The 57,671-nt window shown below is 37.8% G+C and carries 55 protein-coding genes, 1 tRNA gene and 1 pseudogene (1 of these 57 running past the window's edge); 41 read left to right on the top strand and 16 right to left on the bottom strand.

Annotation, left to right across the window (positions count from 1 at the left end; all coding sequences use genetic code 11):
- The 12 genes and pseudogenes from ABN256_RS15725 to ABN256_RS15780 all read left to right on the top strand — a co-directional run.
- A pseudogene (locus ABN256_RS15725) lies at positions 1 to 234 on the top strand (exonuclease); the annotation flags it as partial.
- Positions 224 to 637 (top strand): single-stranded DNA-binding protein, encoded by a 414-nt coding sequence (locus ABN256_RS15730; RefSeq protein ID WP_349439708.1) that lies wholly within the window; start codon positions 224 to 226, stop codon positions 635 to 637. The pseudogene ABN256_RS15725 and the gene ABN256_RS15730, both read left to right, overlap by 11 nt.
- A gap of 32 nt (positions 638 to 669) precedes the next feature.
- Positions 670 to 831, top strand: coding sequence for a hypothetical protein (locus ABN256_RS15735; RefSeq protein WP_349439709.1), 162 nt, complete (start codon positions 670 to 672; stop codon positions 829 to 831).
- A 40-nt stretch (positions 832 to 871) separates the two neighbouring features.
- Entirely contained in the window at positions 872 to 1,207 is a 336-nt protein-coding gene (locus ABN256_RS15740; protein WP_161723741.1) for a nucleoside triphosphate pyrophosphohydrolase family protein, read from the top strand.
- 35 nt (positions 1,208 to 1,242) lie between these two features.
- A complete protein-coding gene (locus tag ABN256_RS15745) occupies positions 1,243 to 1,545 on the top strand; it encodes a ClpX C4-type zinc finger protein (RefSeq protein WP_349439710.1) in 303 nt (100 codons plus the stop codon).
- Positions 1,545 to 1,784, top strand: coding sequence for a phiTE_015 family protein (locus ABN256_RS15750; RefSeq protein WP_349439712.1), 240 nt, complete (start codon positions 1,545 to 1,547; stop codon positions 1,782 to 1,784). The genes ABN256_RS15745 and ABN256_RS15750 overlap by 1 nt, the downstream gene beginning before the upstream one ends.
- Positions 1,777 to 1,938 carry a hypothetical protein gene (locus ABN256_RS15755; RefSeq protein WP_349439714.1) on the top strand — a complete coding sequence of 54 codons (162 nt, stop codon included), beginning with the start codon at positions 1,777 to 1,779 and terminating at the stop codon, positions 1,936 to 1,938. The genes ABN256_RS15750 and ABN256_RS15755 overlap by 8 nt, the downstream gene beginning before the upstream one ends.
- Positions 1,939 to 2,092: 154 nt before the next feature.
- A complete protein-coding gene (locus ABN256_RS15760; RefSeq protein WP_349439716.1) occupies positions 2,093 to 2,281 on the top strand; it encodes a hypothetical protein in 189 nt (62 codons plus the stop codon).
- Positions 2,274 to 2,630, top strand: a complete 357-nt coding sequence (locus ABN256_RS15765) for a phage protein NinX family protein (RefSeq protein ID WP_349439717.1) — start codon at positions 2,274 to 2,276, stop codon at positions 2,628 to 2,630. Before ABN256_RS15760 ends, ABN256_RS15765 begins: the two co-directional genes overlap by 8 nt.
- Positions 2,620 to 3,165, top strand: coding sequence for a phage N-6-adenine-methyltransferase (locus ABN256_RS15770; RefSeq protein ID WP_349439719.1), 546 nt, complete (start codon positions 2,620 to 2,622; stop codon positions 3,163 to 3,165). Before ABN256_RS15765 ends, ABN256_RS15770 begins: the two co-directional genes overlap by 11 nt.
- Before the next feature lie 84 nt (positions 3,166 to 3,249).
- Entirely contained in the window at positions 3,250 to 3,444 is a 195-nt protein-coding gene (locus ABN256_RS15775) for a hypothetical protein (RefSeq protein ID WP_349439720.1), read from the top strand.
- 233 nt (positions 3,445 to 3,677) lie between these two features.
- Positions 3,678 to 4,835 (top strand): tyrosine-type recombinase/integrase, encoded by a 1,158-nt coding sequence (locus ABN256_RS15780; RefSeq protein WP_349439721.1) that lies wholly within the window; start codon positions 3,678 to 3,680, stop codon positions 4,833 to 4,835.
- Positions 4,836 to 4,856: 21 nt separating this feature from the next.
- Here ABN256_RS15780 and ABN256_RS15785 read toward each other — a convergent pair.
- A tRNA-Arg gene (locus ABN256_RS15785) sits at positions 4,857 to 4,933 on the bottom strand.
- A gap of 190 nt (positions 4,934 to 5,123) precedes the next feature.
- On the opposite strand from ABN256_RS15785, the gene folD reads away from it, so the two are divergent.
- The 4 genes from folD to ABN256_RS15805 all read left to right on the top strand — a co-directional run bounded on the left by folD (position 5,124) and on the right by ABN256_RS15805 (position 8,476).
- Positions 5,124 to 5,996 (top strand): bifunctional methylenetetrahydrofolate dehydrogenase/methenyltetrahydrofolate cyclohydrolase FolD, encoded by an 873-nt coding sequence (gene folD, locus ABN256_RS15790; protein WP_196553908.1) that lies wholly within the window; start codon positions 5,124 to 5,126, stop codon positions 5,994 to 5,996.
- Between the two features lie 3 nt (positions 5,997 to 5,999).
- Entirely contained in the window at positions 6,000 to 6,212 is a 213-nt protein-coding gene (gene ybcJ / locus ABN256_RS15795) for a ribosome-associated protein YbcJ (protein WP_072070110.1), read from the top strand.
- Positions 6,213 to 6,854: 642 nt separating this feature from the next.
- The gene (gene fruK / locus ABN256_RS15800; RefSeq protein ID WP_072070111.1) at positions 6,855 to 7,796 is read left to right on the top strand and encodes a 1-phosphofructokinase; all 942 of its coding nucleotides are present in this window, start codon (positions 6,855 to 6,857) and stop codon (positions 7,794 to 7,796) included.
- 236 nt (positions 7,797 to 8,032) lie between these two features.
- Positions 8,033 to 8,476 (top strand): hypothetical protein, encoded by a 444-nt coding sequence (locus ABN256_RS15805; protein WP_072070112.1) that lies wholly within the window; start codon positions 8,033 to 8,035, stop codon positions 8,474 to 8,476.
- A 92-nt stretch (positions 8,477 to 8,568) separates the two neighbouring features.
- On the opposite strand, the gene cysS is transcribed toward ABN256_RS15805, so the two are convergent.
- Positions 8,569 to 9,960 carry a cysteine--tRNA ligase gene (gene cysS / locus ABN256_RS15810; protein ID WP_072070113.1) on the bottom strand — a complete coding sequence of 464 codons (1,392 nt, stop codon included), beginning with the start codon at positions 9,958 to 9,960 and terminating at the stop codon, positions 8,569 to 8,571.
- A gap of 375 nt (positions 9,961 to 10,335) precedes the next feature.
- On the opposite strand from cysS, the gene ppiB reads away from it, so the two are divergent.
- The 7 genes from ppiB to ABN256_RS15845 all read left to right on the top strand — a co-directional run bounded on the left by ppiB (position 10,336) and on the right by ABN256_RS15845 (position 18,104).
- Entirely contained in the window at positions 10,336 to 10,830 is a 495-nt protein-coding gene (gene ppiB / locus ABN256_RS15815; protein WP_036934689.1) for a peptidylprolyl isomerase B, read from the top strand.
- Positions 10,831 to 10,842: 12 nt separating this feature from the next.
- Positions 10,843 to 11,565: a UDP-2,3-diacylglucosamine diphosphatase gene (lpxH, locus tag ABN256_RS15820; protein WP_349439722.1), complete on the top strand. Its 723-nt coding sequence runs from the start codon at positions 10,843 to 10,845 to the stop codon at positions 11,563 to 11,565.
- A 134-nt stretch (positions 11,566 to 11,699) separates the two neighbouring features.
- Positions 11,700 to 12,221, top strand: coding sequence for a 5-(carboxyamino)imidazole ribonucleotide mutase (gene purE, locus ABN256_RS15825; protein WP_349439725.1), 522 nt, complete (start codon positions 11,700 to 11,702; stop codon positions 12,219 to 12,221).
- Positions 12,218 to 13,285, top strand: a complete 1,068-nt coding sequence (purK, locus tag ABN256_RS15830; RefSeq protein ID WP_349439726.1) for a 5-(carboxyamino)imidazole ribonucleotide synthase — start codon at positions 12,218 to 12,220, stop codon at positions 13,283 to 13,285. Before purE ends, purK begins: the two co-directional genes overlap by 4 nt.
- A 123-nt stretch (positions 13,286 to 13,408) precedes the next feature.
- The gene (locus ABN256_RS15835; protein ID WP_115350791.1) at positions 13,409 to 14,668 is read left to right on the top strand and encodes an MFS transporter; all 1,260 of its coding nucleotides are present in this window, start codon (positions 13,409 to 13,411) and stop codon (positions 14,666 to 14,668) included.
- A 67-nt stretch (positions 14,669 to 14,735) separates the two neighbouring features.
- Positions 14,736 to 15,761 carry a mechanosensitive ion channel domain-containing protein gene (locus tag ABN256_RS15840; RefSeq protein WP_196553904.1) on the top strand — a complete coding sequence of 342 codons (1,026 nt, stop codon included), beginning with the start codon at positions 14,736 to 14,738 and terminating at the stop codon, positions 15,759 to 15,761.
- Between the two features lie 180 nt (positions 15,762 to 15,941).
- Positions 15,942 to 18,104 (top strand): ornithine decarboxylase, encoded by a 2,163-nt coding sequence (locus ABN256_RS15845; RefSeq protein WP_349439728.1) that lies wholly within the window; start codon positions 15,942 to 15,944, stop codon positions 18,102 to 18,104.
- An 87-nt stretch (positions 18,105 to 18,191) separates the two neighbouring features.
- Here ABN256_RS15845 and ybbP read toward each other — a convergent pair whose 3' ends face one another.
- Both ybbP and ybbA read right to left on the bottom strand, forming a co-directional pair.
- On the bottom strand, positions 18,192 to 20,633 hold the full coding sequence (ybbP, locus tag ABN256_RS15850) for a putative ABC transporter permease subunit YbbP (protein WP_340893635.1): 2,442 nt from the start codon (positions 20,631 to 20,633) through the stop codon (positions 18,192 to 18,194).
- Positions 20,630 to 21,316, bottom strand: a complete 687-nt coding sequence (gene ybbA, locus ABN256_RS15855) for a putative ABC transporter ATP-binding protein YbbA (protein WP_196553901.1) — start codon at positions 21,314 to 21,316, stop codon at positions 20,630 to 20,632. Before ybbA ends, ybbP begins: the two co-directional genes overlap by 4 nt.
- On the opposite strand from ybbA, the gene tesA reads away from it, so the two are divergent.
- From tesA to ABN256_RS15880, 5 genes are all read left to right on the top strand, one after another.
- Entirely contained in the window at positions 21,287 to 21,916 is a 630-nt protein-coding gene (tesA, locus tag ABN256_RS15860; protein ID WP_196553900.1) for a multifunctional acyl-CoA thioesterase I/protease I/lysophospholipase L1, read from the top strand. The genes ybbA and tesA overlap by 30 nt on opposite strands.
- 50 nt (positions 21,917 to 21,966) lie before the next feature.
- Positions 21,967 to 22,752 carry an SDR family oxidoreductase gene (locus ABN256_RS15865; protein ID WP_196553899.1) on the top strand — a complete coding sequence of 262 codons (786 nt, stop codon included), beginning with the start codon at positions 21,967 to 21,969 and terminating at the stop codon, positions 22,750 to 22,752.
- A gap of 84 nt (positions 22,753 to 22,836) precedes the next feature.
- On the top strand, positions 22,837 to 23,694 hold the full coding sequence (locus tag ABN256_RS15870; protein ID WP_196553898.1) for a co-chaperone YbbN: 858 nt from the start codon (positions 22,837 to 22,839) through the stop codon (positions 23,692 to 23,694).
- Positions 23,695 to 23,731: 37 nt separating this feature from the next.
- Complete coding sequence (locus tag ABN256_RS15875) at positions 23,732 to 24,655, top strand: SPFH domain-containing protein (RefSeq protein WP_196553897.1); 924 nt, start codon at positions 23,732 to 23,734, stop codon at positions 24,653 to 24,655.
- Positions 24,656 to 24,657: 2 nt separating this feature from the next.
- Positions 24,658 to 25,146 carry an NfeD family protein gene (locus ABN256_RS15880; RefSeq protein WP_196554031.1) on the top strand — a complete coding sequence of 163 codons (489 nt, stop codon included), beginning with the start codon at positions 24,658 to 24,660 and terminating at the stop codon, positions 25,144 to 25,146.
- Here the strand turns inward: ABN256_RS15880 and cueR are convergent.
- On the bottom strand, positions 25,109 to 25,513 hold the full coding sequence (cueR, locus tag ABN256_RS15885; protein WP_072070124.1) for a Cu(I)-responsive transcriptional regulator: 405 nt from the start codon (positions 25,511 to 25,513) through the stop codon (positions 25,109 to 25,111). The two genes, ABN256_RS15880 and cueR, sit on opposite strands and share 38 nt — an antisense overlap.
- Positions 25,514 to 25,646: 133 nt before the next feature.
- Between cueR and copA the strand changes: the two genes are divergently transcribed.
- The 4 genes from copA to ybaK all read left to right on the top strand — a co-directional run bounded on the left by copA (position 25,647) and on the right by ybaK (position 31,653).
- A complete protein-coding gene (gene copA / locus ABN256_RS15890) occupies positions 25,647 to 28,589 on the top strand; it encodes a copper-exporting P-type ATPase CopA (RefSeq protein WP_349439729.1) in 2,943 nt (980 codons plus the stop codon).
- Positions 28,590 to 28,946: 357 nt separating this feature from the next.
- On the top strand, positions 28,947 to 30,233 hold the full coding sequence (locus ABN256_RS15895) for a YadA C-terminal domain-containing protein (RefSeq protein WP_196553895.1): 1,287 nt from the start codon (positions 28,947 to 28,949) through the stop codon (positions 30,231 to 30,233).
- Positions 30,234 to 30,341: 108 nt separating this feature from the next.
- On the top strand, positions 30,342 to 31,151 hold the full coding sequence (locus tag ABN256_RS15900) for a TraB/GumN family protein (protein ID WP_196553894.1): 810 nt from the start codon (positions 30,342 to 30,344) through the stop codon (positions 31,149 to 31,151).
- Between the two features lie 22 nt (positions 31,152 to 31,173).
- Positions 31,174 to 31,653, top strand: coding sequence for a Cys-tRNA(Pro)/Cys-tRNA(Cys) deacylase YbaK (ybaK, locus tag ABN256_RS15905; protein ID WP_196553893.1), 480 nt, complete (start codon positions 31,174 to 31,176; stop codon positions 31,651 to 31,653).
- A gap of 145 nt (positions 31,654 to 31,798) precedes the next feature.
- Here ybaK and ushA read toward each other — a convergent pair whose 3' ends face one another.
- Positions 31,799 to 33,463, bottom strand: a complete 1,665-nt coding sequence (ushA, locus tag ABN256_RS15910) for a bifunctional UDP-sugar hydrolase/5'-nucleotidase UshA (RefSeq protein WP_115350799.1) — start codon at positions 33,461 to 33,463, stop codon at positions 31,799 to 31,801.
- A 261-nt stretch (positions 33,464 to 33,724) separates the two neighbouring features.
- On the opposite strand from ushA, the gene ABN256_RS15915 reads away from it, so the two are divergent.
- On the top strand, positions 33,725 to 34,963 hold the full coding sequence (locus ABN256_RS15915; RefSeq protein ID WP_196553892.1) for an MFS transporter: 1,239 nt from the start codon (positions 33,725 to 33,727) through the stop codon (positions 34,961 to 34,963).
- 238 nt (positions 34,964 to 35,201) lie between these two features.
- Complete coding sequence (ybaL, locus tag ABN256_RS15920) at positions 35,202 to 36,962, top strand: YbaL family putative K(+) efflux transporter (RefSeq protein ID WP_164526678.1); 1,761 nt, start codon at positions 35,202 to 35,204, stop codon at positions 36,960 to 36,962.
- 112 nt (positions 36,963 to 37,074) lie between these two features.
- Here the strand turns inward: ybaL and ABN256_RS15925 are convergent, their stop codons facing one another.
- The 8 genes from ABN256_RS15925 to ABN256_RS15960 all read right to left on the bottom strand — a co-directional run bounded on the left by ABN256_RS15925 (position 37,075) and on the right by ABN256_RS15960 (position 47,233).
- Positions 37,075 to 38,385, bottom strand: coding sequence for an inosine/guanosine kinase (locus tag ABN256_RS15925; RefSeq protein ID WP_072070131.1), 1,311 nt, complete (start codon positions 38,383 to 38,385; stop codon positions 37,075 to 37,077).
- A 103-nt stretch (positions 38,386 to 38,488) separates the two neighbouring features.
- Positions 38,489 to 39,607 (bottom strand): LPS O-antigen length regulator Wzz(fepE), encoded by a 1,119-nt coding sequence (gene wzz(fepE), locus ABN256_RS15930; RefSeq protein WP_164526679.1) that lies wholly within the window; start codon positions 39,605 to 39,607, stop codon positions 38,489 to 38,491.
- A gap of 162 nt (positions 39,608 to 39,769) precedes the next feature.
- Complete coding sequence (gene hemH / locus ABN256_RS15935; protein ID WP_340893639.1) at positions 39,770 to 40,750, bottom strand: ferrochelatase; 981 nt, start codon at positions 40,748 to 40,750, stop codon at positions 39,770 to 39,772.
- A 174-nt stretch (positions 40,751 to 40,924) separates the two neighbouring features.
- A complete protein-coding gene (adk, locus tag ABN256_RS15940; RefSeq protein ID WP_023582632.1) occupies positions 40,925 to 41,569 on the bottom strand; it encodes an adenylate kinase in 645 nt (214 codons plus the stop codon).
- 181 nt (positions 41,570 to 41,750) lie between these two features.
- On the bottom strand, positions 41,751 to 43,634 hold the full coding sequence (gene htpG / locus ABN256_RS15945) for a molecular chaperone HtpG (RefSeq protein ID WP_349439730.1): 1,884 nt from the start codon (positions 43,632 to 43,634) through the stop codon (positions 41,751 to 41,753).
- 193 nt (positions 43,635 to 43,827) lie between these two features.
- Entirely contained in the window at positions 43,828 to 45,018 is a 1,191-nt protein-coding gene (gene purT / locus ABN256_RS15950) for a formate-dependent phosphoribosylglycinamide formyltransferase (RefSeq protein ID WP_349439731.1), read from the bottom strand.
- Positions 45,019 to 45,140: 122 nt separating this feature from the next.
- Complete coding sequence (gene rarD, locus ABN256_RS15955; RefSeq protein WP_197269946.1) at positions 45,141 to 46,052, bottom strand: EamA family transporter RarD; 912 nt, start codon at positions 46,050 to 46,052, stop codon at positions 45,141 to 45,143.
- 233 nt (positions 46,053 to 46,285) lie between these two features.
- Entirely contained in the window at positions 46,286 to 47,233 is a 948-nt protein-coding gene (locus ABN256_RS15960; RefSeq protein ID WP_115350804.1) for a PfkB family carbohydrate kinase, read from the bottom strand.
- A gap of 274 nt (positions 47,234 to 47,507) precedes the next feature.
- Between ABN256_RS15960 and ABN256_RS15965 the strand changes: the two genes are divergently transcribed.
- The gene (locus tag ABN256_RS15965) at positions 47,508 to 48,974 is read left to right on the top strand and encodes a glycoside hydrolase family 32 protein (protein ID WP_349439732.1); all 1,467 of its coding nucleotides are present in this window, start codon (positions 47,508 to 47,510) and stop codon (positions 48,972 to 48,974) included.
- A gap of 46 nt (positions 48,975 to 49,020) precedes the next feature.
- On the opposite strand, the gene ABN256_RS15970 is transcribed toward ABN256_RS15965, so the two are convergent.
- Positions 49,021 to 50,016: a LacI family DNA-binding transcriptional regulator gene (locus ABN256_RS15970; RefSeq protein ID WP_196553885.1), complete on the bottom strand. Its 996-nt coding sequence runs from the start codon at positions 50,014 to 50,016 to the stop codon at positions 49,021 to 49,023.
- A 466-nt stretch (positions 50,017 to 50,482) separates the two neighbouring features.
- On the opposite strand from ABN256_RS15970, the gene ABN256_RS15975 reads away from it, so the two are divergent.
- The 6 genes from ABN256_RS15975 (at position 50,483) to allS (ending at position 56,815) form a co-directional block, all read left to right on the top strand.
- A complete protein-coding gene (locus ABN256_RS15975; RefSeq protein ID WP_109409787.1) occupies positions 50,483 to 51,118 on the top strand; it encodes a response regulator transcription factor in 636 nt (211 codons plus the stop codon).
- A gap of 947 nt (positions 51,119 to 52,065) precedes the next feature.
- The gene (locus tag ABN256_RS15980) at positions 52,066 to 52,728 is read left to right on the top strand and encodes a CDP-alcohol phosphatidyltransferase family protein (protein WP_196553884.1); all 663 of its coding nucleotides are present in this window, start codon (positions 52,066 to 52,068) and stop codon (positions 52,726 to 52,728) included.
- A 3-nt stretch (positions 52,729 to 52,731) separates the two neighbouring features.
- Complete coding sequence (locus tag ABN256_RS15985; protein ID WP_196553883.1) at positions 52,732 to 53,454, top strand: lysophospholipid acyltransferase family protein; 723 nt, start codon at positions 52,732 to 52,734, stop codon at positions 53,452 to 53,454.
- Positions 53,441 to 54,376: a phosphatidate cytidylyltransferase gene (locus ABN256_RS15990; RefSeq protein ID WP_196553882.1), complete on the top strand. Its 936-nt coding sequence runs from the start codon at positions 53,441 to 53,443 to the stop codon at positions 54,374 to 54,376. The genes ABN256_RS15985 and ABN256_RS15990 overlap by 14 nt, the downstream gene beginning before the upstream one ends.
- A gap of 327 nt (positions 54,377 to 54,703) precedes the next feature.
- Positions 54,704 to 55,525 carry a CPBP family intramembrane glutamic endopeptidase gene (locus ABN256_RS15995; protein ID WP_196554030.1) on the top strand — a complete coding sequence of 274 codons (822 nt, stop codon included), beginning with the start codon at positions 54,704 to 54,706 and terminating at the stop codon, positions 55,523 to 55,525.
- Between the two features lie 375 nt (positions 55,526 to 55,900).
- Entirely contained in the window at positions 55,901 to 56,815 is a 915-nt protein-coding gene (allS, locus tag ABN256_RS16000; protein ID WP_072070143.1) for an HTH-type transcriptional activator AllS, read from the top strand.
- 58 nt (positions 56,816 to 56,873) lie between these two features.
- On the opposite strand, the gene ABN256_RS16005 is transcribed toward allS, so the two are convergent.
- Positions 56,874 to 57,671, bottom strand: the 3' portion of a protein-coding gene (locus ABN256_RS16005) for an MFS transporter (protein ID WP_196553881.1). 447 nt of this gene lie beyond the right edge of the window; the window shows 798 of its 1,245 coding nt (coding positions 448–1,245); its start codon lies beyond the right edge, outside the window — the gene reads right to left on this strand; it ends in the stop codon at positions 56,874 to 56,876.

Consider the following 57,671-nt stretch of genomic DNA (forward strand, 5'->3'; position numbering starts at 1 on the left):
GTGGCTCAAGTTCAATATTCCATGTGGGTTACAGGTAAGGATATCTGGCATTTTGCAAATTTTGACCCACGAATGCCAGCAGGGAAAGAAATTGCATATTTCCCTGTCGAGCGTGACGAAAAAATGATGAAAGAATTCGACGAGTTAGTGCCTGAGTTTATTGAAGCAATGGATCAGGGATTAAACAAGTTAGGCATTCAATTTGGCAATCAATGGAGTGTATATGGCAATTAACACAATAACGGCAAGTGGAAACTTAGGTAAAGATTGCGAACAACGATGGACACCAAATGGTAAAGCGGTTGCATCTTTTAGTTTGCCAGTGAAACAAGGTTACGGAGAACACGAAAAAGTATCTTGGGTTATCTGCAAGATGTTTGGTTCTAAAGCTGAAAAGTTACCTCCTCACCTAACCAAAGGGACAAAGATTACAGTTACTGGTGAGTTCGTTATGGAAGAATGGACAAGCCAGAGTGGTGAGAAAAAATCAGCTCCAGTAATTATCGTTAACCAATTAGATTTTGGCGGTAACGGTGGTAATCAGGCAGGAAGCCAGAAACCGCAGCAACCAGCACAGCAACCGCAGGCACCACAAAACGAACCACCTCAAGATTGGGATGATCCTATACCCTTCTAGCCACCCTACCCGTTTAACCAAAGGATATAACCATGAAAACACCAAACAAATTGCAAAATTTCATTTATTACTTAACTAAAGATGCCGCCAGGGATTCATTTAAAGAATGGCTAGAAGAAAATGAAATTAGCGATGATGAATACGAAGAAATAAAAGAATGGTTCAAGCAATTTGATATTAAGCCATACGTTTAATTACAGGAACTCAGTGCAGGGATGCAAACAGGAGGTAGATATGAACATTAAACAATTACAGCAACAAATTCATCAACAAAATAAATCTGCTGGATGGTGGGATAACCCACGCGAAAAAGGAACGCTACTCTGCCTTATTCATTCAGAAATCAGTGAGGCAATGGAGGGAGAACGCAAAGATTTAATGGATGATCACTTACCGCATCGAAAAATGGCAGAGGTTGAACTTGCTGATGCTGTTATTCGTATTTTGGATTATGCCGGAGCCTTTGGTTATGACATTGAAGGCGCAATAACTGAAAAGCTCGAATACAACAAACATAGAGCAGATCATAAACGGGAAAATAGAGCAAAGGAAGGCGGAAAGCAGTTTTAATTTAACTCGCAGGGATGCAATGAAGAGGAATGAATATGAATAGTTTTACACATTATGGGCAATTTATGAAATTCACACTGCCAGAACCAGACCCTAGGAATGCTTGTAACTTTTGCGGTGGAAGCGGTAGTAAGGACAATTTGATTCAAGGTCAGGCGGCAAATATTTGCTTTGACTGCTCAGATTTAGCGAAAGAAATTGCAGATGAAAAGCGTAAGGAATTGGCATTTAAGCAAGTTAGAGAATTAGGCGATTTTCTTGAAAGTATCGAAGGTGGAACTTCAATGTATGAAATAGCTGAAAAAATATATGACGCTGGATATAGAAAGGTGGAGTGATGGATAAATCAAGACAGCAATTTGAAGAGTTTATAAGTAAAGGTGATTACCCTTGGGTAAAAGGTATTATCCCTGTCATGTGGATGGTGTGGGAAGCATCACGCGAGAGTTTGGAGGTTGAATTACCAGATTTAGGTGACGTTATATTGGATGATTATTTCATAGATGGTTTCAATGATGCAATTTCAGAAGTAGAGAAAATACTAATCAGTAACGGAGTGAAAATAAAAAATGAATGAAAAATACAGAGCCGAACTAATTAACGGTAAACCAGTTATTTTATTAAATGGAAATATGATTGAAAAAGGATTCATTTCAATTGTAGGTGTAGAAAAAAGAGCTAATAACTTAAATTCTAAATTCAAAGTAGCTCACACATATAAAATTAAATAACCATGCAAATAATCGGATATGTATTACTCATGCTAATACAGGGCTCTGCTGTGCCTGTAACGGAAGATATATATACGCAATCGGAATGTAATAAACGTGCTGAATATTTAATGTCAGTGGGGAATTTTGAAGTTGTTTATAGAGAGGTATTCAGATGAATGAATTTAAATTTTATGCGGTGTGTGATGGCGACGATAATGTTGTCTGTATCAATAATAGTAAATATCCATCGCTAAAAGCAATATTCTATTTACGTGAAGATGCTGAAAAAGTTCTTGGTAAGAACACTGGAGAAAATCTTCATATTTCCGAAGTTACTATTTTTGAGGTTAATAATGAATAAATACACCGAACTGTCTGACTTGGAAATTAATAAGCGCGTATTCGTTGCTGCAAAAATAGAACATGAAGACACTGACTTGCATAGCAATAAAGTTTTCTATGGTGATGGTGCTAATTGGATTGAATTTAATCCATGCAACAACCCATCTGACGCAATGCCGATTATTATTGAGAATAATATTTCAATAACTTTGAGCGATGACAAAGATGAAGGGAAGTGGATGGCGTTTGATGGTGATTGGTATGATGAACGCTCCCTATCTCGAACATCAGTATCATATGGTGATAATTATTATCGAATTGCCATGATTTGTTTTCTATTAATGAAGGATGTGGAGAATGAAAACTGACTACGGAGGTAGCCACACACCAAAGGAATTGCGTGATAGATGGCAAACTCCCCTACCTTTATTCACAGCATTGGACGCTGAATTTGGTTTCTATTTAGATGCCGCCGCCGATAAAAATAACTCTCTCTGTTCTCATTACCTCACCGAAAAAGACGACTCGTTAAATTGCGATTGGGAAAGTTACGGAGCGATATTCTTAAATCCTCCTTACAGTGAAATTAAGCCTTGGATTAATAAAGCCGCTGAGCAATGTAAAAAGCAATTACAGCCTGTCGTGATGTTAATTCCTGCTGATACTTCTGTCGGCTGGTTTAATTCTGCATTAGAAACAGTTGATGAAGTGAGACTAATTACAGGAGGAAGAATATCTTTTATCAATGCAGGAACAAACAAACCAGTTAACGGCAATAATAAAGGCTCAATGTTTTTAATATGGCGACCATATATCAAACCACGAAAGATAATTAATACTGTCGATAGAGACGAGTTAATTAATATCGGTAATAAAATATTAAATGAATGGAAAATAGCATAGGTGAATTATGACATTTACTGAATTTTCAGGGTTAATAGCACTATATTTACTAATTTATTTAATTGAAACAGGGCAAGCGTAATTATGGACATTATCGACTCAGCAAATGAAACAAACGAATTATATATTCAAGTGTCATTATCAAATCGCAAGGTAGCAATTAAATCATATAACGGCATGTGCATCTGGTGTCACGAAGAACCAGTCGCACCTAATAGCGCATATTGTAGTAAAGATTGTGGTGATGATCATGAACAGCATAAAAGGAAGAATGGATAGGAGGGTAAAATGGAAGGGATGACCATGCCAAGAAAAGAAGCTGCCGCATATATTGGTATATCAGAAGACACACTCTCTCGTTGGTGCAAGCTAGGATTGATTGCATACACAAGAAAGGATCCATCAAAGAAAAACTCGCCATACCTATTTACGAGAGCTGCGTGTATTGCGGCAGCTAATAAATCAATTCACAATATACCAGTGAACGCTGGTGAGACACGAGAGGGAAAATCATGTCTTTATTCAGAAGAGGTAAAATATGGTACGGAAACTACACGACGCCAAGCGGTAACAGAATCAAGGAATCTCTTGGCACAGAGGACAAGAAGCTCGCGCAGGAGCTGCATGACACAAGAAAGGTCGAACTATGGCGCATAGAGAGGCTTGGTGACTTCCCAGATGTTACTTTTGAGGAGGCTATTGTGAGATGGATAGAAGAGAAATCAGACAAAAAATCACTGGATGATGATAAAGGTCGGCTTTCTTTTTGGTTAGATCACTTTGAAGGATGCCGCCTTAAGGATATTACAGAGGCCAAAATATATTCTGTTATTAATAAGATGGTAAACAGAAAGGCAAGAGAGAGATGGGAAAAGCAAGCTGGATCAGCAAAAAAAAGGGGAAAGGAAATCCCTGCATTTACTGATATTCCTGTCAGTAATGCAACCAAAGCAAAGCACCTTGCTATTATGAAGTCCCTGTTAAGAGCTGCTGAACGTGACTGGAAATGGTTAGAAAAATCTCCCGTTATCAAAGTTCCAACAATCAGAGAAAAGCGGGTTCGGTGGTTAGAACATCATGAAGCTAAAAGACTGATTCAAGAATGCCCTGAACCACTGAAATCCGTAGTTACATTTGCATTGGCCACTGGATTAAGGCGATCCAATATTATCAATTTAGAGTGGAGTCAAATTGATATGCAAAGGAAAGTTGCGTGGATAAATCCAGAGGATAGCAAATCAGGACAAGCAATTGGTGTGGCTTTAAATGACACTGCTTGTCAGGTTCTTAAGGAGCAAATAGGAAACCATCACAAATGGGTGTTTGTTCATACTGAATCAAAGAAAAGACCAGATGGAACATTAACGCCAAGTGTTAGAAAAATGCGAGTTGATTCTAACACAGCATGGAGGACGGCACTAAAAAGAGCTGGAATAGAAAACTTTCGCTTTCATGATCTGCGCCATACATGGGCGAGTTGGTTAATTCAGTCAGGAGTGCCGCTTTCAGTATTGCAAGAAATGGGTGGTTGGGAGTCAGTTGATATGGTTAGAAGGTATGCACACCTAGCGCCTAATCATTTAACTGAACACGCAAAGCAAATAGACAGTATTTTTGGCACTTGCGTCCCAAATCCGTCCCACTTGAGAAAAGTGGAAAATTCAAAATGAATGTAAGTATTTGATTTTAAATGGTACGCCCTACAGGATTCGAACCTGTGACCTACGGCTTAGAAGGCCGTTGCTCTATCCAACTGAGCTAAGGGCGCCTAGAAGAGATTAGACGTCAGCAATCACTGCTGATAACGGGTGTGAATTATACGTTCAACATTCTGAGAGTCAACGATTTTTCAACGATATCAGACTATATGGTTAAAATATGGCAAGTATTCGACTGACAGATTGCTCTTGATCTGACAAAATAGAGCAATACCGTAATTGAATAATTTGGATGTATAGATGTCAGCAAGAATTATAGATGGGAAATCGATTGCGCAGACCATCAGAAGCGAAGTTGCCGAAAAAGTAAAACAACGTATTAATGCAGGAAAACGTGCACCTGGTTTAGCTGTTATTTTAGTGGGTGATAACCCAGCATCACAGATTTATGTCGGAAGTAAACGCCGAGCTTGTGATGAAGTTGGTTTTATTTCTCGCTCTTATGATTTACCTGATACTACCAGTGAAGCTGATTTATTAAACCTTATCGACCAGCTTAATGAAGATAACACCATTGATGGTATTCTCGTTCAACTCCCCTTACCGGCCGGAATTGATAACGTTAAAGTACTAGAACGTATTCGTCCAGATAAAGATGTGGATGGTTTTCATCCCTACAATGTCGGTCGCCTATGTCAACGTGCCCCCAAATTACGCCCTTGTACACCTCGCGGTATTGTCACACTACTAGAACGTTGTGATATCCCTATGAATGGTTTAAACGCAGTTATTATTGGTGCGTCAAATATTGTGGGTCGTCCAATGAGCCTAGAGCTCTTACTTGCGGGCTGTACAACAACGGTTACTCATCGTTTTACTAAAGATTTGCGTTTTCATGTTGAACACGCTGATCTCGTCGTTGTAGCGGTAGGTAAACCTAACTTTATCCCCGGTGAATGGATTAAACCTGGTGCTATTGTCATTGATGTCGGTATTAACCGCCTTGAAAGTGGTAAAGTGGTTGGCGATGTTGAATTTGAAGTCGCTTCACAACGCGCAGGTTGGATCTCGCCAGTCCCTGGTGGTGTCGGTCCAATGACAGTCGCCACACTTATTCAAAACACTTTACAAGCATGTGAAGAGTATCACGACCCTGAAACAGGAAATAATTAGTCAATGGAAACATTTCAATTAGATGGGCACGACTATGTCGAGCTTTGTGATTTATTAAAACTTCAAGGTTGGACTGAAAGCGGAGCTGCCGCTAAAAGTGTCATTGCTGAAGGCTTAGTTAGCGTCGATGGCGTAGTTGAAACCCGTAAACGTTGTAAAATCGTTGATGGGAAAGTTGTCACCTTTGGTGAGTTCTCGGTCAGTGTCAGCAAATAATCAGCAAATCAGTTAAAATTAAAAAGTGCTACTACAATAAGTGGCGCTTTTTTTCTTTTAAACACTTTTCTTCTTTTTTCCTCTACTTTTCCTTCTTTAATCATCTTTTAAAAAAGATGATAATCATAACCAATTGAATTTAAATAAAAATAATAAATTTAGTTTAATTTAATTAAATTAAAATCATTATTTTTAGACATATCTCTTGGTATAATCCCTCTTAGATGTTCAGCACATTATACATTTCATCAATAAATAGATAAAAAAAGACCGTGTAAGTCATTATTTTATATAAAAATAACACTTTTCAACCATTACTGTAAAACTTCAGCAACAAACTTTTTTGCTGACACTTTTTACTCATTTATTCATGTTTAAATGCACTAAAATGTGATTTAGATCTAATTTATTTCTACTTTCATTAGGTAAAAGAACATTGTTTGTACTAAATTATACGTTATAATTTGAAACGATTCAGCTCAGTGATGCAATCTTAGTTATTATTTTATGATATTTAGATCTTTTTTGCCTTTCATCTAACAGGAGATTTTATGCTCGGCCTACCCACTCAAGGTATCTCTATCATTGCTGAACAACAGCAAAAAATGATGCCTATTCTTTTATTTAAGGTAAGGAACTAGCATGAAACGCAGAGTTGCGACCATCACACTTAACCCTGCTTATGATCTTGTTGGTTTAAGTAATCCTATTGAGCTTGGTGAAGTTAATCGTGTTAAAACAGCAGGTTTTCATGCTGCAGGTAAAGGTATTAACGTTGCTAAAGTCTTAAAAAGCCTCGGCGTTGATGTCACTGTTGGCGGATTTTTAGGTAAAGAAAATCAAGATGGGTTTCAAAAAGAGTTTAGTGATTCAGGTATTGCAAACCGTTTTCAAATGGTTGAAGGCCGTACTCGCATTAATGTGAAACTTACTGAGCCTAATGGCAAAGTTACTGATTTTAATTTTTCTGGTTTTGAAATTACAAAACAAGATTGGGCTCGTTTCGTGAATGACACACTAAGCTGGGCGGGTCAATTTGATATGATCTGTGTCAGTGGTAGTGTGCCTTCTAGCGTTGATCTTAATGATTTCACCGCATGGATGACTCGTTTACGCAGTGAATGCATGTGTTTGATCTTTGACAGTAGCCGAGATGCTTTTGTCGCAGGGTTAAAAGCCTCTCCTTGGCTTGTTAAACCTAATCATCATGAATTAGAAATTTGGGCTGGCAGGCCTTTACCTGAACTATCTGATGTTGTACAAGCCGCACAAGCATTACGCCAACAAGGTATTGCTCACGTTGTGATTTCATTAGGTGAGCAAGGTGCAATGTGGGTAAATGCATCTGGCGCATGGATGGCAACACCGCCTAAATGTGATGTTGTCAGCACCGTAGGTGCCGGTGATTCTATGGTTGGCGGCCTAATTTATGGACTGATGATGAGACAAACTAGCGAGCATACATTACGTCTTGCAACTGCCGTTTCTGCTCTTGCAGTAAGTCAGACCAATGTTGGTATTCATGACCGCGAACAATTGGCAAAAATGATGGCAGAAGTAAAATTAACCCCTCTAAAATTATAAGTAATAATACCAGTGGTATATCGAATAATATTAAGTAGAGTTACCACTGCTTCAATTAAATATATTAATATCATATTTATAGAAACTCTAAAATAGAGTCTCTTAAATTGATTAATATTTATTTATTATTAAATCAAACTTTATTTTTTCTATTTATTCGATAAACTTCACTTTAATAAAAGTTAATAAAGATATTCTAAAGCTAATAAAAACTTATTTTGTTTTTAGGAGAAATTATGGAAAGGCCCATAGTGCTTTTATGGATCCAAGTTATTTCAGTACTATTTTTAGGTATAAGTTTGTTTATATTGGTTGCTGGGGCACCCATTTATTTATTAGCAATGGCGATGGGCGGTGGTCAAACGATACTCCTGGGCCTATTTATTATGCTGTGCCTGATTATCACAATGATAATACAAGTTATTGCATGGATAAAACTCGCAAGAAACAGTAAAAATGCTTACTCTTTTTTAAAAATATCATGGGTATGTTTATCTATTTCGCTATTTTTTATACTAAGTGTTTCGATGTCATTAACCAATATGTCTGAATTTAGTTTTGTTGCTTTTTCTATTATAGTTATCTTAACTCATAGACTCTTTTTTTCTGAGAATGTCATAAATTATTTTAAAGATAAACAAAAAGATAATGAAAGAGAAATCCGTATTATTAGCCAATAAATTAAATAATAAATAGCAAAAAAAATATCGGATAATAAATATCCGATATTTTTATAAAAACACGTGTTATGTGTAATTACTCGTTAATTATATTAATTATTACGACGCCAAGTTGTTCCTTGAGGGCCATCTTCTAAAACAATTCCCATCGCAGTTAATGCATCACGCGCAACATCAGCAGCAGCCCAATCTTTATTTTTACGTGCATCGTTACGTTGTTGAATTAAAGCTTCAATTTTTTCAACTTCACCCGCATCGTCTGCTTTAGCACTACTTTGTAAAAAAGCTTCAGGATCTTGCTCTAACAGACCTAATACTTTAGCTAATTTGCGTAACACCGCAGCTAAACCGTTAGCTTTATTCATATCCACGCTTTTTAAGCGATTTACTTCTCGCGCTAAATCAAATAATACTGAATACGCTTCTGGTGTATTGAAGTCATCATTCATTGCTTCTATAAACAGTGCTTCAAACGCTTCGCCACCAGTAGGTTGTGCATTAGCATCAGTACCACGTAATGACGTATAGAGACGCTCTAAAGCGGTACGTGCTTGTTTTAGATTTTCTTCTGTGTAGTTAAGCTGGCTACGATAATGGCCGGATAATAAGAAATAACGCACCGTTTCAGCATCGTAATAAGCTAATACATCACGAATGGTGAAAAAGTTATTAAGTGACTTAGACATTTTTTCTTTGTCTACCATCACCATACCAGAATGCATCCAATAATTTACATATGGGCCATCATGAGCACAAGTTGATTGAGCAATCTCATTTTCATGATGTGGGAACATTAAATCAGAACCACCACCATGAATATCAAAATGGCATCCTAGCTCTTTACCGTTCATTGCAGAACATTCAATATGCCAACCAGGACGACCCGCTCCCCATGGAGACTCCCAACTTGGTTCACCCGGCTTAGACATTTTCCATAAAACGAAGTCCATAGGATTACGTTTCACGTTAGCCACTTCAACACGAGCGCCTGCTTGCAGTTGTTCTAAATCTTGACGAGAAAGCAATCCATAATCAGGATCGGTGTCAATCGCAAACATAACGTCACCGTTTTCAGCAACATAAGCATGATCACGTTTGATTAACGTTTCCGTTAATTCAATAATTTCAGCAATATGGTGTGTCGCACGAGGCTCTGAATCAGGACGAGCAATGTTTAATGCATCAAAATCTTTATGCATTTCAGCTAACATGCGAGTTGTTAATTGCTCACATGTTTCATTATTCTCGATCGCACGTTTGATGATTTTATCATCCACATCCGTTACGTTACGCACATAATTAACATCATAACCTAAATAACGCAGATAACGGGTTATGGCATCAAAAGCCACAAATGTACGTCCATGACCAATATGACACAGGTCATAAATAGTGATGCCACACACGTACATACCTATTTTTCCTGCATGGATAGGTTTAAATTCTTCTTTTTGGCGAGTGAGAGTATTAAAAATCTTTAGCATCGGTGGACGTTCCCGTTTTCAACTGTACGTGTTTATTACGTTTTTATATAAAAGAAAATAACGACTACTATAGCACGATATTAATTAGGATATTGGATCTTGGAGACAAAGCAAACTCAAGATCTGCGCTAATATATTACTCTGCTTAATCCTTATTTTCACTGTTCAATCCTTGATAGTGAACAATCAAACTTCTGTTATTGAGCTAAATTTTGGCGAAAAATGTGTTTTCCCTATTTTGTACGCCTGTTTAATTAGAAAAGCCGGGCAAAAAAAAGATGAATACTGACTAAATAAGGCAACTGTGATATAAAAAACGGGACTATTGTTTATGCCCAAATCTGGGTAAAGCTAAAATTATATTAGGATCTGAATATGGTTACTTTTCATACCAATTACGGCGATATCGTGATTAATACATTTGCAGACAAAGCACCTGCAACCGTAGAAAATTTTTTAGACTACTGTAAAGAAGGATTCTACGATAACACTATCTTCCACCGTGTCATCAATGGCTTTATGATCCAAGGTGGTGGTTTTGAACCTGGTATGAACCAAAAAGCAACCAAAGCACCTGTTAGAAACGAAGCAAACAATGGACTTGCAAATAATCGTGGTACATTAGCGATGGCTCGTACTAACGATCCACATTCCGCGACTGCACAATTCTTTATTAACGTTGCAGATAACGATTTCTTAAACTTCCGTGCTGAAAATGCGAATGGTTGGGGATATTGTGTCTTCGCTGAAGTTGTTGAAGGAATGGATGTTGTCGACAAAATTAAAGCGGTTTCTACAGGTCGTAGCGGTTTCCACCAAGATGTTCCTCGTGAAGATATCATCATTAAAAGTGTAACGGTTAGCGAATAAGCATTACTCTTTATGTGTACGCTTTTTATTGCAGACCTGCATTTAAGTGAACATGAACCGGCAATCACTGCCGGTTTTCTTCGCTTTCTAAAAGAGCAAGCCATTCACGCTAAAGCGCTCTATATCTTAGGCGATTTTTTTGATTTTTGGATAGGTGATGATGATCCTAATCCTTTACATCAACAAATTGCTCAAGCGCTAATGACATTAAAAAATGCAGGTATTCCCTGTTATTTTATTCATGGAAATCGTGATTTTTTAATTGGCTCTCGTTTCGCAAAAGAGAGTGGTATCACTCTACTTCCTCAAGAAAAAGTGCTCAAAATTTATCAACATCATATCTTGATTTTACATGGTGATACACTTTGTACAGATGATGAGGCTTATCAACGTTACCGTAAAAAAGTGCATAATAAATTTATACAGCGCCTATTCTTATTACTGCCTCTGTTTGTTCGACTACGAATTGCCGATAAAATGCGCTCTCGTAGCCAGCATGAAAACCAATATAAATCAGATGCAATTATGGATGTTAACCCACAAGCGGTGATTAATACCTTTAAACACTTCAATACACAATGGATGATCCACGGACATACACACCGACCGGCTGTTCATACTGTCCATATTGAAGGAAAAACACACTATCGTGGTGTATTGGGTGCTTGGCATACCGAAGGTTCTATGTTTAAAGTCACCGCTGAAAAAATAGAACTGATCCATTTTCCCTTTTAAGTTGTTTCACTTATTTTCTCTATAAAAAGCCTTTTTTTTCTTTACGCAAACGTTTTCCTTGGCGTGTTAGCGTGATACTATCATTCTCAATTTATTAGGCTATATCCGTTTATACTTACAGGAGCAGTTAAGTAATGTCTTCTCACGTTGGTCTAAATACCGCTTTTCCTCGTATCGCCATTGTTATGGGATCTAAAAGTGACTGGGCAACCATGTCTCATGCCGCTGATGTATTAGATGCACTACACATTCCTTACCATGTTGAGATTGTCTCTGCACACCGCACCCCTGATAAATTATTTAGTTTTGCTGAAAAAGCAAAAAGTAATGGCTTTGATGTCATTATTGCTGGTGCCGGAGGAGCAGCCCATTTACCTGGAATGCTTGCAGCTAAAACGTTAGTGCCAGTATTCGGTGTTCCTGTTCAAAGTGCAGCATTAAGCGGTGTTGATAGCCTCTATTCAATCGTGCAAATGCCAAAAGGTATTCCAGTAGGAACCTTAGCAATTGGAAAAGCGGGTGCTGCCAATGCAGCTTTATTAGCGGCTCAAATTTTGGCATTACATTCTCCTGCTATTTTAGACGCACTGACTGCATGGCGCACAGCACAAACCGATGATGTATTAAATAACCCAGACCCAAGAGAGGCACTATGAAACCGGTTTGTGTCCTTGGAAATGGTCAATTAGGTAGAATGTTAAGACAAGCAGGTGAACCTTTAGGTATTGCTGTTTACCCTGTAGGATTAGATGCAGAACCTGAAGCTGTTCCCTATCAAAAGAGCATTATTACTGCAGAAATTGAACGTTGGCCAGAAACAGCATTAACAAAAGAATTAGAACGTCATACTAACTTTGTTAACCGTGATATTTTCCCTTTACTTGCAGATAGATTGCCTCAAAAACAACTTCTTGATGAACTAAGCCTAGCTACTGCACCTTGGCAAGCCTTAACATCTCCAGCACAATGGCCTGATATTTTTTCTCAGTTAGGTGATTTTATTATCGTGAAACGTCGTGTTGGTGGTTATGACGGCCGCGGACAATGGCGAATTCACCCTGGTGAAGAACAACAATTACCCGCTGAAATTTATGGTGAATGCATTGTTGAGCAAGGTATTCCCTTTTCTGGTGAAGTGTCCTTAGTTGGAGCCAGAGATAAAAAAGGTCATTGTGTATTTTATCCTTTAACACATAACCTTCATCAAGATGGCATTTTACGTATGAGTGTTGCATTACCAACACCTGACCCAGAATTACAACAATCAGCAGAAAAAATGCTGACATCTATTCTTGATAAACTCAATTATGTCGGTGTAATGGCGATGGAGTGTTTTATTGTCGGTAATAAATTACTCATCAACGAATTAGCACCACGAGTTCATAACAGTGGACATTGGACACAAAATGGCGCCTCAATTAGCCAATTTGAGTTACATTTACGTGCAATCTTAGATTTACCGATGCCAAAACCTGAAGTTTGCCAACCCGCAGTGATGGTTAATTTGATTGGTACTGATATCAATCCTCAATGGCTTTCATTACCTTTAGTGCATTTACATTGGTATGAAAAAGAAGTTCGCCCTGTGCGAAAAGTGGGTCATCTCAATCTTGTTCATCGTGATAACCAACCGCTGAAAGACACACTTAAATCATTGAGTCTTATGCTTGATGATACCTATCAAAAACCCATTCAATGGGCTTTAGAAAAATTAAGCTAGCAGTCCGACTCATAAAGTTAGAGAATAATAGCCTTTAAATGAACAGACCTTGATTAAAGAGGTCTGTTATTCGCTATTTTCTCCTGATTATTCAGGTTACTGCACCCGTTTGATGGAGTCAGGATGCAAGCCACACAACAGAGTTTTGGACCCATTTATCAGTGGAGTATGCTGATATTACTGGGTTTGGTCTATTTTTTAGCTACCGCAACCACATTTACATCTTTGGGTGTTGTTCTTCCTAGCATGATAAGTGAGCTAGAGTGGAATTGGACACAAGCAGGCCTTGGTTTTACGTTATTAGGATTAACCTGTGGTCTTGCTAGTTTTTTACCCACTTTACTTATTCGTAAATTAAGTGTTCGCTTTACCCTTCTTATTGGACTGATTATTTTCGTTAGCGGTTTTTATTTTCTTTATGAAACCTACACCATTGCACGATATTTCCTTGGTACAGCACTATTAGGTATTGGTTTTACCTTACTTGCAACAGTACCCGGGACTTATGTAATTTCTCGCTTATTCGAAAAACAATCTTTTGCCTTCGGTGTTTATTTTACTATTGGCGGATTAGGTGGTGTGGCGGGGCCTTGGATCTACTTTTTAGCCACGCATTTATGGCATACATGGCGTATGCATTGGCTTATTTCAGCGATCACGCTTACCGTTATTACTCTTTTCACTATTCTCTTTTTACGAGAAGGAAGTAAAGAGCAAGAGCATGCCAAAAGAATTAGCCAACTCCAAAGCACAAAACGCATCTATCAAACCAAAGAAATTTGGACGGCACGCCATGCTTTGAGAACATGGCAATTTTATGTTATCGCTGCCACTTATACTGCTTTTTTATGGTGCGGTATTACCGTTAATAGTTTTGCTGTTGCTCATATTATTGAAAATGGCTTTGGTGAAACCATTGCCGCGACCTTATTAAGTAGCATGGCATTTATCAACGCTTTCTCACGCTTAGCCGGCGGCGCAATTGGTGAATGGCTAGAACCTAAAAAATTACTTATCGCTAGTTTAAGTATTATCATTATTGGGCTGTTAGCACTCAGTATGGCAAACTCTTGGGTTTACCTGATCCTGTTTACGGTTTGTGTTGGTATCGGCTATGGCATGACCTTTTTAGCATCAAGTATATTACTGGCTAACTACTTTGGTCGCTCTCCTTACCTTGAACTATTTTCAGTCATGAATTTAATTTCGACACTTGCTTGTTTAGCGCCGTTCTTTGCGGGTGCAATAAAAGACATATCAGGAAGTTTTACTCCTGCATTCTTAATTTTAACTGTACCTGTACTATTGATCCTAGCGGTAACACTCTTTATGAAACCACCGACTTACCCTAAATTTCAGCATGCTAGTGAACACAAAAAATAGCGATTGAATAAACATGGTAATAGATTTTGTATTATACAAACGCATTTTCTAAGGAGATGTTAAGCTGATGAATGATGCATTAATAATAAAATACTCAATAGGTGTAGGGATTGCTTTAGCCTGTTTTGTTGGCTTTGTCGCCGTCTCTCTTTTTCATGACAAAAAGAAAAAACGTCGTAGAAATATTATTATTCATATTAGCCAAGCCATCTTCCTTTGTAGTTTAGTGATCATCTTAAGCCAATACTGTGAAATGGCTGTTGTTGATTTTAATCTCCATTTTATCTCTTTTAGGATGATTAATTTCTTTACTTACGTTGGTATCGCCTTAGTTTTAATGCGTAAGTTTTTCTTACTTATTAATAGACTAGAGCAATCACAGATCAGAAAAGGTAGTGATCCCACCTCTGCCCGTATTATTTCTCGGATATTTAAAATCAGCCTTTTTGTCATCATCATCTTATTGTTTGGTGAACATTTTGGTATGAGCTTATCAGGCTTAATGACTTTTGGCGGATTGGGTGGTATTGCCATTGGTATGGCAAGTAAAGATGTGCTCAGTAACCTTTTTTCTGGGGTTATGCTTTATTTCGATCGCCCTTTTAATATTGGTGACTGGGTGCGCTCACCTGATCGTAATATTGAAGGTACAGTAGTAGAAATAGGTTGGCGTATTACTAAAATTATTACCTTCGACCATCGACCACTTTATATTCCTAACTCAATTTTTTCTTCCATTAGTGTTGAAAATCCGGGACGAATGACTAATCGACGTATTGAAACTGAACTCGGTTTACGTTACGAAGATTCAGATAAAATTGGTGTGATCGTTGAAGATATTCGCACCATGCTAATGCAAAATGACAAAATTGATACGCAACAAACTTTGCTAGTCTATTTTAATCAATTCGCAGACTCTTCACTCAATATCATGGTGTATTGTTTTACCAAAACAACCGTCTGGGCACAGTGGCTTGAAGCTCAGCAAGAAGTCTATTTGAAGATGATTGAGATTGTGCATAAACATGGCGCTGACTTTGCATTCCCATCTCAAACAATTTATATCGAAAAATCATCTTCTACCCCACAATAATAGAAATGGATAAGTTTAGCCTCTTATAAACTTATCCATTTACCAATCGCCAATGATGGTGATTTATGCATTTATTGTGCATAAGATTGTCAATATTATTGCTTTAATCCATTCCAATCATATTCACAACCAAGTATATTGTTCGCCAATTCTCCGATTGATTAAACACAAGTGTGTGTAATGAAAAAAATGAAGTTGGCATGTCGCCTCTCGCTTTCACACTATTTTTCGTGTGAACGCCCTATTATTGATATTGTTGATGCAAATTTAACACAAGTATCAGCGGTAATATTATCATTGCCAGATATTGAGTCAGGTGAATTAGCGCGTATTCAACAAACAGGCTTTGAATTACCTGTCTTTATTGCTGTTGATCTTAACGATACCATCGGTGCTGACTTGCTTAATCAAGTTTCAGGTGTTGTCATTACAGATGAAAGTGCACATCAAAAAAATAGTATTTTGATCAATAAAGCAGCCCATCAATATGAAGAAAATCTGACTACACCGTTTTTCTCACGCTTAGTCAATTATGTTGCCGAAAAAAATGTTGCTTTTGATTGCCCCGGACATCAAGGCGGCGAGTTTTTCCGACGCCATCCTGCTGGTGAGCAGTTTTATCAATATTTTGGTGAGAATCTATTTCGATCTGATCTCTGTAATGCTGATGTGGAAATGGGGGATTTACTTATTCATGAAGGTGCGCCCTACGATGCACAATCCTTTGCAGCACAAGTGTTTAATGCAGATAAAACCTATTTTGTCTTAAATGGAACTTCCTCTTCGAATAAAGTTGCCTTAAATGCATTGCTGGCACCAAATGATTTAGTGTTATTTGATAGAAATAATCATAAATCCAATCACCATGGTGCACTTATTCAAGCGGGTGCAACCCCTATTTATTTAGAAACAGCTCGCAACCCTTTTGGTTTTATCGGTGGTATTGATGCGCATTGCTTTGAAGAGAGCTATTTACGCCAACGAATTGCAGAGATTACACCTGAACGCCAATTAGATAAACGTCCTTTTCGTTTAGCCGTTATTCAACTAGGTACTTATGACGGTACTATTTACAATGCAAGACAAGTGGTTGATAAAATTGGTCATCTTTGTGATTACATTTTATTTGATTCCGCTTGGGTCGGTTATGAACAGTTTATCCCAATGATGAAACAGTGTTCGCCTTTGTTGCTGGCGCTTAATGAGAACGATCCCGGTATTCTCGTCACTCAATCTGTTCATAAGCAACTAGCCGGCTTTTCACAAACCTCTCAGATCCATAAAAAAGATGCACATATCAAAGGGCAATCTCGATATGTTAATCATAAGCGTATGAATAATGCCTTTATGATGCATGCATCCACCAGCCCTTTTTACCCACTTTTTGCCGCTCTTGATGTCAACGCAAAGATGCATTCGGGCAAAAGCGGTGAAGCAATGTGGATGAATTGTGTTAAACAAGGTATCGAGGCTCGTAAATCCTTACTAAGACAGTGCCAATTTATTAAGCCATTTATTCCTGAAGTTGTTGATGGCATTGCTTGGCAAGATCACAACACAGATGAAATCGCTCACGATCAACGCTTTTTCAACTTTATTCCTAATGATAATTGGCACTCATTTGAAGGTTATGCCACCAATCAATACTTTGTTGATCCTTGCAAATTAATGCTTACAACACCGGGGATCGATCCTCATACTGGAGAATACGAACCTTTTGGTGTGCCAGCATCTATTTTGGCAAACTATTTACGGGAACATGGCGTTATTCCTGAAAAAAGCGATTTAAATTCTATTTTATTTTTGCTCACACCCGCAGAGCATAATGATAAATTTGAGCGCTTAATTTCATTAATTATAAGATTTGAAAAACTGCTAATTGATGACTCCCCATTAGAACAGGTATTACCTTCTATCTGTCGTCGTTATCAATCTCGTTATCAGAGTTATACATTGCGTCAACTCTGTCAGGAAATGCATGATATTTGTATCAAATACAATATCAAGTTACTGCAAAAACAAATGTTTAGGAAAAATCATTTCCCTAAGCGAGCGCTAAGCCCTCAACAAGCTAATATTGAATTTGTACGTGGCAATGTAGAGTTTTTACCTTTAAGTCAATTAGATGGCAGAATTGCTGCTGAAGGGGCTTTACCTTATCCACCGGGTGTTTTATGCACAGTTCCCGGTGAAATTTGGGGAGGTGCAGTGTTACGTTATTTCCAAGCCCTTGAAGTCACCATTAACCAACTTCCTGGTTTTTCAACGGAGCTTCAAGGTGTTTATATTTATAATGAAGATGATGGTAGTAAGCGTATTTATGCTTATGTTATAAAAGAATAATTCTTTATTTTTTCCATAAAAAAATGCTGATATTTAATGATATCAGCATTTTTATTTAACTCTATTTATAGCTCTTGTTTCTTTTCACTACTCACCTTGAATTCGGCGATATTGCCCTTTATCTTGCAAAAGCCTTACACCTAACATACTGCCACACAGCGATAATAAAAGTGCCGCGATAATAGGTACAGTAAACCACATTCCCCATTGAGGTTGCCAAGGAAAATTAAATACAAATTTCTGCAATAGACCTAATGCCATTTCAGCGCCAATTGCTGCGGCTAAACCCGCCATTAAGCCCAATAAAGCAAACTCCGCCCAAAGTGTACGTCGTAATAATAATTTACCAGCTCCCAATGTGCGGTAAACCACCAGCTCAATACGCCGTTGCGTCATTCCTACTTGAATTTGGGCAATTAATAATAATGCGCCACAAATCATCACCAACCCAACCATTATCTCCAATGCTCGACTGACTTGCTGTAAGATTTGTTGAACTTGCTGAATTAATGCACCTGTGTCTAACACGCTTACGGTCGGGAATTGTCGATTAAGCGCCGTAATTAATGCACCATCTCCATTATAATAAAAACTACTCATCCATTTTTCTGGTTGATTATTTAATCCTTCTTCAGAAAAAATAAAGAAGAAGTTAGGGCGCATATTTTCCCAATCGACATGGCGAATACTCGTCACAACTGACTTAAACTCTCGAGTATCTCCCACAAAAGTTAATTCATCGCCCAGTTTAATCTCAAGTTGCTTGGCAACACCTTGATCAAGAGAAACACCATTACCAACAGGTGGCCATGTTCCTTCTACAATCACATTATCTTTAGGCAACTCACTGTGCCACGTTAAATTAAGCTCACGGCGCACTGTGTTATTACCTGCATCACGTTTATCAGCCCACTCTTTGGCATTATTCTCATTAATCTGCGTTAAGCGCGCTAATACTACAGGATAGGCGTCTGTAGGTTTGACGTTATGTTGTGCCAATAAGGTGTTAACTTCTTGGACTTGAGGTGCGGACATATTAATCAGGAAATAATTAGGACTATCTTCTGGTAGCTGTTTTTGCCATTTATCTAACAAATCACCTTGGATCAGCACCAATAGCGTTAGCAACATAAATGAAAGTGCAAAAGCAGCCAGTTGAGTCATGGTTTGAAAAGGCTGTCGCAACAAGCGAGTTACCGCCAACCGAGCACTAAGTTGGCGAAATTTGAACTGCTTTAATATCCACAATCCAAGCCAACCAATAACACCCAGTAAAAAAGCGATAACAACGATACCAAATAGAATTGACCACAATAAAACCCCAGTTCCGGCAAAAAGCGTTAAAGTACCGATAACAATTAATGCTACGAGTGGTAAATAAAAACGCAGAGGCCAGATCGATGCTGTGGTATCGCTTCTTAATACACGAGAAGGTTGGGTTGCCATTAACTGATAGTAAGGCCTTAATCCTGTTAATAAGGCGATTAACAATAAAGAGCCCACTGACCAAAACCACGGTAAAAAACTCGCATCAGGCAAACGTTTAGGCAAAACAGGAGCTAAAATTTGTAGCAGAATGCTTTCAAAGAGAAGTCCCGCCAATGAACCAACAATAATGGCTCCGATAAGAATAACGCCCCATTGCCCTACTATCCATTTCCGCAATGCATGTTTATCTGCACCTAAGGTTTTTAGTACCGCAATTAAGGTATGGCGGCTACGACAATAGTGTGCCATTGAAACCGCTACTGCCGATATTGCGAGCAGTAACGTTAACAGGGCTGAGAGTAGAAGAAAGTTCTTTGCTCTTTCCATCGATTGTGAAAGCGCACCGCTGTCTTGTTTTAAACTATTCCAACGCTGATCGGGTTTTAATAGAGGATCAAAGCGTTGTTGATAACTATCAATTGCTGACTCATTACCCGCTAACATATAGCGATAAGTTAGGCGACTCCCCGGTTGTACTGCACCGGTTGATTCAACATCATCAAGATTAATTAAAATACGTGGTGCTATTTGGAAGGGATTGAAACCACTATCAGGCTCTTGAATTAATACACCACTGATTGTAAATGTAGCGTCACCTACATCAATTTTATCACCGACTTTTATATCCAACAGCTCCAGTAATCTGGCGCCAACAAGCGCAGTTCCTTTTTCTGGTTTCAAACCCGCAGGTTCTGTTTCTAATTCACCATAAAGTGGATATAAATTATCAGTAGCTTTAACTAATGCAAGCTGTGGTGTATCTCCTTCTGGAGCATAAGACATTGTAGTAAATTGCATTTGGCGACTGAGCGTTAACCCCATTTTTTTCGCCTCAGCAAGCCAGTTTTCATCAACGGGATAAGATGCTCGTAGTACTAAATCGCCCGCGATTAAGTCTCGACTTTGGGCATAAATACTTTTATCAATACGATCACCTATGCGTCCTAAAGCAAGCACACAAGCGACCGCAAGTGCTAAAGAAAGCCAAACAATTAATAATGCAGGAGAACGCCATTCACGCCAGAACCAACGCCAAATCATGACTCCTCCTTAAGTTGTCCATCAACTAATCGTAAACGTCGCTGACAACGAGCGGCAAGCTCATTGTCATGAGTCACTAAAATTAATGTTGTTGCATAATCTCGATTGAGGGAAAACAGTAGATCAGCAATTTTATCTCCTGTTTTACGATCTAAATTTCCTGTTGGTTCATCAGCAAAAAGAATAGCAGGTTGAGTACAAAACGCTCTAGCCAGTGCCACACGTTGTTGTTCACCACCCGATAGTTGTGCTGGCATATGGTGCAAGCGTTCCCCTAATCCTAACAGCTTAAGTAAATCTACCGCACGAGAATAACTGTGTTTTTCGGACTCACCTTTTAATAATGCGGGCAATTGCACATTTTCGAGTGCATTCAATGTCGGAATTAACATAAAGGATTGAAAAACAAACCCAACATGTTGAGCACGCAACTTTGCACGCGCTTCTTCATCCATATTTGTGAGATCTTGCCCCATTAATTTCACACTGCCAGCGCTTCCATCATCAAGTCCGGCAATAATCCCTAACAATGTCGATTTACCCGATCCTGACTCACCAATTAACGCAATTGTTTGTGCAGGCTCGACAACTAACTCAACACCCTGCAATATAGAGATCTGACTATCACCTTGTCCTACTTGTTTGGTTAACTGATGAACTTCAAGAACCTTTTCCGTCGACATACGTTTTTCCTTATCGTTATGATGATGTTTAGCTTTAAGGCGATTGCTGCTGATACCTTTTTAATCTTTGGTGACAGCTTGAGTGCAGGTTATCGTCTTCCTCTTGAGAGTGCATGGCCACAGCGCCTTGCTGATAAATGGAAAACAACTCACCCTGAAATTAATGTTATTAATGCAAGTATCAGTGGTGAAACTGCATTTCAGGGTCAAAATAGACTGCCTGATTTATTAAAACAGCATCAACCACGTTGGGTTTTAATTGAATTAGGTGCAAATGATGGCTTACAGGGATACCCTGTTGCACAAACAAAAGACGCGTTACAAAACATCATTACACAAGTTAAAGCGTCGGGCGCAACCCCACTTTTTATGCAAATAATGATTTCACCTAATTATGGTAAACGTTATACACAATCCTTTTCAGCGATTTATCCTAAACTTGCTGAAGAGAATGCACTTCCTCTGCTTCCTTTTTATATGGAGCAAATCGCAGATAAGCCTGAGTGGATGCAAAACGACAGTATACATCCCAATGAAGATGCTCAGCCTTTTATTGCGCAATGGATGGATAAAACATTATCCCCTTACTTAACACGTTAGACTATTCTGACAGTAGTTAACGTAGATTAAACGAGATTAATTGTAAAATTATGCAAAAAACGGTATTGATTACAGGAAGTTCTAGTGGAATAGGGCTTTGTGCAGCTAAAGCGCTTAAGAAAAGAGGCTATCGAGTCCTTGCAGCTTGCCGTAAAGATGAAGATCTTAAACGCATGGGAACACTGGGATTAGAACCTATTTATCTTGATCTTGATGATGCAGAAAGTGTTGAAAATGCCGCTCTAGAGGTTATTCATCTAACAAATGGTCGTTTATATGGATTATTTAATAACGGTGGGTTTGGTGTTTATGGTCCACTAGATGCCATTACTCGCCAACAAATGGAGAAACAGTTCTCGACGAACTTTTTTGGCTTACACCAACTCACTACCTTACTCTTGCCTGCAATGTTACCCCACGGTGAAGGACGGATTATTCAAACGAGCTCAGTGATGGGCATTATTTCAACGCCGGGTCGGGGTGCCTACGCAGCCAGTAAATATGCTGTAGAAGCGTGGTCTGATGCACTAAGAATGGAAATCGCACATACGGGTGTTAAAGTCAGTTTAATTGAGCCAGGCCCGATACGAACCTGCTTTACAGAAAATGTAAACCAAGCTGAGAAAGATAAACCCGTAAAAAACCCAGGGATTGCGAGTCGTTTCACATTAACACCTGAAGATGTAGTGAAAAAGCTTATCCACGCTTTAGAAAACCCAAAACCTAAGATACGTTATCCCGTAACGCTATTAACTTATGCTGTCAGAATATTAAAACGTTTTCTACCTGATACCTTGATGGATGCAATTTTAAGTCGCCAAAGTGGTAAAGCTTGATTTTTTTGGTTTCACCCTTACTTATTAATGAAATAGCGTTATAAATCGCATCTATATTTAAAACACTCAAAAAGGGACAAGTTAATGTTAGCAACTGCACATATTGTTGATGTAAATGAATCAAATATTCAACAAGTTATAGAACAGTCCATGACCAAACCAGTCATGATGTATTTCTATTCAGAACATAGCCCTCATTGTGCAGAACTTGGCGCAACATTAGATAAACTGGCAGCCGAATTTGCTGATCAATTTATTTTAGCTAAATTGGATTGCGATGCAGAGCAAATGATTGCCTCACAATTTGGTCTACGTGCGATCCCAACTGTTTATATTTTGCAAGAAGGTCGCCCTGTCGATGGTTTCCAAGGCCCTCAACCTGAAGAAGCAGTCCGCCAAGTTTTAGCCAATGTATTACCAAAACCTGAAGAGCTAAAAGCGGCTCAAGCAGCGCAACTTCTTTCAGAAGGAAAAGCGGATGAAGCTTTACCTTTATTAAAAGAAGCACATCAACTCGCGCCTAAAAACAGTGAAATTACGCTAGCTTTAGCGGGCGCTCTTATTTCTTTAAATAAAAATGAAGAGGCACAAACACTGTTAAGCACTATCCCATTACAAGATCAAGACAGTTATTATCATAGCTTACTGTCACAAATTGAATTACAAAAACAAGCAGCTGATACTCCAGAAATTCAGCAATTACAAAATGATTTTAACCAACAACCTGCAAATACCGATCTTGCTATTCAACTTGCACTAAAATTGCATGAAGTTGCCCGTAATGAAGAAGCATTAGAATTACTATTTAGTTTTATCAAAAAAGACTTAAATGCAGGTGATGGGCAAGTTAAGAAAACACTGATGGATATTTTATCTGCCTTAGGTACTAATGATAATTTAGCGTCTAAATATCGCCGTATGGTGTATTCTTTACTTTATTAGTTTTATTTTCTTATAAAAGCAGACTCAGGACAGATATATGGAAATAGTCATTGGTATTATCATCTTATTCGCTATTATTTTGGTTTTAAGTGGTGTTAAAACCGTTCCACAGGGTTATCAGTGGACTGTCGAACGTTTTGGTCGTTACACACGAACACTCGCTCCAGGACTTCAAATTCTTATTCCTTTTGTCGATCGTATTGGTCGTCGTATTAATATGATGGAACAAGTACTTGATATACCTTCTCAAGAAGTGATCTCACGTGATAACGCCAACGTCAGCATCGATGCAGTCTGCTTTATTCAAGTAATCGACCCAGTTAAAGCGGCTTATGAAGTTAACAATCTAGAACTTGCTATTATCAACTTAACACTGACGAATATCCGTACAGTATTAGGTTCAATGGAACTTGATGAAATTCTTTCTCAACGTGACCAAATCAATAGCCGTCTTTTACTCATTGTGGATGATGCAACCAATCCTTGGGGTATCAAAATCACCCGTATTGAAATTCGTGATGTTCGTCCACCAAAAGAATTGATTTCTGCAATGAATGCTCAGATGAAAGCCGAACGTACTAAACGTGCCGACATTCTTGAAGCTGAAGGTATTCGTCAAGCCGCTATTTTAAAAGCTGAAGGTGAGAAACAAGGACAAATTCTGAAAGCTGAAGGTGAGCGTCAATCTGCATTCTTACAAGCAGAAGCCCGTGAACGTGCCGCAGAAGCTGAAGCTAAAGCAACACAAATGGTGTCTGAAGCAATTGCTAAAGGTGATATGCAGGCAATTAACTACTTTGTTGCTCAAAAATACACGGATGCACTCGCACAAATTGGCTCAGCCAACAACAGTAAAGTTGTGATGATGCCACTAGAAGCCAGTAACTTAATGGGTGCAATTGGTGGTATTTCAGAGCTCCTTAATACCAAAAAGAATGACTCTGGTAACAAGAGTAATTAATGATGATTGAATGGATTAGTGCCCACCCCGCACTTTTCTGGCTTTGTCTTGGTGGCTTGCTGTTAATTGCAGAAATGCTAGGAACAGCAGGATACCTTTTATGGTCAGGAATGGCAGCATTGTGCGTTTCTTTACTCGCATGGGTGCTACCTATTAACTGGCCTATTCAAGGTGTGTTATTTGCGATATTAACAGTTATTAGTGCTGTACTTTGGCACCTTTGGCTTAAACGCAGAAAACAATCAAAAGAAGCTGAGAACTTAAATCAGAAAAGTCATCAATTGATTGGTGTTCATGCTGTTTTATCATCAGATACGGAAAATGGGTTTAGCCGTGTAAAATTAGCAGATGGTAGCTGGCGTGTTTATTCAGACACGCCATTACAAGCGGGTGATCAGGTAGAAGTGATTGCTATTGATGGCATTACTTTACACGTTATTCCACTTAAACCGACTACTTCTGATGGTGGCAACACCCTGACAAATGATTGATGATAGGGCAATCAGCACCATCATCGCCAGGACATTCGCTGGCTAACAAGAGAAGACGTTGACGAATTGCGTTAAGTTCATTAATCGTCTTCTCAATTTCAGCCACCTTTTTTAAGGTCGCTTCTTTCACATCAGCGCTATGTCGTGATGGATTTCTTAATAACATTAATAATGCACGACACTCTTCTAGGTTAAAACCAACCTCTCTGGCTTGTCGCAATAATGTTAATTCTTCAATATGTTGCGCCTGATAATAGCGATAGCCGTTTTCACCTCTTCCTGGGGGTGTTATCAAGTCTTTTTCTTCATAAAACCGAATGGCTTTAGCTGTTAATCCTGTTTTATTTGCGATTTCACTAATATTCAAAATTCCCCCTTGACCTTCCCCTAGCGGAAAGGTTTAGCCTTTATCTCTGATAAGAAAAAACCTTTAAAGAAAGCAAGTTACCAGATATTGCGCAATAATAGAGGTAACGCTTTTTATTTCGGAGACAACTAACATGGCAAAAACTACGCTACTCTCATTACAAGGGCTTTCATGCTCCCACTGTGTTAACAGTGTAAAAAAAGCACTTGATGCTCGCAATGATATAGAACAGTCAAATGTGACTATTCAATACGCTAAAATTGACAGTGATGCAACTGCTGAAAGTTTAATCAAAACCATTGAAGACGCGGGTTATGAAGCTAAAATTGCAACACAGCCTGATGTAAAATTAAGCTTAAGTGGTCTTAACTGCATGAAGTGTGTAGGTAAAACCGAAAAAGCATTATTAGCCATTGAAGGTGTAGTAGCTGTTAATGTAACAAAAGAGTCAGCTGAAGTTTTTGGCAATGCTACTGCAGATACCTTAATTACAGCAATTACAGCAGAAGGTTTTCAAGCCAGTTTAGCCCCCACAGATAACACAATTCATTTAACCCTTTCAGGCTTAAATTGTGGCCATTGTATCGGTTCAGTCAAAAAAGCGCTTGAAGCTACAACAGGCGTTGATAGCGCTGAAGTTGAATTAACTCATGCAAAAGTAATCGGAACAGCCACCGCAGAGACATTAGTAACTGCCATTAAAGATGCTGGTTTTGAAGCACAACTAGCAGGTACTGATTTCCCAAAAACTGAGCCGCTGACGCAAACGCATGCACAGCTGGATGCATCGTCAGCGGCTATTTGTGACATTCCAGTTGAAAACTCTGACATTGAAATTAGCCCAGAAATAAACACTGACGATGACAGCAGTGTTCAGCTTTTAATTGATGGCATGACCTGTGCAAGTTGCGTAAATAAGGTTCACAAAGCATTACAATCTGTTGATGGTGTTGAGAATGTGCGTGTAAACCTTGCAGAACGCAGTGCATTAGTAACCGGTGACATCAATCATGATGCACTTGTTAACGCTATCGAAAAAGCGGGTTATGGCGCTGAAATTATTCAAGATGATGTAAAACGAAGAGAACGCCAGCAAGAAGTTGCAGTAGCAAATATGAAGCGTTTTCGTTGGCAAGCTGCACTTGCGTTAGTCGTTGGTCTTCCCGTTATGATTTGGGGAATGATCGGCGATAACATGATGCTTACCGAAGCAAATCATAGTATTTGGTTGGGTATTGGTATTGCAACACTCTTTGTGATGGTGGTTGCGGGTGGACATTTTTATCGTAGTGCATGGCAAAGCTTAAAAAACCGCAGTGCAACAATGGATACCCTTGTTGCATTAGGAACAGGAACAGCGTGGCTCTATTCCATTACAGTGAATTTATGGCCAGAAATATTCCCCGCTCAAGCTCGACATCTCTATTATGAAGCCAGCGCAATGATCATCGGTTTAATCAACTTAGGTCATATGCTTGAACAACGTGCGCGACAACGTTCATCTAAAGCACTAGAGCGCCTATTAGACTTAACACCGCCCACAGCAAGAGTTATCACTGAAAATGGTGAAGTCGATATGCCATTAGCTGATGTCAAACAAGGCATGACTTTACGGTTAGCAACGGGTGATAAAGTGCCTGTTGATGGTGAAATTATCCAAGGTGAAGTATGGATGGATGAAGCAATGCTAACGGGAGAGCCTATCCCACAGCAAAAAACCATTGGCGACTCCATTCATGCAGGAACAACGGTGCAAGATGGCTCGGTTTTATTTAAAGCTGCCGCAGTAGGAAGCCAAACAACACTGGCGCGCATCATTAAATTAGTTCGCCAAGCACAAAGCAGTAAACCTGAAATTGGCCAGTTGGCTGATAAAATTTCAAGTGTATTTGTTCCTGTTGTTGTCGCGATTGCCTTAATTGCTGGCGCTATTTGGTACTTCTTTGGCCCATCGCCTCAAATCACTTATGCACTCGTGATCATCACAACGGTATTAATTATCGCCTGCCCTTGCGCTCTGGGTCTCGCAACGCCAATGTCAATTATTTCAGGTGTAGGTCGAGCTGCGGAATATGGTGTTTTAGTTCGTGATGCAGATGCTCTTCAACAAGCGAGTAAACTTGATACTTTAGTCTTTGATAAAACAGGTACCTTAACAGAAGGATTACCACAGGTAACTGAAATACATACCTTCAATCAAGTCAGTGAAGAGGAAGCATTGGCATTAGCGGGATCGCTTGAAAACGGCTCTAATCACCCATTAGCGAAGGCAATTTTAACACGAGCTGAAGGTATATCATTACCTGAGATTAATCAGTTCCGTACCTTAGCGGGTATGGGATTAACAGGCGAAATCAAAGGTAAGACTGTTCTATTGGGTAACCCTAAACTGATGAGAGAATCGGGCATTGATATTAGTGAAATCAATACACTTATCGATTCTCAAGCAGCAAAAGGGGTTACTCCTGTTTTACTTGCTCAAGAAGGTAAAGTTGCGGCACTTCTCTCTATTAGAGATCCGTTAAGAGAAGACACCGTCAGTGCACTACAACGCTTGCATAATCAAGGTTATCGCTTAGTCATGTTAACAGGTGATAATCCGATTACGGCAAATGCTATTGCAAAAGAAGCGGGTATTGATCAAGTGATTGCAGGTGTTATGCCTGAAGGCAAAGCGCAAGCCATTACAGAGCTTCAAGCACAAGGTCATCGAGTGGCAATGGTAGGTGATGGCATTAATGATGCCCCTGCTCTCGCGAAAGCTGACGTTGGTATTGCCATGGGTGGAGGCAGTGATATTGCCATAGAAACTGCGGCAATTACTTTAATGCGCCACAGTTTGCATGGTGTTGCCGATGCGGTTGAGATATCAAAAGGGACATTGCGCAATATGAAGCAAAATTTATTCGGTGCCTTCGTTTATAACAGCTTAGGTATTCCCATTGCAGCAGGTATTTTATATCCACTGACAGGAACATTACTTAATCCTGTAGTTGCCGGTGCAGCAATGGCGCTGTCTTCAATCACAGTTGTCAGTAATGCAAACCGTTTATTGCGTTTCAAGCCTAAGCAATAACCCTTAAAACCATCAAGAAATATTATATTTAAGCCGCTTTTACTTCTCAGTAAAAGCGGTTTTTTATTACTACTCATTAATGATTATTAATATTTTCAAAAGGTTAAAAAAAAGCCGATATTTCTATCGGCCAGTCAAAGAGGAATTTCTCATTATACAAGAGAGTCATTACTCCGCCCTCTTAGCGCTAGAATAGCAATATATTATAAATATTTCATTCATTTTTATGAATTCATATATAAAACACATTCTTGTAAAAAAGAAACAAATTCAAGGCATTAATTAATATATTATTGTTAATAATAAAACCAAATTTTAAAATAAAAAGTCAACTTTCAATATTAAAAGGATTTAAAAATGAAATATAGTAAATTATTTATTATTTTACTATCATCAATACTCTCCACAAATGCTTTATCTAATACTCATGCCGAATTAAATTCAAAAGAAGCACCTGTGAACTTTGATAATCATTATCCTGACATGCCTAATGAAATATCAAAATCAGAATTAGATAATTTTTATGATATTAGAAGATTATATATTAAATACTTCAACCCAATCCAATCCCAAAAAGAAAATTACGAGAATGCAAAAAAAATATTTTCAAAAAAATTCATCTATTCAATAGGTAGTAATTACTCTGTTGATGATAAATCATACAATAGTAATATATTAATAAACACTCAAATATTTAATGAATTAACTGATAACTATTTAATTCATAATGATCCTATTTTATATAACAAAATAATAGAAAATGATAATAAGATTATCATTAAAAATTTAAGTGAATTAGAACGCCTTAACTTATCTTATTTTTTTGAAAACATAGAGACATTCGTTACTGATACAGCTAATAATCCTACTATCAAAGAGCGCTCAACTAACATAGTCAACATAATTAAAAACTATAATTCAAACAGTAAGTCAAACCATGTTGTAATAACAAAAGATTATAGAAATAACGATACTATATCAGAATATAACCGCACAAATGATAATCTTGAAAAGAATGTAACTTTACTTGATTTAATTACTTTGTCAGACAATATTGAATATGTAGCAAGCCTAGAAAATAACAAAATAAAATCAATGACTGAAAAAAACATAATAGAAACAATAATAAATAAAAATAAAACATTAGAAAATAAAGAAATTACTGAGAAAAATAAAATCGATATAAAAAGTAACAAAGAAAATATTGAACAAAATAAAATTGACATCTCTAATAATAAAGAAAAAGTAGATAAATACTTAAACACTTTAGATATTGCCGGTTACCCTAGTGATATAACTGGTCATTTTTCAAAACTGTATAGCAAAGATGTCGTCACTAAAAGTAGACTTGATGTGCTTGAATCTGATTTCAAACACTTTAAATCAGATACTCAAAATCGTTTCTATAAAGTAGAAAAACGCGCCAACCAAGGTATTGCGTCTGTAGCTGCAATGAGTAATTTACCTTTTACCGATTCTGCTACATTTAGTACCGCTATTGGCATAGGTAATTATCGTAATGCCACTGCTCTTGCTTGGGGCATGCAGTATCGTATTAATGAAAATGTTAAAGTCAGAGCTTCAACAGCATGGAATGATTCAAATAGTTTTGTTTCAGCTGGTGGTATCGGTATTAGTTGGTAAATAAAGTAAAAACAGCGAAAACTAAGTAAAGCTTGGTTTTCGTTGTTTCATTCCCTTTCAAATCCGTTATGCTAAAACCTTGCGATTCAATCCCAAAGGAGCATATCAATGACGGGTATTTTTCAGAAAATCAAACACTGGGTTGGGATAAAAAACACGACCCATTACCCTTACCCCGCTGTTGATATTATGCTACCTAATAATGTCTCTTTGCACCTTGTGGGTAGTATCCATATGGGTGTTCCAACAATGACACCGCTATCGAATGTACTTATAAATGAAATAAAAAAAGCAGATGCTGTTATTGTTGAAGCCGATATTTCAACAGAGGTACAACCATTTGATCAATCTTCCCTTTTTAGAGAGCCTCTCGAAACTCGCATAAGCGAACCTCTCTTTTCTCAAATTACACAGCATTGCGAAGCGCTCTCCCTTTCTCTTTATCAAATTGAAAATAAGCCCCTTTGGCAAATTGCCCTTATTATGCAATCTACCCAAGCAATGCAGTTGGGTTTAGAACCTCAACATGGCATTGATTATCAAGTCATTCAACATGCTAATGAGTGCAAAAAAAATATTATAGAGCTGGAAGGTATTGAAAATCAGGTCGCATTATTATTGAACTTCCCTCACGATGGTCAGCAATTACTCGAAGATACTCTAAAAAATTGGCACGATAATGCACGTACATTGCAAATCATGATTAATTGGTGGTTAAATTATAATAGTCGAGAAAAACAGCTTCCTTTACCAAACACCTTTAGCAAAGCGGTATTTGATATTTTAATGGAAAGTCGTAACCAAAAATGGGCTAATCTATTATTAAAATTACCGGCCGGACGCTATGTAGTCACTGTAGGTGCTCTGCATTTATTTGGTGAAGAGAATTTAATTGATTTATTAAAACATCAAGCATAAAACCTTCTGAGTAGGAATAACTATGACTCCCGCTGTAAACTTATTGGAAAAACAGAAAATTAAATTTATCCTCCATCCTTATGAGCATGATGCTAATGTTCATAATTTTGGTGATGAAGCCGTTGAAAAACTAGGCTTGAATAATCGTCAAGTTTTTAAAACACTTTTAGTCTCCTTAAATGGTGATGCAAAAAATCTAGCAGTTGCAGTCACTCCTGTTTCTGGTCAGTTAGATTTAAAGCTTGTCGCTAAGTGCTTTAAAGCGAAAAAAGCAGATATGGCAGATCCACAAATTGCACAAAAGGTAACAGGTTATTTAGTGGGGGGAATAAGCCCATTAGGTCAGAAAAAACGGCTGCCCACTGTAATTGATGAACAAGCACTTGAATTTAACACTATTTTTGTTTCTGGTGGTAAACGTGGCTTAGATATTGAATTATCAGCTAAAGATCTCGCTACGGTATTAGGAGCTCAATTTGCACTGATCCGCAAGGAGCCTTGATCATTGTCGATTTTTTATTTTAAGGCTCATCCTCAAAATAAGAAATTAATGCGATTTACTATTCTTAAAGCAAAAGAAAAGGCGACATGAATGTCACCTTTTCTGCTTTTATCAATATGACAAAAATAATATCTCCTAATGAGAACTATTTTTTATAAACAATCTCACCTTTCGGTTCAAAGTCTGCGGCTTTCAGTGGAGAATGTGCTTCAATATAACCTTTCAACACTTCTGCATCCACGAAACCAGTATTAACATAACCTGGGTGAACATCGATCTTAGGATAGCCATCGCCACCAATACCGTTAAAGTTTAATGTCGCCATACGGTAAGACTTAGTTTTGTCTAATGGTTTGCCCGCAATTTTAACATCGCTCACTTTGCAATCAGCATCAACAGTTAAACTAACATTGTAGAACTGTGCATAAGCACCTGAGTCAACTTTCATGCAAGCTACTGCTGATAAGTAAGGTTCAACTTCTTCACCTTTAAAATCAACATAAACCAGTTCATTCGCGAATGGTTGAACTTTTAATACATCTTTATAAGTGATATCGCCCGATTCGATAGAATCACGCACACCACCACCACTCATAATGGCAAAGTCAGCATTAGCACGCTCAGCTTGTGCTGATAACAATAAACGCGCCATATTGGTTTGAACAAAACGAACTTTACTACGATCGCCTTCCAGTTTACCAACCACTTCACCGACTTTAACATTGAGTTGCTCACCGCCTTTTTCTTGATAAGGCGTCAGCAATTTCATCATTTCAGGATTATGAGGGATTTCTTTAGTGTAGTAGACAAGTTCTGTTGTGCCATCGTCTTTCTTCACTTTTTGATTTAAGTTGATTGGGATTAATTGGTAGTGTTTTAGCGTGAATTCACCATTACGGAATTCAAAGTCTGCACGTCCAACATATTTACCCCATTCATGGGCTTGAACAATCCATGTACCATTCTGATTATCTGGTGCGCAAGGTGTTCCCGGTACATAATCAGCTTGTTTATAGTTTTTGTTCTCTTGAGACATACAGACAGGATCTTGTGAGTGACCACCCACAATCATATCAAGATACCCTTTTGGTAACGCACGCGCCATTTCAACATCACCCGGAGCGTTAGAACCATGGTTACCATCATCATAGTGCCCCATATGTGTTGCCGCGATGATAATGTCTGGTTTTTCTGTGGTACGTAACTCCTCAACAACTTTTTTTGCTTCATCTGAAGGTTTACGGAATTCAGTGTCTGGGAAGTTTGCTGGGTTACCGATACGTACAGTATCGTCTGTGGTTAAACCTAATACGGCAATTTTTACACCTTGTTTATCAAAAATGGTATAAGGCTTAAATAAACGCTCACCGGTGCTCTTTTGATAAATATTGGCAGATAAGAATGGGAATGTAGCCCATTTTTCTTGTTGGCGTAAAACCTCTAAAGGATTATCAAACTCATGGTTACCCAGAGCCATTGCATCATAACCTACAAGGTTCATACCTTTAAAATCAGGCTCAGCATCCTGTAAGTCAGATTCTGGAACACCAGTATTGATATCACCACCAGATAACAGCAGTACGCTACCACCCTTTTTAGCCACCTCGTCACGGATATTATCAACCACAGTTTTCTGTGCTGCTAATCCATATTCGCCACGATCGTTATGCCAAAAATGTCCATGATGATCATTGGTGTGCAAAATAGTAATTTCGTAGGTTTTATCCTTTTCCCATGCCTGAGACAACGCTGGCGCCATAGCTAAAGAAACGGTCAATGCGCATGCCGATAATTTAAAAGATAAGCTCATGGTATATCCCCATGTATATTATTTATTGAGAAGGTTCTGCCATGGTTCTACTGTAGAAAAATAAGACAGAAGTTAAATACTTTTGCTGTATTTTATGACGTAGGTTATATAATTTTTTTATTATTTCATTGATCCAATAGTTTTTTTGAGACATGAATCAAATTCTATTTCTCACAAAAATACTCTATTCCAAATAGATGTAAACTAGATTAATAAAAACAGAAACAATTTATTAACAAAATGATGTGACAGGGAATTAAAATGAGCAATAGTGACCCAACGCTTCCTATAGAAGAAGCCAAAGCTTTACAACGAAAAGCCAATAAGCGTAATACGGTTTTTAGTATTTTAACGGCTATCAGCTTTTCACATCTTCTCAATGATATGATCCAATCATTGATATTAGCTATCTACCCTATGTTGCAATCAGAGTTCTCTTTAAGCTTTGTACAAATAGGGATGATCACCTTAACGTACCAAATTACTGCATCCTTATTGCAACCTTTTATTGGTCTCTATACTGATAAATATCCTAAACCCTACTCATTGCCTATTGGTATGGGCTTTACGCTAACAGGACTTATACTCCTCGCCTTTGCTGATACATTCCCAATGTTATTACTTGCTGCTGGGTTAGTGGGTACTGGCTCTTCTGTTTTCCACCCTGAATCATCACGTGTTGCCAGAATGGCATCTGGTGGAAGACATGGTTTAGCACAATCCCTTTTCCAAGTTGGTGGCAATTTAGGTAGCTCCTTAGGCCCACTTTTAGCTGCTTTAATTATTGCCCCTTATGGTAAAGGTAATGTCGGTTGGTTCTCTCTTGCTGCTCTATTGGCTATTGTTGTGTTATTACAAGTAAGTCGCTGGTATAAAATTCAGCAAGAAGTACAGAAAAAACAACCCAAAACCATCAAAAACACAGCAACACTGCCACGTAAAGCCCTACTTGGTTCTTTGGCTATTTTACTTATTCTAATTTTTTCTAAGTATTTTTATCTTGCAAGCATTAGTAGCTACTATACTTTCTATTTAATACATAAATTTGGTGTTTCAGTACAGAATGCCCAAATTCATCTGTTTGTTTTTCTTTTTGCTGTTGCTGCTGGCACCATGATTGGTGGCCCTGTAGGCGATAAAATTGGTAGAAAATACGTTATTTGGGGATCTATTCTAGGTGTTGCGCCTTTTACACTAATACTCCCTTATGCCAGCTTATACTGGACTGGCGTACTTACTGTATTCATTGGTGTGATTTTAGCTTCAGCATTTTCTGCTATCTTAGTTTATGCTCAAGAGTTAATTCCGGGTAAAACAGGCATGGTTTCAGGGCTTTTCTTTGGGCTTGCTTTTGGGATGGGAGGGATTGGTGCTGCAGTCTTAGGATATATTGCAGATCAGAAGAGTATTGAATATGTCTATCATATTTGCGCTTATCTCCCACTGTTAGGTATTTTCACCATTTTTCTTCCTAATATTGGGGTAGATAAAACTAAATAAGCTGTAATTACCCCTGTTATTTAAATGAACCAATAACAGGGTAACTCTTACCTTAAAAGACAAGACTTATTAAAATAACATAAAAAAGCGCATTTGCGTCATAAAATTCAATCAACTTGCTATTTTTATAAATAATCGATAATTTTTAGCGAATTTATTGCATGAATACGTTAAACTATCAGCCTGCTATATTACTCGCCCCCCGATACATGTAGTTTTATAAAAAGAAGGAGAATTGATGCCGCATTCAACACCCCTCATTACCACCATTGTTGGTGGGTTAGCACTTGCTTACATTTTAGGCATGATCGCTCAACGGCTAAAAATCTCACCTTTAGTAGGATATCTTGCTGCGGGTGTACTCGCTGGTCCATTTACCCCAGGCTTTGTCGCTGATACCTCTCTCGCCCCTGAACTCGCTGAAATCGGCGTTATTCTGCTAATGTTTGGCGTGGGTTTACATTTTTCTTTAAAAGATCTTATGGCGGTAAAAGCTATCGCTATTCCGGGTGCTATTGCGCAAATTGCAGTCGCAACACTATTAGGATTGGGATTATCGGCATTTTTTGGCTGGGGTTTATTTAGTGGCATTGTATTCGGTTTATGTCTATCAACAGCAAGTACCGTTGTTCTTTTACGAGCACTTGAAGAAAGAGGCCTGATTGATAGCCAGCGAGGGCAAATTGCTATTGGTTGGTTGATTGTTGAAGACTTAGCAATGGTATTAGCCCTTGTACTACTCCCAGCTGCTGCCAATATGCTAGAAAGTAGTGACCAAACCAGTATTTCTCAACTAATGATTAATTTAGGGATCACAATCGGTAAGGTTGTTGCCTTTATCTTAATCATGATGATTGTTGGTCGTAAACTTATTCCTTGGATTTTAGCCAAAACCGCAGCAACGGGCTCTCGCGAACTCTTTACGTTATGTGTATTAGCACTAGCCTTAGGTATCGCCTATGCTGCTGTAACCCTATTTGATGCTTCTTTCGCATTAGGCGCATTCTTTGCCGGTATGGTACTCAATGAGTCTGATTTAAGCCACAGAGCAGCTCAAGATACTTTGCCACTGCGTGATGCCTTTGCTGTACTGTTCTTTGTTTCTGTAGGTATGCTGTTTGATCCTATGGTCTTAATTGAACACCCACTCGGCATCTTAGCAACACTCGCTATCATTATTATTGGTAAATCAGCTGCCGCATTAGTGCTTGTGCGAATGTTTGGGCATTCCAGACGAACTGCCTTAACTATTTCTGCAAGTCTTGCTCAAATTGGTGAATTTGCCTTTATTCTTGCTGGCCTTGGTGTTGCGCTCAACGTTTTAGAGCCAGATGCACGTAACCTTGTTTTAGCCGGTGCTTTAGTTTCTATTATGCTAAACCCTGTTCTGTTCTCTCTATTAGACCGTTATTTGGCAAAAACAGAGACAAAAGAAGAAGTGGAACAACTACAACAAGAAGAGCTGGAAGAAGAAATGCCAGTTCCTGTCGATATTTGTGGCCATGCCATCATTGTCGGTTATGGACGAGCAGGAAGTATGCTTTCTGAAAAATTATTAGCTAAATCTATTCCGTTAGTTATTATCGAAAATAGCCGTAATAAATTTGCTGAATTAAAAGAGAAAAGCTTAAATACGGTACTGGGTAATGCCTCCACTAAAGAGTCGCTTGCTTTAGCACGTATCGATTGTGCTAAATCGTTATTACTGACTATCCCTAATGGTTATGAAGCCGCTGATATTGCTGAAACAGCAAGAAGTATGAACCCTAATTTAAATATCATTGTTCGTGCTCATTTCGACGATATTATTGTTCGGGCTAACTACGATGAAGAAGCCTCTTTTATCCTTGAGAAAGGCGCAAATCACGTCATTATCGATGAAGATCAAACTGCATCTGCAATGGCTGATATGTTAGTGAAGGAAGTAGAGTTTGGTTGTGCAATTGATGATACACCTGAAAATGGTCAGCAAATTATTGCTCCAAGTGCATCACAATAATCAAATATAGATAGCTTGTTAACGCTACAGATTTAACTCAATAAAAAACCTATCAAATTTGATAGGTTTTTTATTTCACACAGATAAAACAAAACTTAGAAATAATGTAAACTTAACGTTCCCAATAGGCTTCTTCTAAGCTGTCTTCTTTTTCAGGTAAACCACGCGTTAAACGTGGCGAATGCTGACTTAACACTTGATAACTCACTCGATTAGCATATTTACACACTTGTGCTAATGATGAGTAGGTTAAATAAGTTCGAGGATGCTTACTCGAATTCGGCACATTAATTCGATGATAACTATTTGCTGTAATATCATGCAGTAATGCTGATAATGCTGCATCACCCGCACCATTTGTATTCATGATTTTCTCAGGGCCCCCCATATAAGGCTCGATATGGGAATAAACTTTTTCAGGCTCTTCGCAATCTTTGTAGCGCATTGCGCGGCTAAATTCATAACGATTAAATTCAGCAATTGCACCAGGTAATAATGGATGCGTTGTTTGACGTTTAAAGCTTTGCTCCGTATAACCGCCCATATAAAGCCCTGCAGGGCCTGCGGTACAAAGAACTAGGTCAACCCATTCTAACGCCACATCAGAGGCAAGAAGAGGATCAGAATGCCCCGTTAACTCAAATGCTTCATCTTCGTTCATTGCCACAACAGACACATGCTCTTTTAAGAAATCACGCCACCATTGTGGATCATCCGCAATAACGTATTTAGTACCTAATGTCAGCACTACGGGTACATCATACTTTTTCGCATATTCAATTGCTTTCATGGTCGCCAAAGGCATTGGCTCTCCAGGCTTACAACGTACTAAATAAGCTGTTAAAACTAATGCTGAAGCTTCTGCAATCACCTCTTCAGGAATACTCTCAGGCTGAAGTTGGTTCATTTGACCTGGGCTAATTGCAAAAGTACGTTCACCATTTTCTGTGATCAGCGTAAAACAGCGCCCAATAGCACCATCGACACCTTGAAGGTAATTCAAATCAGTACGGCTAGACGTGTTACATAAATAGCGATAAGCATAGCTACCAATCTGAATGTTATTACACATAGTACCTAATAACACAGAGCGGTCATCAGCCAATACAGAGTAGTTATGCAACGTGTTACCAATGGTGCCACCCGCAAATTCGTGAGTAATTAAGTTATTATCTGTTAATTCACGATAAAGTGCTTCTGCAACATCATCTTCAATAACGAGAGAGTGTCCCTGACTCAAGTTATAACGGGTAATAAATGCCTCATCAACTTTCGCTTCGATATCCACCAATGTTTGGTCAATGCCGACAATATAGGCGCGAGAAGATTCGCTCTCCGTCATATTGATGATGGGTTGTAATAAAGGATCTCGTAAACTAACGGGAAAATAGTGTTTGGATTTTCGTTTGCCAGGGAATTTCATTGTGAACGATGCTACACAGCTAAAAAAGATGCGCAATGTTAACACAATATTATGGGAGAGACAGTAGGTGTACGTCTGTACACCTACTTATTTGGAGATATTTTTATGCAGCTTTACGACGGCTTCTCGCCATATAGCTCAGTAAAACACCCATTACAGAAAGGATGAAACCAACAAAAGCAGCTCCAACTAAAATCAGAGCACGTTTAGGGGCATCTTTTTTAGTCGGTTCGTAAGGCTTCAACATATATTTGAATGGTACAAATTGAAGCTCATCTAATTTCACTTTCTCTAACTGCTTCATGTTATATAAACGGTTTTTCAGATCAGCACTCACTGTTGTTGGATCAGTGATAGCTTCTGTGATAGCCAATTTACTACTTAACGCATCGGAACCCATAGCAATAGAGTAATCAGGGTCATCTTTAATTTGTGCGCCTTCACTTGAAATTGGTTTTTTTACACCTGCCGCATTAGCAATCTCTAACGCATATTTTAAGCGTTGGACATTTACATTACGTGCATTAGCAATACGTTCTAAGTCCATTTCATACGCTTTTTGAGCAAAGCTTAATTTACGCTCAATTTGGTCATCTATTTCGTCTTTCACTTCCATACGTACTTTAGTGGAAATAAAACGAATATAGCCTGAAAGTAAATCATAAGCCTCTTCTGAGGTTGGTGCAGTAAAGCTTAGATTAATTTCGCCACTAAACTCTTCTTCACTATTTTTATCATCTGAAGCTTTTAAATTAATATCTTTCGTTACTATTTCTTCAATTAATTTACGTTTATCCAGTGGCGTTGGCTCTTCCATTTTAGCCAGCAAACTTTTGTAATAATCCGTACTTACCAAATACTCTTCACGTAAAACACGAGAGTTATAGTTATTGATAAATTTTTGATAAACGGAAGAACCATTAACGCCCGTATCAACATCCACTAGGCTTAGTTCAGTCAATGTGGCTCTTAACTGCTTCATTTCATCGAGCATTGGCTTGGTAATTGCAGCTTGGCTTGTCCATTTTTGAGGTAAAAAGCTTGCAACAGTAAAGCCAACGATAGCAAATAATAACGTAATGCCAATAATGACAAATTTTGATTTATAAATAACAGAAAATAATTCAAAAAGATCGATTTCATCGTTCTGTTTTAGATAAAAGTCATCGAAATTTCCTTTATCAATTTCTGAAGATTGTGGTTTTGAAAGCTTACTATTCATTTTCCTGCCTAAATTTATGTAATGCAGTGTCCGTTTATCAGCATTTTAGTGATTAACACTAAAACACTTAAAAAATGAGAAAAGATAAGTTTATATATAACTGAAATATGATCAAATTAATATATCATCAAATCCGATAATTTTATTTATAGAATTCAGTAATTATTTTTTGCATATCTCGCGGATCATCGCCTCTAGCAAGTCAATATGCTCAGGATCATCATTTAATGCGGGAATATATTCATACTGTTTACCACCACCATGAATAAAGAACTCGCGGTTTTGTTCATTAATTTCTTCTAATGTTTCCAAGCAATCCGACGAAAATCCTGGACATACAACCTGAACATGTTTAACACCTTCACTTCCCAGCTTTTCCATCGTTTTATCAGTATAAGGTGATAACCAAGGTTCACGACCAAAGCGCGATTGAAACGTCAACATGACCTGCTCTTTAGGGTAGCCTAATTGTATTTCTAATTGTTCTTTAAGCTTTTCCGTTGTAAGGCAACATTCATCATAATAAATATCCCCTGTTTTGATAAAGCGCTCAGGAATGCCATGGAAAGAGAGAATTAAGCGATCTGGTTTTCCATATTGCTGAAAGCTCTTCTCAATAGAGGTAACAAGTGCTTTGATATAAAGCGGGTGTTCAGGGTAGCTACGAATAAAATTTAAGGATGGAATAGTGCGCATCCCTTTCAATATTTTGCTTACACCATCAAACACAGCAGCAGAAGTAGAGCAAGAGTATTGAGGATAAAGTGGTAACAAAATAATGTTCTCAACACCTTGGTGTAACAGTTTTTCAATCCCTTCATTTAGCGATGGATTGCCATAACACATCCCTAATTCCACAGGTATATTAGGTAATCGCTGAGCAAGCGCGTGTTGTTGAGCTCGACTATAAACTAACAGCGGGGACCCCTCTGTCATCCATATTTGTTGATAAAGTTTTGCTACTTTAGGAGAACGAAACGGCAATATCGCGCCCTGTAATATTGGTTTCCAAATTAAAGGAGAAACATCAACAACACGAGGATCGCTAAGAAATTGTGCTAAATAACGTCGGACAGCACCCGTTGTCGGCGCATCAGGTGTACCAAGATTAACGAGAAGAACACCATACTTAGCATGATTCATACCATGACTCCTTAGAGTTATTTTTATTAGGATAACCAAAGAGTAGAAGAATAAAGGAAAATAATGAATTGTGCTTGTCAATTTATTGGATCGAATTTTTTAACTTATTTTATACAGGCTAAATAAGATAAAAAAAATCCCGGCTAAACCGGGATTAATCATAGCGATGACAAATTAGCCAAGGATACTTTTCAGTTCAGCATTAATTTCGCTAACTTTTTGTGTACCATCAACTTTGAAGTATTTTGCATTGCTTGCTTTAGCTTCATTTTGATAATAAGAAACTAACGGTGCCGTTTGAGTATGATACTCAACTAAACGTTTACGAACGGTTTCTTCTTGGTCATCTTTACGTGTTGTTAACTCTTCACCTGTCACGTCATCACGATTTTCCACCTTAGGTGGATTAAATTTCACATGATAAACACGACCAGATGGTGCGTGAACACGACGGCCAATAATACGTTCTACAATGATGTCATCTGGTACTGCGAATTCCAGTACGAAATCCACATTGATACCTGCTTCTTTCATTGCATCAGCTTGTGGAATTGTTCTTGGGAACCCATCCAACAAGAAACCATTACGACAATCGTCTTGTTTGATACGCTCTTTAACTAACGCAATCACTAATTCATCAGTGACTAATTGACCATTGTCCATCAACGCTTTTGCTTTCAGCCCTAGTTCTGTACCCGCGCTTACTGCCGCACGTAACATGTCACCAGTTGAAATCTGCGGGATACCATAATTTTCTTTAATGAATTGAGCCTGAGTGCCTTTACCAGCGCCTGGAGCGCCTAGCAGAATGATACGCATCGCGTAAATCCCCTTGCATTTAATTTTTTATATTTAAACTCGAAAACGCATTACCATACCATTTTGTGAGGTCATCGCTCAAGAAATCACGGTAGCGATTGCATTTTATTTTTGTCGAAAAAGAAAAAACCACGCTCTCTTTTCAGAGAAACGTGGTTTAAATGTTTGAAAACGAAAACAGTTACGCTTTTTGAACTAAAAGTTGATTCACTAAGCGAATAAACTGGTTTGGATCTTCCAAAGAGCCTCTTTCAGCAAATAATGCCTGATCCAGTAATAAATTGACCCAATCAGCAAATAAAGCGTCATCAGTTAACTCTGCTGTTTGTTTCACTAATGGATGATTTGGATTTAGCTCAAAGTTATATTTTACTTCTGGCACTTCTTGTCCAGCTGCCGCAAACAATTTCGCCATTTGAGTAGTCATTTCATCCGCACTGGTTGTCACAATCGCAGGGGTATCTGTTAAGCGGTGTGTTAATTTTACCTCTTTAACTTTGTCACCCAGCAAGGTTTTAATGCGTTCAACGAAAGGTGCTAATTGTTTATCGGTTTCTTCTTGTTCAGCTTGTTTTTCTTCATCCGCCAGCTTATCAAGTGATTCATCGGCTTTACTGACAGACTGGAATGATTTGCCATCAAATTCTGTCAGATAATTCATCATCCATTCATCAATACGATCTGATAACAGCAATACTTCGATACCTTTTTTGCGGAATAGCTCTAAATGAGGGCTATTTTTCGCGGCAGCGTAGCTATCAGCAGTGATGTAATAAATTTTTTCCTGACCTTCTACCATGCGGCTCACATAATCTTCCAGTGAAACAATTTGAGCATCACTGTCGTTATGTGTTGATGCAAAACGCAGTAATTTAGCAATAGTTTCAATGTTAGAGGAGTCTTCTGCTGGGCCTTCTTTTAAGACTAAACCAAACTCTTTCCAGAACGTTTGATACTCTTCAGGCTTATTCTCTGCCAGTTTTTGTAACATTTGTAATGCACGTTTAGTTAATGCACTGCGTAAGTTACGTGTAACAGAGCTGTCTTGTAGAATTTCACGCGAAACGTTTAGTGGTAAATCATTGGAATCAACTAACCCACGAATAAAACGCAGGTAATTAGGCATAAACTGCTCAGCTTCATCCATAATAAAGACACGCTGTACATACAGTTTTAAGCCATGACGCTGTTCACGATTCCATAAATCCCAAGGTGCTTTTGAAGGTACATATAACAAACTTGTATATTCTTGTTTACCTTCAACTCGGTTGTGTACCCAGCTTAATGGATCAGCAAAGTCATGAGAGATATGCTTGTAAAACTCTTTATATTCATCATCACTGACTTCAGCTTTATTACGAGTCCACAGTGCTTGTGCCTTATTAATCTTTTCCCACGTTACTGTACCGTCTTCTTCATTTTTCGTTTCAATTTCAACAGGCAAAGAAATATGGTCAGAATATTTACTAATAATGCTACGTAGACGCCAGTCATCTAAATACTCATCTTCGCCTTTACGCAAATGAAGCGTTATTTCAGTACCGCGATCCGCTTTTTCAATATCAGCAACGGTGTAATCACCTTCACCTTCAGACTCCCAGAAAACGCCTTTATCAGCTGTTTCACCCGCAGCACGCGTGCGCACAGTAACTTTATCTGCAACGATAAATGCTGAATAGAAGCCCACACCAAACTGACCAATTAATTGACTATCTTTAGCTTGATCTTGTCCGATAGATTCTAAGAATGATTTGGTACCTGATTTTGCGATAGTACCTAGATTATCAATGACTTCATCACGAGTCATACCAATACCATTATCACTGATAGTCAGAGTTCGGTTCTCTTTATCAGTGGAAATGCGCACATGCAATTCACCGTTATTTTCATAAAGTGCTGCATCTGATAATGCACGAAAACGTAATTTATCAGCCGCATCTGATGCGTTAGAAATCAATTCGCGAAGGAAAATTTCTTTATTGGAGTAAAGAGAATGGATCATTAATTGAAGAAGTTGTTTAACTTCTGACTGAAATCCTCTTGTTTCCTGACCTTTCATACTCATTTTTACCTCAATTAATCCTAATTTGGCGAAAAAAATCAATATGAGTAAAAAGTGGGGATAGTTAAGCAAGTTTCAAGGGTAGAGTCATAAATTACATGAAGAAAATATATTAGCAGGCTAATATCGATTGAAAATCGACCAAACAAATAAAAAATACTGCTAAGCAATAGCGAAAACTTAGCAGCAAAAAATATTATAGTTGCTCACCATCACTAATAATTATCGCGTTTACACCTGCTTTTACTTCATCTAGCGCATGTTTGATGGTATCAGCATGTGCAAGTACAACCCCTAAGCGGCGAGAGCCTGTAATTTCAGGTTTCGCAAAAAGACGAATTTGACGGTTCGCCTTCAACGCTTTTTCAATACCAGAATAAACGATATTTGAGCTATGTAGCTCTGGCAAAATAACGGCTGAAGCACAGTTACCTAGCTGACGGATCCCCCCAATGGGGTAACCTAAAAAAGCACGAACATGAAGTGCAAACTCTGATAAATCCTGTGAAATTAGTGTCACTAATCCCGTATCGTGAGGACGGGGAGATACTTCATTAAAAAATACATCATCGCCTTGAACAAACAACTCTACGCCAAATAAGCCATAACCCCCTAAATTTTCCACCACTTTACTCGCAATATGTTCTGCTTTAGCAAGAGCTATATCACTCATTTTTTGAGGTTGCCATGACTCACGGTAATCTCCTTTTTCTTGTCGATGACCAATGGGAGCACAAAAATGGATACCATCAACAGCATGAATAGTCAGTAAAGTAATTTCAAAATCAAACGGGATCATTTTTTCAACGATAACACGCCCTTTTCCTGCTCGTCCGCCTTCTTGAGAATAGGCCCAAGCATGTGCTAAATCATTTTCACTACGGATAACACTTTGTCCTTTCCCCGACGAACTCATAACAGGTTTGACAATACAAGGAAAACCGATATCTAAAGCAGCTTTTTTAAAACTCACTTCATCATCAACAAATTGATAATTTGATGTTGGTAAAAGTAATGTTTCCGAAGCTAAACGACGGATCCCCTCTCTATCCATTGTGAGTTTTACAGCACGTGCACAAGGAACAACTCTTTGCCCTTTTTGTTCTAATTCAACCAATAACGAGGTTGCTATCGCCTCAATTTCAGGAACAATAAAATCAGGTTTCTCTTGTTCAATAATGAGATTTAATGCATTACTATCAAGCATATTCACCACATGATGGCGATGTGCGATATGCATCGCGGGTGCATTGGGATAGCGATCAACTGCAATCACTTCAATACCTAGGCGCTGGCATTCAATAGCCACCTCTTTACCCAGTTCACCTGCACCTAATAGCATTACCTTTGTTGCATTAGCTGTAAGAGCCGTACCCAACACAGTCATTTTTTACCCTCACTATTTATAAAAAACACAATGACGCAAACGATTGCCTTTGCGTAGCATAACGGATTTTACTTGATAGAAAAATAGGCAGGCAAAAATAATCAATCAAAGAAAGAAAACAATTACAAAATTTGGCTACGTTTTCCTTTTTGGATTTTTAGATAATTAAGACGTTTTCGGATAAGTGCCAAGATACAGCATAAAAGCCCCAGCCAAATTAGAGAAAAACTGACACCTTTAACTTCATCAAAAGCTTCATGAAATAAGAAAACAGCTAATAAAAATTGAATAGTAGGTTCTATATATTGCGCTAGTCCGATAACGGTTAACGTAGTTCGTTTCACCGCCGCAGTAAAAAACAATAATGGTAATATAGTAACAGGTGCGGTTAAAACATAATAAAAACGAGTCAGATTATCTGCTGAAGGTAGCGCGCTTTTATCTGTCATAAACAACCAAATGGTCACACCTATTGCTAATGGCATTAGCCAAAGAGTTTCCATAAATAAAGAGGTTATTACATCAAAACGAATAAACTTACGAATTAATCCATATACAGCAAATGCGCCCCCCATCATAATAGCCAGCACCGGTAATTCCCCGTACATCCACAGCTGGTATCCCACCCCCGCACAAATTAAGGTAACTGCCCACTTTTCTGCTGGATTAAGCTTTTCTTTCAGAAAGATCACACCTAATAAAATCGAGAAAAGTGGATTAATAAAATACCCTAAGCTCGCTTCTAATACTTGTTGATGCGTTAATGCATAGGTAAAGGTACACCAAGAAACCGCCATTGCCATTGAACTAAATAAACACATAAAAACAGAGCGTTTATCTTGGAAAACCGCGTACCATTGAGTTCTATTCTTGATAAAAAGTCGCACCAACAATAATAAAGGAATAGACCAAATTAAACGCTGGGCTAACATTTCTAAAGGTTGAGCACCAGGTAAAAGCCGATAAAAAAGAGGTGTGATCCCCCAAAGAATATAAGAAAAAATGGCTAATACTGCGCCCGATTGAGCCCACATTTAATATTCCATCAATAAAAGTCGATACGTTTTAATATCATACGCTTAAAACAGATAGAACAATATGATCAACATCGCTGATTGATTGATAAAAAATAGAAGCGTCTAATCGTAAAGATAAAAAAATCTCCACTAATAATGGCTTCGAGAAAAACCAGTATTAATGGAGGGCAAGAAAATACCATTAAGAGAAAGCGTGGTAAAAACCACAACCAGAAAAAATCAGTGAGTTATCAGAAAATCTCCCGAACATGTAAAGGAGGTTGTTGTTGAACAAAATCATGTAATTTTTTACGACTTGGTGCCGCTGCTATCGCTCCTTTTTGAGTTGTGGCCAAAGCACCACAAGCAGCCGCTTGCGTCACTATTTTTGATAAATATTGTTCATCTTCAGCAAAACCATATTCTGCAAGTGCCGCCAACAAACCAGACATAAAGGCATCCCCTGCCCCTGTTGTATCAATGCATTCAACGGTAAAAGCACTAAATGCAACTTGAGTATTGGGAGTTAATACTAAACATCCTTTAGAGCCTTGAGTGATCACTTTTAAACGCGCGGGATAATCTTCTAATTTTTTAAGCGCATTATTCAATGTCACTTCTTGTGTCATCCACGTAAGTTCATCTTCTGATAATTTTAATATATCGGCCTTATGCGCATAATTATCGATAACTTCGCGCATTTCCTCATGATCACGCCACATTTGAGGGCGTAAGTTAATATCGAAACTCAGCAATGAATCCGTCTCTTTAATACTCTTTATCGCGGTATCCAAGGTTGAGCGACAAATGGGATTCACTAATGCTAAAGAGCAAAAATGCAAAATATCTTTTTCGAACGCAGGTAAAGATTTTTCAGTTAAAAATTGATCTGCAGATTCAGCAACTAAGAAAGTAAAATCACGCTCACCATTTTCTTGTAAAGAGACAAGAACTGTACTGGTACGGTGAAACTCATCAAATTCCATTGCTCGAGTATCAACACCCAAATCAAACAATGTTTTTTGCATAAAATGGCCGAACGCATCTTCACCTACACGCCCAATAAAACCACTTTGTTGACCCAGTTTAGCAACGCCCGCAGCGACATTGACAGGCGCGCCACCAGCACATGCTTCATATTGCATGTTTTGCAATGGGATCAGGTCAACAACAGCATCACCTAAAGACCAGACTTTCATAATCTCTCCTGAAGATAAGCAATTATTTTTCTTCACTATATTCTGTTTTTATGACTATTCATAACGATTAAAGGAAGATATTGCTCGTAAATCCACGCTGATAACGTTAACATAATGAGATATTATGATAAAGTCAATCTTATAAAAAGTGTTTTTTCACCTTGAAATGTTATCGTTAACAAAGAAAAGTAACGCATAGTTTAATCTGTTTTTTATTCTTTTATAACGTAAAAACGTGAGCTAAAGACACTGAAAATATAATAAGGATAATGATATGAAACACCGTTTAGAACAATCAACAAATGCCTTAAGTACCTTGATTGAAAAGCGAGGTAATACTTTTTATCCCCAATTTCATTTAGCCGCGCCTGCAGGTTGGTTAAATGATCCTAATGGTCTTATTTATCATGATGGTTTATATCATGCTTTTTATCAGCACCATCCTTATTCTCAAGATTGGGGTCCAATGCATTGGGGACATGCCACAAGCACCGATATGATCCACTGGCAACATCAGCCTATTGCGTTAGCACCGGGAGATGACTACGACAAAAGTGGTTGTTTCTCAGGATCAGCAATTAGCCACGAAGGCAAACTCTATCTTTTCTACACAGGGCACAACTGGTTAGCAGCCGAAGGTGATGATAGCCAAATCTATGAAGCACAATGTGTTGCAATCAGTGAAGACGGTATTCATTTTGAAAAAAAAGGGATCGTTTTACCGCCTCCCGAAGGTTATATGCATTTTCGTGATCCTAAAGTATGGTATCAAGACGGAAAATGGTGGATGGTTGTCGGTGCCAGAGATGAAAAAGATCAAGGACAAGTTTTGCTCTTTTCTAATGAAACCTTATTTGAAGAAGGGAAACAGTGGAGCACCGATTACATTATTTTGGGAAAAACTGACGATAAAAACGTCTATATGTGGGAGTGCCCTGATTTCTTCCCGATAAGCCAAGACAATGAATTTGCGATTGTCTTCTCACCCCAAGGAAAACGTACGGAAGGCTATCAATACCGGAACCTTTTTCAAGCGGGTGCGTTAATCGGTCAATGGTCACCAAACCAACCATTTAAACCACAAGGCCACTTTGTTGAGCTAGATAATGGCCATGATTATTATGCACCCCAATCATTTATGACTCCTGATGGTCGTCGTGTTTCTATGGGTTGGATGGATATGTGGAATTCCCCCATGCCATCAAAAGCGGAGTTTTGGTCCGGTTGCTTCACATTGCCTCGTGAAATTACCTTTGATAAAAGAAAAAATCGTTTATGTATGGTACCAGTCAAAGAAGTTGAATCATTACGCCAAGAAAAAAATACCATTAAACCTCTTACATTAAGCCATCAATCTATAGAGTTAATAGATAACGCATCAGCTATCGAACTTGATTTAACATGGTCTTTAGACAGCCAAGCTGAAAAGTTTGGCTTATGGCTAGGTGAAGGGCTAGAGCTTTTTGTAGATAATCAATCAAATCGTTTAGTGCTTAATCGTCATTACCCTCAATACAATATCAGTGGTGCTCGCAGTATTCCACTACCTGAAGGGTGTCAATTAAATTTACGCATATTCATTGATCGTTCATCAATTGAAGTCTTTGTTAATCAAGGTGAATATACATTAAGTAGTCGATATTATGCGCCACAAGATGCACGTTCTTTACGCCTTTTTGCAATGAGTGGTGATGCAATATTGTTATCAGGTGAATATTGGCGATTAAATCATATCGGCTAGTTTTGAAAATCATTCATTCTATTTTGATGATGATAAAACGTGAGTCCTATAACGACTCACGTTCAACTAATTGGCAAGGTACGTGTACCGTATTTTGATGATTTCGCTCTTGAATAATATGTAATGTTGCTTCTTTACCTAATTCATAATGAGGTAGTTGAACCGTTGTTAATGGCGGATAAAATAGATCGCCTGTACCAATCATATTGTCATATCCTAAAACAGCAACCTGATCTGGAATACGCAATCCCATAGACAACAAGACTTGATAAGCTAAAAAAGCAATACGGTCATTACCACAAATTAGGATATCAAAATCTGCTTTTTGATGAGTGCAATGTTTTTTCAATATTTCAATCACATCACGGTAATGCTCATCGCCAAACATCATCGTATATTGGCGTAAATGTGTTAATGGTAGCCCTGCTTCTTGCCAAGCATCTTCAACCGCTTTACGGCGAATAGGCCCCGCAACCGATTCTTCAGGTATATAGAAGCACAAAGGATGACGATATCCCTTCTCAATGACTTTTTTCATTGCATAATATTGCCCATGATAATCATCTGGAATATAAGTTGGAAAAGAGTGTGACTTATCCAAGCAGTTCGCTAACACTAGATTCTTATCATGCAATTTTTCGTGCACAGAAATTTCACGTAATCCCATCGTCGTGTAGATAATACCGTCTGGTCGCTGGGCTAAAAGCTGCCAAATAGCATTTTCATAACAATCTTGTGCAGTCAAATTGACCACAAATGAACTCCATCCAAATTCTCTTGCTGTTTGCTCAATAGATAAAATCATTTCAACAGAAAATGGTGTTGTTGCGGTATCAATTGCTAAAACGCCAATTGAGGAAACTTTTGTTCCTTGCCCACGAATTTTTCGTGCAGAATAATCTGGAACATAGTTAAGTTGATCAATAGCACTTTGGACTTGTTTCAGTGTTTCTGGTTTTAATAACTCTGGGTTATTAATCGCTCTTGAGACTGTCATCAAAGAAACGGATGCAAGTCGAGCTACATCTTTCAGTGACGCCATAGTATTGGCTCGATTGGTTTATTAAAAGGAATAGGTATAAATAAAGTGCTATTTTACAAGAAGTAAAGTCAAAAAGCCACAAAGGGAATTTTATTGTAACTAAATACAACTATTAATTTTCTCGCTAATAGACACCTAAATATATTATTTTTTTACTTATTAAGTGCGTTCAATATAGTTAAAATCACTTACGGTAAAAAACTTAGTTACAATTAATAATAGTTATCCGAACATCCATTATGGAAATAAATTATTCTTATCTATAAAATACAAATATTGAAACAAAACAAAGTTCTGATATTTTATCTATAATATAATACAGAAGTATTAATCATTTTTAATTTGATATATTCTGAATATGGCTCCGTTGCGTGAATGTTACCCTACATAAAAAACTTATAAATTAGTCAAATTTCGTTACTCATTCACTTTTAGTGAAAGAGCTGAGTAAAACCAGGAGCAACATATGGAATCAATAATCCACTTAATCACATTTGAAGATGACAGTACAAAAGTTCAACTTAAAGCTGTTCTTTCTTCTTTAGCTGCTAATGTGAAAACCTATTCAAATGAACAGGCTTTCTTGAAATACTATTTCTCTTCAACAAAAGGAGCACATAAAGAATGCATCATCATTAATACAAAAAGCAGTGCAGCACCATCAATTGCACTGATTAAAGAACTCAACAAATTGAAAAATATCATTCCTGTTATTATTATTTCTGGGGATAGTTCCATTGAAAGTTGTCGTAGTGCATTTAAATCAGGCGCTTTTGAATATTTAACTCGCCCTTTAAATGTAAATGAACTTCTTAATATTGTCTCAGAATCATTCCTTCATTATGAAAGTGAAGTTGAGCAATTCCGAACATATATATCTTTAAAAGATAAATTTGGTAAGTTATCAAATAGAGAAAAAGAAGTTATGGAAATGATCCTTGAGGGAAATACGAGCAAAGAAGCGGCGGAAAAACTTTCGCTATCTCCTCGTACTGTTGAAGTTCATCGCTCAAACATGTATACAAAATTGAAAATAAGATCACTACCACAGTTAGTTCAAGAATATGATTTCTTTAAGAAATATGACTTGAGAATAAACTAATTCCATCAAGTGATTTTTATTTTTCAATAGGTTGTATTATCTAAAGATATAACGATATGACCTGTTTAATTTTCATTATCTTTTATTAATGAGAGAAATCTGTACTTCTAAAACATTCTATTTTGGATGATTTGTACTTAATATGGGAATAATTAACACGTTATACTCCATTCTACGATAGAAGGGGGCGGCAACTTATTTTGATGCCACCCTTTCATTATGGTTCGTTTAATTTCGATTTAAAACACTCATATATTTTATTTTCATAATCGCTATTATTAATAACTATAATTACTGTTTTTTATTAGTAATAGCAATATAAGAATATGTGAAGCATTTCATTTGATATAAATCATTTTTTACTTTTTATAAAGATGAACATTCTCATTTTAAATTTCCATTATTCTTTATTCTTATTTTACGATAGAAATTATTAATGATTAAAAAATAATACAAAATAGATTCTGGTCTCTTTTTTTTATGTTCATTTAGAGATTGTTTATGCGATTTCATTTTCGATTTAATCGAAATTTTATTAATAAGAATATTCTAATTAATGTATTTAAATTATCGTAATTTTGGTCGTAAAACAAGAAAGAATAATAAGTATTATCCTTTATACTCCCTTTTACTTAAGAAATTTATTCTCTTTATAGTTTAAATAATGTAATACATTATTTGTCATTCCCACTTAATACCAATCCAATAAAGATCATCATTAAAAGATCATTACTGGTAAGTATAATAGACTATCACTGAATAAGTATTAACCCCTAGAAAAGTAAATATTTATTGATAATTTATTTATAGTCTTAATTTGAGTATTAGAAGATAGGATAAATATGTACTTTAAAAATATAAGATAAGCTTATACGTTTATTCTTATTCTCACTTTGACCAATAAGCCTTATGCTATCCCCTCCTAACTCGCTTTTTTACAAAGAAAAATGAATAACCAAGATAAAAATCGCCGTCCTATAAAAGCAAGACAAACAAACTGGGCAACAAAATCAAGCCGCTATTTACAGCAAAAAGGGGCTACGCCCAACGGTATTTCGGTGTTTAGCATCGTATTTGCATTGCTTGCTGGCCTATCGCTCTTTTTTGCCCTTTCTTATTCTCATGGCTTATTACGCTCGTTCTTATTGATCCTTGGTGCATTAATGATCCAAGGTCGTCTTATTTGTAACTTACTAGATGGTATGGTTGCGGTTGAAGGCGGGATGAAAAGCCCTGTAGGGGCAGTTTATAATGAATTACCAGACAGAATTGCAGATACGCTGATCATTTTAGGTGTCGGTTATGGTTTATCCAGCGACTTTTCAATGGCTATTACTTTAGGCTGGATAGGTGCTTTTTTTGCGGTAATGACTGCTTATGTTCGTGTGCTAGGCGGGAGCTGTGGATTAGAACAACACTTTACAGGCCCTATGGCAAAACAACATCGAATGGCTTTACTCACTTCAATTGCTGTAATTGCTGCTTTTATTCCTAACCTTTGGGGAGTGTGGCTCTTTTTTATCTCATTATGGATTATTATTTTAGGTTCAACACTAACCACAATTTTCAGAACCCGTCGAATTTTACGGGATTTAGCACAAGGTGTCTGATTAATGAAAAATGGAAAACTTGCTTTAGATGCAAAAGTGGTGTCATCCGTATTAGTCTCTATCTGTCGTTTTTTAACGGGTATTCGAGCAAAACAAACGTCTCCGATAGCGAAAGATACACCTTGTATTTATTATGCTAACCACTCTAGTCATCTTGATGGTTTGGTAATTTGGTCTTGCCTTGCGCCTGATATTCGTCCTTATGTACATCCCGTTGCCGCTGAAGATTACTGGAATAAAAATCGCTTACGTCGCTATTTGTCTCGCCGTATTTTTAGGGCAATCCTTATTCCTCGCCATGCTGCTAAAATGAATATTGCTGAAGAAAACAATCAATGTGAAAAGATACTTGAACAATCAACGGACGAAACTGCATCATCAACATCGAATAAAATGAATGCACTGGCTATCATGCAAGATATTTTAGACCAAGGTGAATCTCTAATTATTTTCCCAGAAGGCACACGAGGCAATGGCGAATCTATTCAGGATTTTAAAGCTGGCCTTTGGCATCTTTCTCGTAAAAATCCGAATGTTCAATTAGTCCCCATTTATCTTGAAAACTTAAATCGGGTACTCCCTAAAGGCTCCCGCTTAGTTGTTCCCGTTATTTGTAGTGCAATTTTTGGTGCCCCTATAGTAGCTACCCATGAAAATGAAAGTAAACAAGAGTTTCTGATAAGAGCCAAAAGCGCGTTAGAGGAGTTACACAATGGAACGTATTAATAATGAAGTCCTCTGGATATTTATCGGACTCTTCTCTTTCTTAATTGTTGCCAGCATTATTGGCGCTATTCTTGCGGCAATTAAAGGCCCTACATCAACAATTACTAACCTTAACTCAAGGATCAATGCTTGGTGGGTAATGTGTATTATTGCGGGTGTTGCAATTGGTATTGGCGCAATTGGCTCTGTGGTACTGTTTACTATTATTTCATGGCTTGCTCTTCGTGAACTCATTACATTAACCCCAACACATCGAGGCGATCATGAGGCATTGTTTTGGTGTTTCTTTGTGATATTACCTATCCAATACATTCTCGTTGGTGTGCAGTGGTATAATTTAATGGCGATATTCATTCCTGTTTACGCCTTTTTATTAATCCCAACACGCATGGCACTTTCAGGTGATACCCGCCATTTCTTAGAGCGTATGGCAAAAGTGCAATGGAGTGTGATGATCGCCATTTATTGCCTAAGTTATGCTCCGGCACTATTAATGTTGCCTATTGAAGGTTTTGAAGGCCGTAATATCAACTTACTGCTCTTTTTAATGATTGTGGTACAAGTTTCTGACGTACTCCAATATGTCTTTGGTAAATTATTTGGCAAACATCCTATCGTGCCTAAATTAAGCCCAAATAAAACAATCGAAGGATTTTTTGGTGGCATTATTTCCGCCAGCCTTATCGGTATGATGTTGTGGTGGGCGACGCCTTTTTCATGGTGGGCCGCCTTTTTACTCTCTTTAGTCATTACATTGGCGGGTTTTGCTGGTGGTTTATGTATGTCAGCGATAAAAAGAGACAGTGGCGTAAAAGACTTTGGCACAATGATAGAAGGCCATGGTGGCATGATGGATAGAATGGATTCACTCTGTTTTGCGGCCCCTATTTTCTTTCATGTTATTCGCTATTTTTACGTTTAGTTTTTACACTATTTAGTCAAAAATAAGCGAACTCAAGACAAACAAACATGCCGATATCCATATTATCGGCATGTTTATATATTCACTTTTATCTTATTATTCATACAAATTTAATATCAGATATTGATTATCAACATAATAATTAAACAATTGTTTTTATTTTAGACTAAAAGTAAATATTATTATTTTTATAATAAAATCAATTTATTAATTAATAACATTCTTAATCAAGAGGTCTGATTTCTGTATTTTTTATTCATTATGATAGCCTAAATGCCAGCTATCTTTTACCCTAACGCCCCTTTTCATTCTAAAATATCTATAATTATGATCACTTGGCTACTTCTCGCTGCTTCTTTATTATTTTTAGGTTTCAATCGCATACTTGCACTTATTACACTTGCAGTCACAGCACTTAGCGCATTTATAACAGGCATTATTACATGGCAAGTCTTGCCGATTATCTTTAGTATTCTGTTATTAACGTTTGCTTATTCCCGTTATAAAACACAACCACTGCTTCGGGCAATTATCATTCTTGCTCTTATTATCATTGCTAGTGGTTTAGCCTTTCATCTTCTTCCTGGCTTTAACAATTTACGTTACCTTTCATACACCTCTATAGGAATAAAAAGCGCCCCTTTTACGTTTTATTTCAATGCAGATAAAGCATTGATACCCTTTATTTTTCTCATTTTCATTCCCACACTTTTTGTCTGTCCTCCATTAAAAAAAGCGAATAAACTACAATGGATAATGTTGATTATTGCTATTCCTGCATTATTACTTATTGCCGTAAAATTAGGGGGATTAGCCATTGAGCTTCATTTACCACATTGGTTACCTGCATTTATTCTGGCAAACCTCTTTTTTGTCTCTCTTGCTGAAGAAGCTTTATTTAGAGGTGTTATTCAACAAACCTTATCACGTTACCTTCCTCCTTATGTTGCACTATTAATTGCATCCATAATCTTTGGCCTCGCACATATTGCAGGAGGAATATTGTTAGTTGTTTTCGCTTCGTTGGCAGGGATTATTTATGGTTTGGCTTGGATGTGGAGTGGTCGGCTTTGGGTTTCAACCGCGTTTCATTTTGTGCTTAATTTGACTCATCTACTCTTTTTTACTTACCCATTTAAAATAGCCTGATCTCTTTTCTTTCATCTTATTAAAGAATTTTTTATCCTGACTTTCACCGCCTTTTACTGATATCTTAACTTCATCGGTAAAAGGATGAGTGAAACGTGAAAGTAATCACACAAATGGAATATAGATATTCTTATTTACGCCCATCATCCGATAAAATTTTTGTTAGTATGCTTTATCGCTTATCTATAAATAATCGAAACTTCATACGGCACACAATATCAAACCAATAATAATAACATCCATTAACACGATAAGAAGTTGTCTTACTTTGCAGTATAGACCTTAGAAAAAATAGGTAAGCTTTGCTTTGTTTGCTTTTTTTAGTTCAGCATTATCTGCTGAAATTTTGCCTCTCTTATTACCAGGACAAAAGATATGTTAGACCAAGAAATGATCCGTACTTTTATACAGGTCGCCGATTGCCAAAGTTTTACGAAAGCTGCCGATATGCTTCATAAAACATCCGCAGCCATTAGTTATCGGATTAAAACATTAGAAGAAAATATTGGTACTCAACTTTTTAATCGTACAACCCGAACCGTAACATTAACCCCAGCAGGTGAATATTTATTAGAAAAATGCCGCCAATGGATTGTATGGTTAGAATCGATGCCTGTTGAGCTTCAACAAATGAATGCTGGTGTCGAACATCAAGTGAATATTGTCATTAATAATCTTCTTTATGATCGCACTGCGGTTGCCAGTATGCTGGCTTGTCTTCATCAACGTTTTCCTTCCACACAATTTCATATTACTCGCCAAGTTTATATGGGTGTTTGGGATGCACTTATTAATGAAGATTATCATTTTGCTATTGGCGTTACGGGGAATGAGTCCCTTAAGAATAATATCAATATTTGCGCCATGGGTGAAATTCAATGGCAATTTGTTGTCGCACCTAATCATCCTTTAGCCAATATCAGTGGGGTATTAAGTGATGATCAAATGCGAATGTATTCCGCGGTTAACGTAGAAGATACGTCTCGCCATCTTTCTAAACGCACAGCATGGCGCTTATCCGGTCAGCACGAAATTCGCGTACCTGATTTACACACCAAATTAGCCTGTCATTTAAAAGGCGTCGGTATCGGATTTTTACCATTAAGTTTGTGTAAACCTCTTATTGATAGTGGCCAGCTAATTGCCAAAGAAGTAAAAAATCGTCGTCATAATTCGCCGCTTTCTTTTGCATGGTGTGAAGATAAAAAAGGCGCTGTGGTCAGTTATTTAGTCGAGCTTTTTAAGCAAAATCATCCTAGCGTGCAATCGTTTTACGATCCTTTAAACTAAAAGGGCAAACCGAAGTCTGCCCTTTTACTGTTTATTCAATGACTAACTGAATGGTGAGCTATGCTTTTGCTTCTTCATTATTATTGTTGCTTTCTTTAATAAAGAGGCTGGCCACAATACCAATACAAATCAGAATAGCGGCAAAGTAGAAACCTGAGTCCATACTTCCTGTTTTATCTGATAAGAAACCCGTTAGTGTTGGTGCGAAAACCGAACCCAGCATACCAATACAGTTATAAACACCAAACGATGTACCTAACGCATGTCGTGGTGAATTATCAGCAACTACAGCAACCAATACTGGGTTTGTACTGATTTTACCTACAATACCGTAAAGGATCAGAGCACCAATTAATACAGGCATTGATTCTGACATTGGTACAGCAAGAATAGCGACAAGTGACAGTGGTAACATGATCAGCAATACAGGCTTACGACGACCAATTTTATCTGAAACCCAGCTAAAAATAAGTGAACCAGGAATAGCAAACCACGGCATTAATGATGCAATAGTTGAAATTTGTGTCCCTGTAATTCCACGTTCAGTTTCTAAGTAGTACGGTAACCAAGTGACTAATACGAAGAAACCATAGATTGAACAGAAGATAGTGACATACGCAAGGTTGATATTGCGATTGCCAAATAAGTCTTTAAATGTCAGTTTAACTTTCTGTTTTGGTGCGCCAGCTTCTGCCGCAGATTGTGCTTTGGGTTTATCTTTGATTATCCATAACATCACCAAACCAATGATGATAATAGGAACACCAATAATATAGAACGGCGCACGCCAGCTCATTCCCATCTCACCAACAGAAATACTTGAGATGTAATAACCAATCGACAGACCAAATGCCAT

Origin of the sequence: Proteus sp. fly-1008, from assembly GCF_040140305.1 — a bacterium.
In the GTDB taxonomy this organism is placed as follows: domain Bacteria; phylum Pseudomonadota; class Gammaproteobacteria; order Enterobacterales; family Enterobacteriaceae; genus Proteus; species Proteus vulgaris_B.

What these genes read in the sequence shown, in the direction of transcription:
- ABN256_RS15730 (WP_349439708.1), top strand. Translation starts at nt 224, where the DNA reads ATGGCAATTAACACAATAACGGCAAGTGGAAACTTAGGTAAAGATTGC.
- ABN256_RS15735 (WP_349439709.1), top strand. Translation starts at nt 670, where the DNA reads ATGAAAACACCAAACAAATTGCAAAATTTCATTTATTACTTAACTAAA.
- ABN256_RS15740 (WP_161723741.1), top strand. Translation starts at nt 872, where the DNA reads ATGAACATTAAACAATTACAGCAACAAATTCATCAACAAAATAAATCT.
- ABN256_RS15745 (WP_349439710.1), top strand. Translation starts at nt 1,243, where the DNA reads ATGAATAGTTTTACACATTATGGGCAATTTATGAAATTCACACTGCCA.
- ABN256_RS15750 (WP_349439712.1), top strand. Translation starts at nt 1,545, where the DNA reads ATGGATAAATCAAGACAGCAATTTGAAGAGTTTATAAGTAAAGGTGAT.
- ABN256_RS15755 (WP_349439714.1), top strand. Translation starts at nt 1,777, where the DNA reads ATGAATGAAAAATACAGAGCCGAACTAATTAACGGTAAACCAGTTATT.
- ABN256_RS15760 (WP_349439716.1), top strand. Translation starts at nt 2,093, where the DNA reads ATGAATGAATTTAAATTTTATGCGGTGTGTGATGGCGACGATAATGTT.
- ABN256_RS15765 (WP_349439717.1), top strand. Translation starts at nt 2,274, where the DNA reads ATGAATAAATACACCGAACTGTCTGACTTGGAAATTAATAAGCGCGTA.
- ABN256_RS15770 (WP_349439719.1), top strand. Translation starts at nt 2,620, where the DNA reads ATGAAAACTGACTACGGAGGTAGCCACACACCAAAGGAATTGCGTGAT.
- ABN256_RS15775 (WP_349439720.1), top strand. Translation starts at nt 3,250, where the DNA reads ATGGACATTATCGACTCAGCAAATGAAACAAACGAATTATATATTCAA.
- ABN256_RS15780 (WP_349439721.1), top strand. Translation starts at nt 3,678, where the DNA reads ATGTCTTTATTCAGAAGAGGTAAAATATGGTACGGAAACTACACGACG.
- folD (WP_196553908.1), top strand. Translation starts at nt 5,124, where the DNA reads ATGTCAGCAAGAATTATAGATGGGAAATCGATTGCGCAGACCATCAGA.
- ybcJ (WP_072070110.1), top strand. Translation starts at nt 6,000, where the DNA reads ATGGAAACATTTCAATTAGATGGGCACGACTATGTCGAGCTTTGTGAT.
- fruK (WP_072070111.1), top strand. Translation starts at nt 6,855, where the DNA reads ATGAAACGCAGAGTTGCGACCATCACACTTAACCCTGCTTATGATCTT.
- ABN256_RS15805 (WP_072070112.1), top strand. Translation starts at nt 8,033, where the DNA reads ATGGAAAGGCCCATAGTGCTTTTATGGATCCAAGTTATTTCAGTACTA.
- cysS (WP_072070113.1), bottom strand. Translation starts at nt 9,960, where the DNA reads ATGCTAAAGATTTTTAATACTCTCACTCGCCAAAAAGAAGAATTTAAA.
- ppiB (WP_036934689.1), top strand. Translation starts at nt 10,336, where the DNA reads ATGGTTACTTTTCATACCAATTACGGCGATATCGTGATTAATACATTT.
- lpxH (WP_349439722.1), top strand. Translation starts at nt 10,843, where the DNA reads ATGTGTACGCTTTTTATTGCAGACCTGCATTTAAGTGAACATGAACCG.
- purE (WP_349439725.1), top strand. Translation starts at nt 11,700, where the DNA reads ATGTCTTCTCACGTTGGTCTAAATACCGCTTTTCCTCGTATCGCCATT.
- purK (WP_349439726.1), top strand. Translation starts at nt 12,218, where the DNA reads ATGAAACCGGTTTGTGTCCTTGGAAATGGTCAATTAGGTAGAATGTTA.
- ABN256_RS15835 (WP_115350791.1), top strand. Translation starts at nt 13,409, where the DNA reads ATGCAAGCCACACAACAGAGTTTTGGACCCATTTATCAGTGGAGTATG.
- ABN256_RS15840 (WP_196553904.1), top strand. Translation starts at nt 14,736, where the DNA reads ATGAATGATGCATTAATAATAAAATACTCAATAGGTGTAGGGATTGCT.
- ABN256_RS15845 (WP_349439728.1), top strand. Translation starts at nt 15,942, where the DNA reads ATGAAAAAAATGAAGTTGGCATGTCGCCTCTCGCTTTCACACTATTTT.
- ybbP (WP_340893635.1), bottom strand. Translation starts at nt 20,633, where the DNA reads ATGATTTGGCGTTGGTTCTGGCGTGAATGGCGTTCTCCTGCATTATTA.
- tesA (WP_196553900.1), top strand. Translation starts at nt 21,287, where the DNA reads ATGAACTTCAAGAACCTTTTCCGTCGACATACGTTTTTCCTTATCGTT.
- ybbA (WP_196553901.1), bottom strand. Translation starts at nt 21,316, where the DNA reads ATGTCGACGGAAAAGGTTCTTGAAGTTCATCAGTTAACCAAACAAGTA.
- ABN256_RS15865 (WP_196553899.1), top strand. Translation starts at nt 21,967, where the DNA reads ATGCAAAAAACGGTATTGATTACAGGAAGTTCTAGTGGAATAGGGCTT.
- ABN256_RS15870 (WP_196553898.1), top strand. Translation starts at nt 22,837, where the DNA reads ATGTTAGCAACTGCACATATTGTTGATGTAAATGAATCAAATATTCAA.
- ABN256_RS15875 (WP_196553897.1), top strand. Translation starts at nt 23,732, where the DNA reads ATGGAAATAGTCATTGGTATTATCATCTTATTCGCTATTATTTTGGTT.
- ABN256_RS15880 (WP_196554031.1), top strand. Translation starts at nt 24,658, where the DNA reads ATGATTGAATGGATTAGTGCCCACCCCGCACTTTTCTGGCTTTGTCTT.
- copA (WP_349439729.1), top strand. Translation starts at nt 25,647, where the DNA reads ATGGCAAAAACTACGCTACTCTCATTACAAGGGCTTTCATGCTCCCAC.
- ABN256_RS15895 (WP_196553895.1), top strand. Translation starts at nt 28,947, where the DNA reads ATGAAATATAGTAAATTATTTATTATTTTACTATCATCAATACTCTCC.
- ABN256_RS15900 (WP_196553894.1), top strand. Translation starts at nt 30,342, where the DNA reads ATGACGGGTATTTTTCAGAAAATCAAACACTGGGTTGGGATAAAAAAC.
- ybaK (WP_196553893.1), top strand. Translation starts at nt 31,174, where the DNA reads ATGACTCCCGCTGTAAACTTATTGGAAAAACAGAAAATTAAATTTATC.
- ushA (WP_115350799.1), bottom strand. Translation starts at nt 33,463, where the DNA reads ATGAGCTTATCTTTTAAATTATCGGCATGCGCATTGACCGTTTCTTTA.
- ABN256_RS15915 (WP_196553892.1), top strand. Translation starts at nt 33,725, where the DNA reads ATGAGCAATAGTGACCCAACGCTTCCTATAGAAGAAGCCAAAGCTTTA.
- ybaL (WP_164526678.1), top strand. Translation starts at nt 35,202, where the DNA reads ATGCCGCATTCAACACCCCTCATTACCACCATTGTTGGTGGGTTAGCA.
- ABN256_RS15925 (WP_072070131.1), bottom strand. Translation starts at nt 38,385, where the DNA reads ATGAAATTCCCTGGCAAACGAAAATCCAAACACTATTTTCCCGTTAGT.
- hemH (WP_340893639.1), bottom strand. Translation starts at nt 40,750, where the DNA reads ATGAATCATGCTAAGTATGGTGTTCTTCTCGTTAATCTTGGTACACCT.
- adk (WP_023582632.1), bottom strand. Translation starts at nt 41,569, where the DNA reads ATGCGTATCATTCTGCTAGGCGCTCCAGGCGCTGGTAAAGGCACTCAG.
- htpG (WP_349439730.1), bottom strand. Translation starts at nt 43,634, where the DNA reads ATGAGTATGAAAGGTCAGGAAACAAGAGGATTTCAGTCAGAAGTTAAA.
- purT (WP_349439731.1), bottom strand. Translation starts at nt 45,018, where the DNA reads ATGACTGTGTTGGGTACGGCTCTTACAGCTAATGCAACAAAGGTAATG.
- rarD (WP_197269946.1), bottom strand. Translation starts at nt 46,052, where the DNA reads ATGTGGGCTCAATCGGGCGCAGTATTAGCCATTTTTTCTTATATTCTT.
- ABN256_RS15960 (WP_115350804.1), bottom strand. Translation starts at nt 47,233, where the DNA reads ATGAAAGTCTGGTCTTTAGGTGATGCTGTTGTTGACCTGATCCCATTG.
- ABN256_RS15965 (WP_349439732.1), top strand. Translation starts at nt 47,508, where the DNA reads ATGAAACACCGTTTAGAACAATCAACAAATGCCTTAAGTACCTTGATT.
- ABN256_RS15970 (WP_196553885.1), bottom strand. Translation starts at nt 50,016, where the DNA reads ATGGCGTCACTGAAAGATGTAGCTCGACTTGCATCCGTTTCTTTGATG.
- ABN256_RS15975 (WP_109409787.1), top strand. Translation starts at nt 50,483, where the DNA reads ATGGAATCAATAATCCACTTAATCACATTTGAAGATGACAGTACAAAA.
- ABN256_RS15980 (WP_196553884.1), top strand. Translation starts at nt 52,066, where the DNA reads ATGAATAACCAAGATAAAAATCGCCGTCCTATAAAAGCAAGACAAACA.
- ABN256_RS15985 (WP_196553883.1), top strand. Translation starts at nt 52,732, where the DNA reads ATGAAAAATGGAAAACTTGCTTTAGATGCAAAAGTGGTGTCATCCGTA.
- ABN256_RS15990 (WP_196553882.1), top strand. Translation starts at nt 53,441, where the DNA reads ATGGAACGTATTAATAATGAAGTCCTCTGGATATTTATCGGACTCTTC.
- ABN256_RS15995 (WP_196554030.1), top strand. Translation starts at nt 54,704, where the DNA reads ATGATCACTTGGCTACTTCTCGCTGCTTCTTTATTATTTTTAGGTTTC.
- allS (WP_072070143.1), top strand. Translation starts at nt 55,901, where the DNA reads ATGTTAGACCAAGAAATGATCCGTACTTTTATACAGGTCGCCGATTGC.